The 45302-nt window shown below is 55.1% G+C and carries 43 protein-coding genes (1 of these 43 running past the window's edge); 28 read left to right on the top strand and 15 right to left on the bottom strand.

Annotated features, from left to right (window positions below; translation table 11 throughout):
- Window positions 1-187 precede the first annotated feature (187 nt).
- On the bottom strand, window positions 188-694 hold the full coding sequence (gene mobB, locus ABLV52_RS25110) for a molybdopterin-guanine dinucleotide biosynthesis protein MobB (protein WP_023291488.1): 507 nt from the start codon (window positions 692-694) through the stop codon (window positions 188-190).
- The gene (gene mobA / locus ABLV52_RS25105; protein WP_023291489.1) at window positions 691-1272 is read right to left on the bottom strand and encodes a molybdenum cofactor guanylyltransferase MobA; all 582 of its coding nucleotides are present in this window, start codon (window positions 1270-1272) and stop codon (window positions 691-693) included. Before mobA ends, mobB begins: the two co-directional genes overlap by 4 nt.
- 71 nt (window positions 1273-1343) lie before the next feature.
- Here mobA and ABLV52_RS25100 point away from each other — a divergent pair, with 71 nt between their 5' ends.
- From ABLV52_RS25100 to dsbA, 3 genes are all read left to right on the top strand, one after another.
- Window positions 1344-1613, top strand: coding sequence for a YihD family protein (locus ABLV52_RS25100; RefSeq protein ID WP_002882612.1), 270 nt, complete (start codon window positions 1344-1346; stop codon window positions 1611-1613).
- Window positions 1614-1688: 75 nt separating this feature from the next.
- On the top strand, window positions 1689-2675 hold the full coding sequence (locus ABLV52_RS25095; protein ID WP_004203612.1) for a serine/threonine protein kinase: 987 nt from the start codon (window positions 1689-1691) through the stop codon (window positions 2673-2675).
- 27 nt (window positions 2676-2702) lie between these two features.
- Window positions 2703-3326 carry a thiol:disulfide interchange protein DsbA gene (dsbA, locus tag ABLV52_RS25090; protein WP_004203613.1) on the top strand — a complete coding sequence of 208 codons (624 nt, stop codon included), beginning with the start codon at window positions 2703-2705 and terminating at the stop codon, window positions 3324-3326.
- Window positions 3327-3365: 39 nt separating this feature from the next.
- On the opposite strand, the gene ABLV52_RS25085 is transcribed toward dsbA, so the two are convergent.
- Window positions 3366-4274, bottom strand: a complete 909-nt coding sequence (locus ABLV52_RS25085; protein WP_060591356.1) for an acyltransferase — start codon at window positions 4272-4274, stop codon at window positions 3366-3368.
- A gap of 396 nt (window positions 4275-4670) precedes the next feature.
- On the opposite strand from ABLV52_RS25085, the gene polA reads away from it, so the two are divergent.
- Window positions 4671-7463, top strand: a complete 2793-nt coding sequence (gene polA / locus ABLV52_RS25080; protein ID WP_348891048.1) for a DNA polymerase I — start codon at window positions 4671-4673, stop codon at window positions 7461-7463.
- A gap of 360 nt (window positions 7464-7823) precedes the next feature.
- Here polA and yihA read toward each other — a convergent pair whose 3' ends face one another.
- Window positions 7824-8459 carry a ribosome biogenesis GTP-binding protein YihA/YsxC gene (gene yihA, locus ABLV52_RS25075; RefSeq protein ID WP_023291493.1) on the bottom strand — a complete coding sequence of 212 codons (636 nt, stop codon included), beginning with the start codon at window positions 8457-8459 and terminating at the stop codon, window positions 7824-7826.
- Window positions 8460-9043: 584 nt separating this feature from the next.
- Here yihA and yihI point away from each other — a divergent pair.
- Window positions 9044-9550 (top strand): Der GTPase-activating protein YihI, encoded by a 507-nt coding sequence (gene yihI / locus ABLV52_RS25070; protein ID WP_002882743.1) that lies wholly within the window; start codon window positions 9044-9046, stop codon window positions 9548-9550.
- Between the two features lie 188 nt (window positions 9551-9738).
- Entirely contained in the window at window positions 9739-11112 is a 1374-nt protein-coding gene (gene hemN, locus ABLV52_RS25065; RefSeq protein WP_348891047.1) for an oxygen-independent coproporphyrinogen III oxidase, read from the top strand.
- A 35-nt stretch (window positions 11113-11147) separates the two neighbouring features.
- On the opposite strand, the gene ABLV52_RS25060 is transcribed toward hemN, so the two are convergent.
- From ABLV52_RS25060 to glnA, 4 genes are all read right to left on the bottom strand, one after another.
- Complete coding sequence (locus ABLV52_RS25060; RefSeq protein WP_004152951.1) at window positions 11148-11258, bottom strand: YshB family small membrane protein; 111 nt, start codon at window positions 11256-11258, stop codon at window positions 11148-11150.
- 110 nt (window positions 11259-11368) lie between these two features.
- The gene (gene glnG / locus ABLV52_RS25055) at window positions 11369-12778 is read right to left on the bottom strand and encodes a nitrogen regulation protein NR(I) (RefSeq protein WP_002882749.1); all 1410 of its coding nucleotides are present in this window, start codon (window positions 12776-12778) and stop codon (window positions 11369-11371) included.
- An 8-nt stretch (window positions 12779-12786) separates the two neighbouring features.
- Entirely contained in the window at window positions 12787-13836 is a 1050-nt protein-coding gene (gene glnL / locus ABLV52_RS25050) for a nitrogen regulation protein NR(II) (RefSeq protein ID WP_004203621.1), read from the bottom strand.
- A 188-nt stretch (window positions 13837-14024) separates the two neighbouring features.
- Entirely contained in the window at window positions 14025-15434 is a 1410-nt protein-coding gene (gene glnA / locus ABLV52_RS25045; protein WP_004203622.1) for a glutamate--ammonia ligase, read from the bottom strand.
- A gap of 378 nt (window positions 15435-15812) precedes the next feature.
- On the opposite strand from glnA, the gene typA reads away from it, so the two are divergent.
- The 5 genes from typA to fabY all read left to right on the top strand — a co-directional run bounded on the left by typA (window position 15813) and on the right by fabY (window position 20645).
- A complete protein-coding gene (gene typA / locus ABLV52_RS25040) occupies window positions 15813-17636 on the top strand; it encodes a ribosome-dependent GTPase TypA (protein WP_023291496.1) in 1824 nt (607 codons plus the stop codon).
- Window positions 17637-17771: 135 nt separating this feature from the next.
- A complete protein-coding gene (gene yihX / locus ABLV52_RS25035) occupies window positions 17772-18371 on the top strand; it encodes a glucose-1-phosphatase (protein WP_017899838.1) in 600 nt (199 codons plus the stop codon).
- A complete protein-coding gene (locus tag ABLV52_RS25030) occupies window positions 18365-19225 on the top strand; it encodes a virulence factor BrkB family protein (protein WP_004203625.1) in 861 nt (286 codons plus the stop codon). Before yihX ends, ABLV52_RS25030 begins: the two co-directional genes overlap by 7 nt.
- Window positions 19222-19659, top strand: a complete 438-nt coding sequence (dtd, locus tag ABLV52_RS25025; protein WP_004203627.1) for a D-aminoacyl-tRNA deacylase — start codon at window positions 19222-19224, stop codon at window positions 19657-19659. Before ABLV52_RS25030 ends, dtd begins: the two co-directional genes overlap by 4 nt.
- A 44-nt stretch (window positions 19660-19703) precedes the next feature.
- Window positions 19704-20645, top strand: coding sequence for a fatty acid biosynthesis protein FabY (gene fabY / locus ABLV52_RS25020; protein ID WP_004178031.1), 942 nt, complete (start codon window positions 19704-19706; stop codon window positions 20643-20645).
- Between the two features lie 10 nt (window positions 20646-20655).
- Here fabY and ABLV52_RS25015 read toward each other — a convergent pair whose 3' ends face one another.
- From ABLV52_RS25015 to fdnG, 5 genes are all read right to left on the bottom strand, one after another.
- Entirely contained in the window at window positions 20656-21573 is a 918-nt protein-coding gene (locus ABLV52_RS25015) for an alpha/beta hydrolase (protein ID WP_110238352.1), read from the bottom strand.
- 277 nt (window positions 21574-21850) lie between these two features.
- Window positions 21851-22780 carry a formate dehydrogenase accessory protein FdhE gene (gene fdhE, locus ABLV52_RS25010; protein WP_004203631.1) on the bottom strand — a complete coding sequence of 310 codons (930 nt, stop codon included), beginning with the start codon at window positions 22778-22780 and terminating at the stop codon, window positions 21851-21853.
- Complete coding sequence (gene fdoI, locus ABLV52_RS25005) at window positions 22777-23412, bottom strand: formate dehydrogenase cytochrome b556 subunit (protein ID WP_004203632.1); 636 nt, start codon at window positions 23410-23412, stop codon at window positions 22777-22779. The genes fdhE and fdoI overlap by 4 nt, the downstream gene beginning before the upstream one ends.
- Window positions 23409-24311, bottom strand: coding sequence for a formate dehydrogenase subunit beta (gene fdxH / locus ABLV52_RS25000; RefSeq protein WP_002882822.1), 903 nt, complete (start codon window positions 24309-24311; stop codon window positions 23409-23411). The genes fdoI and fdxH overlap by 4 nt, the downstream gene beginning before the upstream one ends.
- A gap of 12 nt (window positions 24312-24323) precedes the next feature.
- Window positions 24324-27374, bottom strand: a complete 3051-nt coding sequence (fdnG, locus tag ABLV52_RS24995) for a formate dehydrogenase-N subunit alpha (RefSeq protein WP_089503745.1) — start codon at window positions 27372-27374, stop codon at window positions 24324-24326.
- Between the two features lie 156 nt (window positions 27375-27530).
- Here fdnG and fdhD point away from each other — a divergent pair, with 156 nt between their 5' ends.
- From fdhD to ABLV52_RS24950, 9 genes are all read left to right on the top strand, one after another.
- Window positions 27531-28367 (top strand): formate dehydrogenase accessory sulfurtransferase FdhD, encoded by an 837-nt coding sequence (gene fdhD, locus ABLV52_RS24990; RefSeq protein ID WP_023291500.1) that lies wholly within the window; start codon window positions 27531-27533, stop codon window positions 28365-28367.
- Between the two features lie 128 nt (window positions 28368-28495).
- A complete protein-coding gene (locus ABLV52_RS24985) occupies window positions 28496-28708 on the top strand; it encodes a YdgH/BhsA/McbA-like domain containing protein (RefSeq protein WP_023291501.1) in 213 nt (70 codons plus the stop codon).
- A gap of 389 nt (window positions 28709-29097) precedes the next feature.
- Complete coding sequence (locus ABLV52_RS24980; protein ID WP_023291502.1) at window positions 29098-30078, top strand: 6-phosphofructokinase; 981 nt, start codon at window positions 29098-29100, stop codon at window positions 30076-30078.
- Between the two features lie 11 nt (window positions 30079-30089).
- Entirely contained in the window at window positions 30090-30404 is a 315-nt protein-coding gene (locus ABLV52_RS24975) for a PTS sugar transporter subunit IIB (protein WP_004203640.1), read from the top strand.
- Window positions 30397-31764 (top strand): PTS sugar transporter subunit IIC, encoded by a 1368-nt coding sequence (locus tag ABLV52_RS24970; protein WP_004203642.1) that lies wholly within the window; start codon window positions 30397-30399, stop codon window positions 31762-31764. The genes ABLV52_RS24975 and ABLV52_RS24970 overlap by 8 nt, the downstream gene beginning before the upstream one ends.
- Window positions 31751-32593, top strand: coding sequence for a class II fructose-bisphosphate aldolase (locus ABLV52_RS24965; RefSeq protein ID WP_348891046.1), 843 nt, complete (start codon window positions 31751-31753; stop codon window positions 32591-32593). Before ABLV52_RS24970 ends, ABLV52_RS24965 begins: the two co-directional genes overlap by 14 nt.
- 59 nt (window positions 32594-32652) lie before the next feature.
- Window positions 32653-32922, top strand: coding sequence for a hypothetical protein (locus ABLV52_RS24960; RefSeq protein WP_017899833.1), 270 nt, complete (start codon window positions 32653-32655; stop codon window positions 32920-32922).
- A 9-nt stretch (window positions 32923-32931) separates the two neighbouring features.
- Complete coding sequence (locus tag ABLV52_RS24955) at window positions 32932-33369, top strand: PTS sugar transporter subunit IIA (RefSeq protein ID WP_004203645.1); 438 nt, start codon at window positions 32932-32934, stop codon at window positions 33367-33369.
- Window positions 33366-33959, top strand: coding sequence for an ATPase AAA (locus ABLV52_RS24950; RefSeq protein WP_044520894.1), 594 nt, complete (start codon window positions 33366-33368; stop codon window positions 33957-33959). Before ABLV52_RS24955 ends, ABLV52_RS24950 begins: the two co-directional genes overlap by 4 nt.
- Here ABLV52_RS24950 and ABLV52_RS24945 read toward each other — a convergent pair.
- Both ABLV52_RS24945 and ABLV52_RS24940 read right to left on the bottom strand, forming a co-directional pair.
- Complete coding sequence (locus tag ABLV52_RS24945; RefSeq protein ID WP_008807893.1) at window positions 33956-34279, bottom strand: AzlD domain-containing protein; 324 nt, start codon at window positions 34277-34279, stop codon at window positions 33956-33958. The two genes, ABLV52_RS24950 and ABLV52_RS24945, sit on opposite strands and share 4 nt — an antisense overlap.
- Window positions 34279-34938 carry an AzlC family ABC transporter permease gene (locus tag ABLV52_RS24940; RefSeq protein ID WP_348891045.1) on the bottom strand — a complete coding sequence of 220 codons (660 nt, stop codon included), beginning with the start codon at window positions 34936-34938 and terminating at the stop codon, window positions 34279-34281. Before ABLV52_RS24940 ends, ABLV52_RS24945 begins: the two co-directional genes overlap by 1 nt.
- 100 nt (window positions 34939-35038) lie before the next feature.
- On the opposite strand from ABLV52_RS24940, the gene ABLV52_RS24935 reads away from it, so the two are divergent.
- The 8 genes from ABLV52_RS24935 to ABLV52_RS24900 form a co-directional block, all read left to right on the top strand.
- Entirely contained in the window at window positions 35039-35587 is a 549-nt protein-coding gene (locus tag ABLV52_RS24935) for a helix-turn-helix domain-containing protein (protein ID WP_002882865.1), read from the top strand.
- Window positions 35588-35677: 90 nt separating this feature from the next.
- Window positions 35678-36673 (top strand): substrate-binding domain-containing protein, encoded by a 996-nt coding sequence (locus tag ABLV52_RS24930; protein ID WP_032454463.1) that lies wholly within the window; start codon window positions 35678-35680, stop codon window positions 36671-36673.
- A 114-nt stretch (window positions 36674-36787) separates the two neighbouring features.
- Entirely contained in the window at window positions 36788-38911 is a 2124-nt protein-coding gene (locus ABLV52_RS24925) for an alpha-galactosidase (protein WP_348891044.1), read from the top strand.
- Window positions 38912-38952: 41 nt separating this feature from the next.
- A complete protein-coding gene (locus tag ABLV52_RS24920) occupies window positions 38953-40218 on the top strand; it encodes an MFS transporter (RefSeq protein ID WP_023291509.1) in 1266 nt (421 codons plus the stop codon).
- Window positions 40219-40677: 459 nt separating this feature from the next.
- Entirely contained in the window at window positions 40678-41688 is a 1011-nt protein-coding gene (locus ABLV52_RS24915) for a LacI family DNA-binding transcriptional regulator (RefSeq protein WP_348891043.1), read from the top strand.
- Window positions 41689-41758: 70 nt separating this feature from the next.
- Window positions 41759-43180: an MFS transporter gene (locus tag ABLV52_RS24910; RefSeq protein ID WP_023291511.1), complete on the top strand. Its 1422-nt coding sequence runs from the start codon at window positions 41759-41761 to the stop codon at window positions 43178-43180.
- Window positions 43164-44852 carry a glycoside hydrolase family 32 protein gene (locus ABLV52_RS24905; protein WP_048296389.1) on the top strand — a complete coding sequence of 563 codons (1689 nt, stop codon included), beginning with the start codon at window positions 43164-43166 and terminating at the stop codon, window positions 44850-44852. Before ABLV52_RS24910 ends, ABLV52_RS24905 begins: the two co-directional genes overlap by 17 nt.
- 59 nt (window positions 44853-44911) lie before the next feature.
- A protein-coding gene (locus tag ABLV52_RS24900) for a NosD domain-containing protein (RefSeq protein ID WP_023291513.1) crosses the window boundary here: on the top strand, window positions 44912-45302 show its start. 971 nt of this gene lie beyond the right edge of the window; 391 of the gene's 1362 nt are visible here — the first part of the coding sequence; it begins with the start codon at window positions 44912-44914; its stop codon lies off the right edge, out of view.

Raw genomic sequence — 45302 nt, 5'->3', positions numbered from 1 at the left:
ATAAAGCAGAAAGCTCAGTCGAAAGACTGAGCTTTTTTGCGTTTTTGTCCTCCGGCGAGGGTGCCGACATGCTTCCCCCGGTGGCGCTGCGCTTACCGGGGCTACGGATCTGACATGGGGCTACGCCCCTGTGGCGCGGACAAGATATGCAGCACTGACTCAGGGAAAAATATCGCCTGAAGTCCTGCTACTGCTTCGCTAACCAGCCGACAATAAATGTCGCAATCTGCGGAATATTATTTAAATCCAACAGCGGAAGTGAGGTCGCGATCGATACATCGCTGGCCACGGCGATCGTATGATCATCCATCGTTAACTCTTCCACACGATGGCCGCTGTTTTGCCGGAAAAGCAGGATCTTAGGCACTGCTTCATGCTTGAAACCCTCGACCAAAACAAGGTCCAGTCTGCTGGCATCCATTCGACTGACCAGCCATGTGAGATCTAATTCCGGCTTCTCGGGTGTTTCGGTCATCAGCGCCCACCGCTGTTCGCTGGCGACAATGGTTTGCGCAGCGCCCGCCTTGCGCAATTCATAGCTATCTTTGCCCGGCTTATCCACGTCCATATCATGATGGGTATGCTTGATCAGACCAGGGCGTAATCCTTGAGCGCACAGCTCAGGAATGAGACGCTTTAATAATGTCGTTTTCCCTGTACCGCTCCAGGCGGCAATCGCTAATAGCGGGATCATGATGGCTCCTGCATACGTTGCAAATCCTCGAGCGTATTCACATTCATAAAAGCCGATTTTACCTCGCTGAAGCTAACCGGATGGCCGCCCATCTGGCGCATGAACACCATTACCCGGCGTTCGCCGCTGGCAAGATAGGCCTCCAGATGCGGAATAATTTGCCGATGCGCCAGCGCAACGGCGGGATGATCCCGTTCGCCGTCATGGGCCCAAACCACCGGCGCAGCGCTTTTTTGCTGGATAAAGCGCTCAACTAAAAATGACGGAATGAAGGGCGTGTCGCAGGGGCAAAAAACAAACCATGGACTCGCGACCTGCTGCATCACGGCAAGCATACCGGCTAAAGGACCCGGGTACCCCGCCTGCGTATCACGAAACACCGGATATCCACTGGCTTGCCACTGCGTAAGGTGACGGTTGGCGCTAATCACTAACTCATCTACCTGCGGAGCTAATGCCTCCGCGACGTGTCGCCAGAGAGGACGTCCATTGAGCAACTGTAATCCTTTATCAATGCCGCCCATTCGCGTGGCCCTGCCGCCCGCCAGCACGACGCCGGTTATCGCCTCGCTTTGCATATGAATATCGCCTCTTTCATTGTGGGATTGACCCTGTTAACTTGTCCCTATCAAGAGTAAGGAGCATGACCATGAAATGTAAACGTCTGAATGAAGTAATTGAACTCCTCCAGCCCGCCTGGCAGAAAGAGCCTGAACTGAACCTGATGCAATTTTTGCAGAAGCTGGCGAAAGAGGCCGGCTATGATGGCGAACTGAGCGATCTTTCCGACGATATTCTGATCTATCACCTGAAGATGCGTGATTCTTCAAAAGATGCTGTCATCCCGGGTATTCAGAAGGATTATGAAGAGGACTTTAAAACCGCGCTGTTGCGCGCCCGCGGCGTAATAAAAGAGTAAAAGGTTGTAAGCGCTGCCGCGTAAAGCGCAATGAGATGATATCCTGAACTATTCGTACGATTATCGGATGTCAGGATGCACGATAAGGCTTTTACTTTTCAGACGCTTCGCCCGGATACCATTATCGATGGATTATTCGATCTGGGTATGCGGGTGGACTCCGGTCTTACCCCGCTGAACAGCTATGAGAACCGCGTTTATCAGTTCCAGGACGAAGAGCGTCATCGCTATGTGGTGAAGTTCTATCGTCCTGAGCGCTGGTCGGCAGCGCAGATCCTTGAAGAACACCAGTTTGCGCTTCAGCTTGTAGAAGATGAAGTGCCCGTTGCTGCGCCGCTGTTATTTAACGACAGTACGCTTCATCAGCATCAGGGATTTTATTTTGCCGTTTTCCCAAGCCTTGGCGGCCGACAGTTCGAGGCGGATAACCTTGATCAGATGGAGTGGGTTGGCCGTTATCTTGGGCGCCTGCACCAGACCGGGCGCAAACAGCGCTTTTCTGCGCGTCCGGAGATTGGCGTGCAGGAGTATCTGCTGGAACCGCGCCAGGTATTTGAACAGTCGACGCTTATCCCGTCAGGCCTGAAGGCCGATTTCCTGAAGGCGACCGATAAACTTATCGCTGCCGTCATGACCCAATGGCACGGTGGCGGGACTACTTTGCGCCTGCATGGTGACTGCCATGCAGGCAATATCCTCTGGCGCGATGGGCCGCTGTTTGTTGACTTAGACGATGCGCGAACCGGCCCGGCGATTCAGGATCTGTGGATGCTGCTCAACGGCGATAAGGCTGAACAGCGTATGCAGCTGGAGACCATCGTCGAGGCCTATGAGGAATTCAGCCCCTTTAACAGCGATGAAATCGCGCTTATTGAACCTTTACGCGCCATGCGACTGGTTTATTATCTGGCGTGGTTGCTCAGACGCTGGGACGATCCGGCTTTCCCGGTTAATTTCCCCTGGTTAACCGGGGAGGATTACTGGCGAGGGCAGACGTCTACTTTTCTCGAGCAGGTGAAGGTTCTACAGGAACCCCCGCTTCAGTTAACGCCAATGTATTAATGTGATATATCCAGGAGAGAGTAAATCATGAAAAAAGTTTGGCTGGCGCTGGCTGGTATGATTCTGGCTTTTAGTGCATCCGCTGCCCAGATCACCGACGGCAAGCAGTACATCACCCTTGATAAGCCGGTTGCTGGCGAGCCACAGGTGCTTGAGTTCTTTTCATTCTACTGCCCGCACTGCTATCAGTTTGAAGAAGTGCTGCATGTCTCTGACAGCGTGCGCCAGAAACTGCCAGAAGGCACCAAAATGACCAAATACCACGTCGAGTTCCTGGGGCCGCTGGGCAAGGAGCTGACGCAGGCATGGGCTGTTGCCATCGCGCTGGGCGTTGAAGATAAAATTACGGCGCCGATGTTCGAAGCGGTGCAGAAAAACCAGACCGTGCAGAGCCTGGCTGACATTCGTAAAGTGTTCGTCGACGCTGGCGTGAAAGGGGAAGACTACGATGCCGCATGGAACAGCTTCGTGGTGAAATCTCTGGTCGCTCAGCAGGAGAAAGCGGCAGCCGATCTGCAGCTGCAGGGGGTACCGGCTATGTACGTCAATGGTAAGTACCAGCTGAACCCGCAGGGGATGGACACCAGCAATATGGATGTCTTCGTCGCTCAGTATGCGGATACCGTGAAGCAGCTGGTTGAGAAGAAATAAAAAAAACGCCGGTCACTGACCGGCGTTACTCTATCTGCTTTACCGTGGCGCCCTTTCTTTGTCCCGCATGATGTCAGTTAACTGACGGTCTTTCTCTTCCCACAGCCCATTCAGCCAGCGCTGGAAGCCACGCTTAAAGTTCTTATCGTTGACGTAATCGCCGTGTAGCTCTTCGCCAATCGGTACCAGATTGATACGAACCACAATGCGCGTCAGTCGGCCGCTTAACATGTCGTAAAACGGCCTTGCATTATTTTCCGGGTAGCACAGCGTAACGTTCAGCAGTTTATCGAACTGCGAACCGAGAACATTGAGCGCCATGGCAATACCTGCCGCTTTCGGTGGTAAAAGATTGTGGTAAGGGGAGCGCGTCTCGCGCTTTTTTGCGTCGGTAAAACGCGAGCCTTCCACGAAATTGACGATAGTCGTCGGATGTGAGCGGAATTTCTCACATGAACGGCGGGTGGTTTCGACATCTTTACCACGGCGTTCCGGGTGACGAATAAGATAGCTACGCGAATAGCGGCGCATAAAAGGCATATCCAGCGCCCAGCAGGCGAGACCGATGAACGGTACCCACGCCAGCTGCTGTTTAAGGAAGTACTTATTCATCGGAATATGCTTGCGGAACAGTACGCACAGCACCACGATATCTGCCCAGCTGTGGTGGTTGCTGATCAGCAGATACCAGTTCTTTTTGTTCAGGCCTTCCAGACCCTGGACGTCCCATTTTAGCCAGGGATTGAGATGCAACAGCAGCGCCAGCCCTTCGCACCAGCAGTACATCATAAAATTGCAAAAAACGGATATAGAGCGCCATACCGCTGGAATGGGGACCAGCAGTTTAATCAGCCCGGCGACGATGATCGGTACAGAGCAGATAACGGTGACTAAGATGGTTAAGGCGATACTCAGCGGAAGTGTTATCGCAGCGAGTAATCTCGACATAGTTAGTTTATTCAGAAAGTTAGGCTGACAAAGAGCGCCTTTAAGCTGCGCAAGGGGCTGATTTTACCAGAAAACGCGGCAAATGACGGGTCTTACCAGAACAGAAAAAAACAAGGATCTTCTATCCACATGGAAGATTAGGTCATCAAATTAATGCCAGGATCGTTGATCTGTTTTTAAGTGATTGATAAATAGTAATTAATACTATTTATTCATTTATTTCCCGGGGCGGATAAGCTGACGTTGTAAAACTATGCACAAAGTTATCCACAAGCTAAGTTGTCGCGCGATCGCGACGATCGTTGAATCTTTTCCGCGAAATGCGGGAAAAATTCAGGATTTGATGCCCGTCTGTGGCATCCTTTATCCATAATCTGATAAACAGGCACGGAAATTATGGTTCAGATCCCAGAAAACCCTCTCATCCTCGTTGACGGCTCCTCCTATCTTTATCGGGCGTATCATGCGTTTCCGCCGCTGACTAACAGCGCAGGGGAGCCCACCGGGGCTATGTACGGCGTACTGAATATGCTGCGCAGTTTGATTCTGCAGTATCAACCGACTCATGCCGTCGTGGTCTTTGATGCGAAAGGGAAAACCTTCCGTGATGAATTGTTCGAACATTACAAATCTCATCGCCCGCCGATGCCGGACGATCTGCGCGCGCAGATTGAGCCGTTGCATAAGATGGTGAAAGCGATGGGGCTGCCGCTGATGGCGGTCCCGGGCGTCGAAGCTGACGATGTGATTGGCACCCTGGCGCGGGAAGCGGAAAGGGCCGGACGTCCGGTGCTGATCAGTACCGGCGATAAAGACATGGCCCAGTTGGTGACGCCGGGGATCACCCTGATCAATACCATGACCAACACTATCCTCGGGCCGGATGAGGTGGTTACCAAATACGGCGTCCCGCCGGAGCTGATTATTGATTTCCTGGCGCTGATGGGCGACTCCTCGGATAACATTCCTGGCGTGCCGGGCGTGGGCGAAAAGACCGCCCAGGCGCTACTGCAAGGCCTTGGCGGCCTCGATACGCTGTATGCGGAACCGGAGAAAATCGCTCAACTGAGCTTCCGCGGCGCGAAAACGATGGCGGCGAAGCTGGAGCAGAACAAGGAGGTGGCTTATCTCTCTTATCAGCTGGCGACCATCAAAACCGACGTCGAGCTGGAGCTCACTTGTGAAGAGCTTGAGGTGCAGCCGCCGGCGGCAGACGATCTGCTGGCGCTGTTCAGACAGTATGAGTTTAAGCGCTGGACCACCGACGTTGAAGCCGGGAAATGGCTGCAGGCGAAGGGGGGCAAACCGGCTGCGAAACCTGCAGTGCCTGCAGCAGCGGCAGAAGCCGAAGAAGAGGTTGAAGCCGCTACTGCACTTTCAGCAGAGCACTATGTCACTATCCTTGATGAGGCCATGCTGCTCACCTGGATCGATAAGCTGAAGCAGGCGCCGCTCTTTGCCTTTGATACGGAAACCGACAGCCTGGATAACATCTCTGCCAACATGGTCGGCCTTTCATTCGCTGTTGAGCCGGGCGTGGCCGCCTATGTCCCGGTAGCGCATGATTACCTTGATGCGCCGGACCAGATCCCGCGCGAGCGCGTGCTGGCGCTGCTTAAACCGCTGCTGGAGGATGAGAAGCTGCTCAAGGTTGGGCAAAATCTCAAATACGATCGCGGCATTTTGGCTAATTACGACATTGAGCTGCGCGGGATTGCGTTCGATACCATGCTGGAATCTTACATTCTCGACAGCGTGGCGGGCCGCCACGATATGGACAGTCTTTCCGACCGCTGGCTGAAGCATAAAACGATTACCTTCGAAGAGATCGCTGGCAAGGGTAAGAATCAGCTCACCTTTAACCAGATTGCGCTGGAAGAGGCTGGTCGCTACGCGGCGGAAGACGCCGACGTCACGCTTCAGTTGCATCTGAAAATGTGGCCGAAGCTGCAGCAGCATGAAGGTCCGCTGAATATCTTCCAGCACATTGAAATGCCGCTGGTGCCGGTGCTGTCTCGCGTTGAGCGCAATGGCGTTAAAATCGACCCCGCCGTGCTGCATGCGCACTCGCAGGAAATTGCCCAGCGCCTGGTTGAGCTGGAGCAGCGGGCGCATGAGATCGCCGGGGAAGCGTTTAATCTCTCCTCCACCAAACAGCTGCAAACGATCCTGTTTGAAAAACAGGGTATCAAACCGCTGAAGAAGACGCCGGGCGGCGCGCCGTCAACCTCTGAAGAGGTACTGGAAGAGCTGGCGCTCGATTACCCGTTGCCGAAAGTGATTCTGGAGTACCGTGGGCTGGCGAAGCTGAAGTCGACCTATACCGATAAGCTGCCGCTGATGATTAACCCCAAAACGGGCCGCGTGCATACCTCCTATCATCAGGCGGTTACCGCCACTGGCCGTTTGTCGTCTACCGATCCAAACCTGCAAAATATTCCGGTGCGTAACGAAGAAGGGCGCCGTATTCGCCAGGCGTTTATCGCGCCGGAAGATTACGTCATTGTCTCGGCGGACTACTCGCAAATCGAGCTGCGCATTATGGCGCACCTGTCGCGGGATAAAGGCCTGCTGACCGCCTTCGCGGAAGGGAAGGATATTCACCGGGCGACGGCGGCTGAAGTGTTTGGCTTACCGCTGGACAGCGTCAGCAGCGAACAGCGGCGCAGTGCGAAAGCTATCAACTTCGGTCTGATCTATGGCATGAGCGCGTTTGGCCTGGCCCGCCAGCTGAACATCCCGCGTAAAGAAGCGCAGAAGTACATGGATCTTTATTTCGAGCGTTATCCGGGCGTGCTGGAGTATATGGAGCGCACCCGCGCACAGGCGAAGGAGCAAGGTTATGTTGAAACGCTGGATGGCCGTCGACTCTATTTACCGGATATCAAGTCCAGCAATGGCGCTCGTCGCGCCGGTGCGGAACGTGCGGCGATTAACGCCCCGATGCAGGGGACGGCTGCGGATATCATCAAGCGGGCGATGATTGCCGTTGATGAATGGCTGCGCAGCGAGAAGCCTCGCGTGCGGATGATCATGCAGGTTCACGATGAACTGGTCTTTGAAGTGCATAAAGATGAGCTCGATGCCGTATCGAAAAAGATCCACGAACTGATGGAGAACAGCACTACGCTGGCGGTACCGTTGCTGGTGGAAGTGGGCAGCGGAGAAAACTGGGATCAAGCGCACTAAGTATACAAAGCGCAACGCGATTTTCTGTAAGTAAGCAACATAACTTATAGAGTTTTGTGAGGATCATTTGAATTTGCTATGTAAATAGTGAAAAAAAACTACAAAAAATGCTTTATCCGTGAGCGAAAGAAGAGTAGAGTTATTCGCGTAGGGTACAGAGGTAAGATGTTCTATCTTTCAGACCTTTTACTTCACGTAATCGGATTTGGCTGAATATTTTAGCCGCCCCGGTCATTTATGACCGGGGCGTTTTTTATTGCGCGAAAGAAAAGTGGCAAAGGAACAGGACACGCTTGTGCTTGATTCTGGAGAGGAACCCGGATAAGGCGCGGTACGCTCTTATCCGGCTGTTCGTGACGATTACTCGTCTGCGGCGCGCTCTTCTTCCTGCGGCGGGATTTCGTTAAACCAGCTATCCAGCTTCTGTCGCAGCTTATCCACGCCAGATTTTTTCAGCGAGGAGAAGGGTTCAACCTGGACATCGCCATTGAAGGCCAGTACCGCTTCACGCACCATATTCACTTGCGCTTTACGCGCGCCGCTGGCGAGCTTATCGGCTTTGGTCAGCAGCACCAGCACCTGAATATCGCTTTCTACCGCCCATTGGATCATCTGCTGATCGAGATCTTTAAGCGGGTGGCGAATGTCCATCAGAACCACCAGGCCCTTCAGGCACAGACGTTTTTCCAGGTATTCTCCCAGCGCGCGCTGCCACTTGATCTTCATCTCTTCCGGGACTTGCGCATAACCATAGCCGGGCAGGTCGACCAGGCGTTTGCCTTCGGCAACTTCGAACAGGTTAATCAGCTGTGTACGTCCGGGCGTTTTGGAGGTCCGCGCCAGGCTTTTCTGGTTGGTCAGCGTATTCAGTGCGCTGGATTTTCCCGCATTGGAGCGGCCGGCGAATGCCACTTCAATACCAGTATCGGCAGGAAGATGGCGGATATCTGGCGCGCTGGTGACAAAGTGCGTCAGTTGATAATTCCAGTTGGTCAAGACGGTCGTCTCCGTTAAAACAGGCTATGGCAGGGATTATACCTGAACAGCAGAAAAAGGCTGTTTTTACCGCACGCTGGTTCTGTAAGTAAAAACCATGCACTTTGTGAGACATTGGCTATTCTTCGTATAGGACATGCCTGAGAAAAATAAGGCCAATAAATCATAACCATATGAAAGTAAATAAATTATAAAAATAGAGAAATCTGAAAGTAGATTTTTAACGGCCAGACTGGTTGTCGATTTTTGTCAACACGGTAAAGTAATACACAACGGCGAGGATGCTGAAAAGGATGAGGACTCAGGACGAGGGGTCAGGAAGCGCCAGGAGGCGAAGACCACAGGATTGTCAGGATGACACGCGTTTTGGAAACGTTTCAAAGGGAAAAGGAAGAAACAGGGACCGTTGGACGCTAAGGGAAAGACAGGGTAAGTCGTTAGCGAACAGGGAAAGAAGAGCCCGTTAAGGGTGGTCAGTGAGGAAAAAGGCGACAGAGTAATCTGTCGCCTTTTTTCTTTGCTTGCTTTCTGCTAGATTCCGCCTCAATTCTATACTGAATAATACTGTCTGAAGATTACACACCATGAAAAAACCGACATCCGCCACCCGTGGCAAATCCGGCCGCAAGTCGCGTGAAGAGTTAAATCAGGAAGCTCGCGATCGCAAACGGCAGAAGAAACATCGTGGCCACGCGGCAGGAAGTCGCGCGAACGGCGGCGATGCGGCTTCAGCGGGTAAAAAACAGCGCCAGGCGCAAGATCCGCGCGTGGGCAGCAAAAAACCAATCCCGCTGGGCGTGAGCGAAAGCAGCGCTCCAGCTCCTAAGCAGCATAAACCAAAGAGCGAGAAACCTATGCTTTCACCGCAGGCTGAGCTGGAGTTGCTGGAGAATGATGAGCGCCTGGACGCGCTGCTGGAACGTCTGGAAGAGGGCGGTACCCTGAATGCAGAAGAGCAGAGCTGGGTGGATGCCAAACTGGATCGTATTGATGAGCTGATGCAGCAGCTCGGCCTCTCTTACGATGACGAAGATGAAGAAGAGGAAGAGCGTCAGGAAGATATGATGCGTCTGCTGAAGGGTGGAAACTAACATTTGCATCCCATCGGATCCCCGGTACTGCTTATAACCCTTCTGGTTATATGTTATCTGCTGTGGTTATTCGTTAAACTACGACGGTTGTCGCGGCGTCAGAAATGGCTGCGCAACCGGCTCATGACCCGCGGTGCGGTGGGGCCGGGACGGCGTACCCGTCGGCGGCACCATCGGAAGGAGTGAGCATGTCTGAGCAGATAATCGACTGGGATCTGGCCCTGATCCAGAAATATAACTATTCCGGGCCGCGCTATACCTCGTATCCCACCGCGCTGGAGTTTTCACCACAATTCGGCGCGGCGGAATTCGATGCCGCTGTGGCCCGTTACCCACAGCGTCCCCTGTCGCTGTATGTGCATATCCCGTTTTGCCATAAGCTGTGTTATTTCTGCGGCTGCAATAAGATCGTCACTCGCCAGCAGCATAAGGCCGATCAGTATCTCGATCTCCTTGAACAGGAGATCATCCACCGCGCGCCGCTGTTTGCCAACCGTCAGGTTAAACAACTGCACTGGGGAGGCGGCACGCCGACCTATCTCAATAAGGCGCAAATCAGTCGCCTGATGGATCTGTTGCGTACCCATTTTCATTTCAGCGCCGAAGCCGAGATCTCTATCGAGGTCGATCCGCGTGAAATCGAGCTGGATGTCCTCGATCATTTACGCGCTGAGGGTTTCAACCGCCTGAGTATGGGTGTGCAGGACTTCAATAAAGAGGTTCAGCGTCTGGTTAACCGCGAGCAGGACGAAGCGTTCATCTTTGACTTGCTTCGCCATGCGCGGGAGATTGGATTTACTTCGACCAATATCGACCTCATCTACGGCCTGCCGAAGCAAACGCCGGAGAGCTTTGCCTTCACCCTGCAAAAGGTCGCCGAGCTCAACCCTGACCGCCTGAGCGTGTTTAACTACGCGCATCTGCCCACGCTCTTTGCCGCACAGCGCAAAATTAAAGATGCCGATCTGCCCTCCGCTGAACAGAAGCTGGAGATCCTCCAGGAGACCATCGGCTCGCTGATGGCGGCGGGCTATCAGTTTATCGGCATGGACCACTTCGCGCGTCCTGATGATGAATTAGCGGTCGCGCAACGTCACGGCGTACTGCATCGCAATTTCCAGGGCTACACCACTCAGGGCGATACCGATTTGCTGGGGATGGGCGTGTCTGCGATCAGCATGATTGGCGACAGCTACGCTCAGAACCAAAAAGAGCTGAAGCAGTACTACCAGCAGGTGGCAGAGCAAGGGAACGCCCTGTGGCGCGGGATCGCGTTAACCCGTGACGACTGTTTGCGTCGCGACGTGATTAAGGCGTTGATCTGTAACTTCCGTCTGGATATTGATGCCGTCGAAGCGCAGTGGGCCGTGGATTTTCAGACTTATTTTGCCGAGGACCTGAAACTGCTGGCGCCGCTGGCGCATGACGGGCTGGTGGTGGTGGAGAGTAAGGCTATCCAGGTAACGGCGAAAGGCCGCCTGCTGATCCGCAACATCTGCATGTGCTTTGATGCCTATCTCCGGCAAAAGGCTCGGATGCAGCAGTTCTCACGGGTGATTTAATGTTTTCCCCCTCTCCCGCAGGAGAGGGGGAACAATTAGCTGAACAGCCCGACCAGCGCAGCGCACAGCACGGCAGCGACTGCCGTTTGCGGCGTGTGACTCGCAGCGGCGCCGCTCGATATCATACTCACCAGTGATTCAAACATGATGCTCTCCCCTAATGCCGGGCACGATCATACTCAACTCATCGGAACAGTAAAGTACAAAATAGCAGCACTTTGCGCTGATCGGCTATTTTTCATCACGCCGTTAAACCCTACTCCATACCCAACTCTTTTAGCTTACGCGTCAGGGTATTACGACCCCATCCCAGCAGGCGCGCAGCCTCCTGTTTATGTCCTTGAGTATGACGCAGGGCGGTTGTCAGCAGCGTGCGTTCCATTTCGGGTTGCGCTTCTGAGAGCAGGTTTTGATGACCGGAGCGCAGCGCACGATCGGCCCACTGACCCAGCAGCGTCGCCCAGCTGTCTGGCTGCATCTGCGTCGGGCTATCAGGAATGGTGGTCTCAAACAGTTCGCTCGGCAGATCCTGCGTCAGCACCTCCTGGCCGGCGGCCATGACGGTGAGCCAGCGACAGGTGTTTTCCAGCTGGCGAACGTTGCCCGGCCACGCCAGGCGGGTCAGCGCTGTCTCCGTTTCCGGATGCAGCTGTTTGGCTTCAACACCTAGCTCGCGGGCGGCAATCTGCAGAAAATGGCGGGCCAGACGAGGAATATCTTCCCGACGCTCGCGCAGCGGCGGCAAATGCACCCGGATCACGTTCAGGCGGTGGAATAAATCTTCACGGAATTTCCCCTCCTGCACCCGCTGCTCCAGATTCTGGTGGGTGGCGGCGATGATCCGCACATCGACTTTCACCGGCGCGTAACCGCCCACGCGATAAAACTGGCCATCCGCCAGAACGCGCAGCAGGCGAGTCTGGACATCCAGCGGCATATCGCCAATTTCATCCAGGAACAGCGTGCCGCCGTCAGCCTGTTCAAAGCGACCCTGACGGACGGTATTGGCGCCGGTAAAGGCCCCTTTTTCATGCCCAAACAGTTCCGATTCGATCAGGTCCTTGGGGATCGCCGCCATATTCAGCGCGATAAATGGCGCTTTTGAGCGCGGGCTATGACGATGCAGGGCATGAGCGACAAGCTCTTTACCGGTACCGGATTCGCCATTGATCAGCACGCTGATGGATGAGCGCGACAGACGGCCAATAATGCGAAAGACATCCTGCATGGCCGGCGCCTCGCCAATGATATCGGCGGTGGGGCTGCTTATCGGCGCATTTCGCGGCTGCTGCTGCTCCTGATAGTGGCTAATCGCCCGGTCGACGAGGGCGACGGCTTCATCGATATCAAAAGGTTTGGGCAGATAATCAAACGCGCCTTGTTGATAAGCGCTGACCGCAGCGTCCAGATCGGAATGCGCGGTCATTATGATGACCGGAAGCATTGGATGACGCTGCTTAATCTGTTTGAGCAGCGCCAGGCCATCCATTCCCGGCATACGGATATCTGACAGCAGTACATCCGGGGTTTTGGTGGTGAGGGCATCTAGCACCTCATTGCCGCTTTCGAACGTTGTGCAGCTCAAGCCGGCTCCGGTGAGCGCGCGTTCAAGCACCCAGCGGATGGAGCTATCGTCATCAACGATCCAGGCTATCCCTCGTTGCATAAACACCTCTACTTCCGAATAGGCAGGTATACCGAAAATTCGGTATGACCCGGCCAGCTGGTGAATTCAATTTTGCCGGAGTGCTGATCGATAAGGCTGCGGGCGATAGATAAGCCCAGGCCGGTACCGCCTTCGCGGCCGCTGACCATCGGATAAAACAACGTATCCTGGAGCTGGGGCGGAATACCCGGGCCATTATCTTCGACGTCAATACGGGCGGCGAGGCGATAACGCACCCCGTGCAGCGTCAGCTGGAAAGCGGTCCGGGTACGGAGAACAATTTCGCCCCCTTCCGGCCCCAGCGCCTGCAGCGCATTACGGACGATGTTCAGCAACACCTGTTCAATTTGATCCGGGTCGTGGGGGAGTTCCGGTAGGCTGGGGTCGTAATCACGGATCAACTTCACGTTGTCCGGCAACTCCATCGAGACCAGTTTCACTACCCGTTCGGCGACCTTGTGGATGCTTTCGGTAACGTGCATGCCCGGATGCTGTGGCCCGAGCAGGCGATCGACCAGATTTCTCAGCCGGTCGGCCTGCTCGATGATCACTTTGGTATATTCCGTTAGCGCCGGGTCGGGCAGGGCTTTGCTGAGCAGCTGTGCCGCGCCGCGCAGGCCGCCTAACGGGTTTTTAATCTCGTGCGCCAGGCCGCGGACCAGATCGCGGGCGGCGACCTGCTGCGCGTGCTGCAGCTGCTCCTGGCTCAGGCGGCGCTGGTTATCCATCGGCGCCATTTCCAGCAGAATAAAGCCTTCCGGCAGCCGCTGGGCGGTCAGCGACAGGATATGCGAGCGGCCATCGATAACCAGCGTCACTTCGTTATCGGTAAAACCCTGGCCCGCCTGCAGACTCTCCTGCATCAGCCCGATATTCAATGAGAAATAGCTCAACAGCTCAGGTAACGGGGTGCCAAACAGTTTGCGCGAACTCTGCGCCAGCAGCTGCTGGGCCGCAGGATTGGCAAAGTGCACCGCCAGGTCGTCATCGACCAGTAAGATACTGTTGATAAGAGAGTTAAGGATCTGCCCAGCATCGGGCAGTGTGCCTGTTGCCATTCGACAGTCTCCTGAAAAAGAGTGCACCAATTTAGTGCAGTATAGCTTTTTATCGGTAAAAAGCTCGCGAGATCAGCGTGTTGGTGGAGAAAAAAGCCCATCCTGAGATGGGCTGAAAGTTTCCACGGCAACAAAATATCCCGGGCATCCCGCGCCACAACACGACATACCCTGGATTTACAGCAAAATTAGACGCTGTAGTACAGTTCGAACTCAACCGGATGCGGAGTCATGCGTACGCGGTCGTTCTCTTCCAGACGCAGGGCGATGTAAGCATCGATAGCGTCATTAGTGAATACGCCGCCAGCTGTCAGGAACTCGCGGTCAGCATCCAGGGCCTGCAGGGCTTCTTCCAGAGAACCGGCAACCTGCGGGATCTCTTTCGCTTCTTCCGGCGGCAGGTCGTACAGGTTTTTGTCCATTGCTTCGCCCGGATGGATTTTGTTCTTGATACCATCAAGGCCAGCCATCAGCAGCGCCGCAAAGCACAGGTACGGGTTGGCAGCCGGGTCCGGGAAGCGCACTTCGATACGACGCGCTTTCGGAGAGGTCACCACCGGAATACGGATGGAGGCAGAGCGGTTACGGGCAGAGTAAGCCAGCATAACCGGCGCTTCGTAACCCGGGACCAGACGCTTGTAGGAGTTGGTGGTCGGGTTCGCCAGGGCGTTGATGGCTTTAGCGTGTTTGATTACGCCGCCGATGTAGAACAGCGCCTGCTCAGACAGACCTGCGTATTTGTCGCCGGAGAACAGGTTGGTGCCGTTCTTCGCCAGAGACATATGGCAGTGCATGCCGGAGCCGTTATCGCCGAACATCGGTTTCGGCATAAAGGTCGCGGTTTTACCAAAGCGGTGAGCGACGTTGTGAACAACGTATTTGTAAATCTGAATTTCGTCCGCTTTTTTGGTCATGGTGTTGAAGCGGGTTGCCACTTCGTTCTGACCTGCGGTAGCCACTTCGTGGTGGTGAGCTTCAACAACCAGGCCCATCTCTTCCATGATCATACACATGGTGGAACGGATATCCTGAGAAGAGTCTACTGGCGGAACCGGGAAGTAACCCCCTTTCACGCCCGGACGGTGACCTTTGTTACCGCCTTCGTATTTGGTGGAGGAGTTCCACGCACCTTCGATGTCATCGATCGCGACATGGGAGCCGGAGATAGAGGCGCCGAAACGGATGTCGTCGAACAGGAAGAATTCTGGTTCTGGCCCAAACAGGACGGTGTCAGCGATGCCGGTGGCGCGCAGGTACTCTTCAGCGCGTTTCGCGATGGAGCGCGGGTCACGGTCATAGCCCTGCAGGGTGCCTGGCTCGAGGATATCGCAGCGGATGATCAGGGTCGGTTCTTCGTAGAACGGGTCAATGACCGCGGTGGAAGCGTCCGGCATCAGGACCATGTCAGATTCGTTGATACCTTTCCAGCCACCAATCGAGGAGCCATCAAACATTTTGCCTTCTTCGAAGAATTCGGCATTTACCTGATGAGACGGAATCGTGACGTGCTGTTCTTTACCTTTGGTATCGGTGAAGCGCAGATCGACAAACTTCACTTCGTGCTCGTTCAGCATCGTCAAAACGTGTTCAGCGGACATACTTAAACTCTCCCGGATTGGTCATTGTCGTCGTGGTAACGAAAACTTCATACTGCTTAAAAGTGGCGTTGTTGCCTTAAAAAATATAAAGCGAAATCTGTGCCAACTTTTAAATGCCCTATAAAACGCTGTATCATGCGCACCATAGTGCAAAAGGACTGCACCATGATGGAGATAATGCACCAAAATAGTGCCTCAATGTGAACATTGAGCACCATTTTGGTGCAATTTTTGTTACGGTGCCCTTTTATCGCTCCGTGAAAGCGGTCACAAAGAAACTCTGCAATACTTGTTTGCGGAGGATGTTTGTGATCCTGTTCAGTCCTTCGCTTAATACGTGTACAATAACGCGCTATTTCTAATGCCTGAGGCAAAGTTGTGATCGAAAATCTGCGTAATATCGCCATCATCGCGCACGTTGACCATGGTAAAACTACCCTGGTTGACAAGCTGCTACAGCAATCCGGTACGTTCGACGCACGTACTGAAGCACAAGAACGTGTGATGGACTCCAACGATTTGGAGAAAGAGCGTGGGATTACCATCCTCGCGAAAAACACCGCAATCAAATGGAATGATTACCGTATCAACATCGTTGATACCCCAGGGCACGCCGACTTCGGAGGTGAAGTTGAGCGTGTTATGTCCATGGTTGACTCTGTGCTGCTGGTGGTAGATGCCTTTGATGGCCCGATGCCGCAAACGCGCTTCGTGACCAAAAAAGCTTTTGCCCACGGTCTGAAGCCGATCGTGGTCATCAACAAAGTTGACCGCCCGGGCGCGCGTCCGGACTGGGTTGTCGATCAGGTGTTCGACCTGTTCGTTAACCTCGACGCGACCGACGAACAGCTGGACTTCCCGATCGTTTACGCGTCCGCGCTGAACGGTATCGCGGGTCTGGACCACGAAGACATGGCTGAAGACATGACCCCGCTGTACCAGGCGATTGTCGATCGCGTGCCGGCGCCGGACGTTGACCTTGACGGTCCGCTGCAGATGCAGATCTCCCAGCTGGACTACAACAACTACGTTGGCGTCATCGGCATCGGCCGCATCAAACGCGGTAAAGTGAAGCCGAACCAGCAGGTCACTATCATCGATAGCGAAGGCAAAACCCGTAACGGTAAAGTCGGTAAAGTACTGACCCACCTGGGTCTTGAGCGTATCGAGAGCGACGTAGCTGAAGCTGGAGACATCATCGCGATCACCGGTCTGGGCGAGCTGAACATCTCCGACACCATCTGCGACCCGCAGAATGTCGAAGCGCTGCCGGCCCTGTCCGTCGATGAACCGACCGTTTCCATGTTCTTCAACGTCAACACCTCTCCGTTCTGCGGTAAAGAAGGTAAGTTCGTTACCTCTCGCCAGATTCTGGACCGCCTGAACAAAGAGCTGGTGCACAACGTGGCGCTGCGCGTTGAAGAAACCGAAGACGCTGATGCGTTCCGCGTTTCCGGCCGTGGTGAACTGCACCTGTCCGTTCTGATTGAAAACATGCGTCGTGAAGGTTTCGAGATGGCGGTTTCCCGTCCGAAAGTTATCTTCCGTGAAATCGACGGCCGTAAACAAGAGCCGTTCGAGAACGTGACGCTGGACGTCGAAGAGCAGCACCAGGGTTCTGTTATGCAGGCGCTGGGCGAGCGTAAAGGCGACCTGAAAAACATGAATCCGGACGGAAAAGGCCGCGTACGTCTCGACTACGTGATCCCAAGCCGCGGTCTGATCGGCTTCCGTTCAGAGTTCATGACCATGACCTCCGGTACCGGTCTGCTGTACTCCACCTTCAGCCACTACGACGACGTTCGTCCGGGCGAAGTGGGCCAGCGTAACAACGGCGTGTTGATCTCCAACGGTCAGGGTAAAGCGGTAGCGTTCGCCCTGTTCGGTCTGCAGGATCGCGGTAAGCTGTTCCTCGGTCACGGTGCGGAAGTTTACGAAGGCCAGATCATCGGTATTCACAGCCGTTCTAACGATCTGACGGTAAACTGCCTGACCGGTAAGAAACTGACCAACATGCGTGCGTCCGGTACTGACGAAGCCACGGTTCTGGTTCCGCCGGTTAAGATGACCCTGGAGCAGGCTCTGGAGTTCATCGATGACGACGAACTGGTAGAAGTCACTCCGACCTCTATCCGTATCCGTAAACGTCACCTGACTGAGAACGACCGTAAACGCGCGATGCGCGGTGCAAAAGAAGAGTAATTTATTCTTCTTGTTGTTCGTAAAACCCCGCCTCTCCGGCGGGGTTTCTTTTTTTGATTCCTGCACCACACGCCAATAGTCAAATCCTGCCTTTCCCGCTAAAGTTAATTTTCCACGGCGCGGAAGGAGACGAAAATGCTCTATATCTTTGATTTAGGTAATGTGATTGTCGACATTGACTTCAACCGGGTATTGGGGGCCTGGAGCGATTTAACCCGCATCCCGCTGGCGACGCTGAAGCAGCATTTCACCATGGGAGAGGCTTTCCATCAGCATGAGCGCGGCGAGCTCAGCGATGAAGATTTTGCCGCCGCCATGTGCCATGAAATGAATATGTCCCTCAGCTATGAGCAGTTTGCTCACGGCTGGCAGGCGGTGTTTGTCGCGCTGCGTCCGGAAGTGATTGCGATCATGCAAAAACTGCGTGCCCAGGGCCATCGCGTGGTGGTGCTCTCCAATACCAATCGTCTTCACACCACGTTCTGGCCGGATGAATACCCGGAAGTGCGCGCTGCCGCCGATCGCATCTATCTGTCTCAGGAGATGGGAATGCGTAAGCCTGAAGCGCAAATTTATCAGCGAGTACTGGAAGAAGAGGGTTTTTCCGCCGCAGATACGGTCTTTTTTGATGATAACGTCGATAATATAGCAGGGGCTAACCGGTTGGGGATCACCAGTATTCTGGTGACCGGGAAGAAGACCATCCCTGACTATTTCGCGAAACAGCTATGCTAAGAACCGTTCATCAAAAATTACTCCACCATACCCGGCCGCTGCTGGCGTGGCTTAAGCTGCTGTGGCGGCGTATTGATGAAGACCATATGACCACCCTGGCGGGGAACCTCGCCTATGTGTCATTACTGTCCCTGGTGCCGCTGATTGCCGTCGTGTTCGCGCTGTTTGCGGCCTTCCCCATGTTCTCCGAAGTCAGCGTGCAGATCCGCCATTTTATCTTCGCCAATTTTATTCCGGCGACCGGGGATGTGATCCAGGGATATATCGAGCAGTTCGTCGCCAATTCCAGCCGCATGACCGCCGTAGGCGCCTTTGGCCTGATCGTGACCTCGCTGCTGCTGATGTACTCGATCGACAGCGCGCTAAACACCATCTGGCGCAGCACGCGCAGCCGGCCCAAAGTTTACTCCTTTGCCGTCTACTGGATGATCCTGACCCTTGGTCCGCTGCTGGCGGGCGCCAGCCTGGCGATCAGTTCCTATCTGCTGTCGCTGCGCTGGGCAAGCGACCTGGACGGCGTAATTGATAATCTGCTCCGCCTTTTCCCGCTGATCCTCTCCTGGGCAGCATTCTGGCTGCTCTACAGTATTGTACCCACCACCCAGGTGCGTAACCGCGACGCGGTGATCGGGGCGCTGGTGGCGGCGCTGCTGTTCGAGGCAGGTAAAAAAGCGTTTGCCCTCTATATCACCACCTTTCCGTCCTATCAGCTCATTTATGGCGTGATTTCGGTGGTGCCGATTTTGTTCGTCTGGGTGTACTGGACCTGGTGTATCGTCTTGCTTGGCGCTGAAATTACTGTCACTCTCGGTGAATACCGCAAACTTAAAACAGAAGAAACAGAACAACCATGATTGCATTAATTCAACGCGTATCCCGTGCAAGCGTTACCGTGGCGGACGAAGTGACGGGCGAAATTGGCCCAGGGCTTCTGGTGCTGCTGGGGGTCGAAAAAGACGATGATGAACAAAAAGCGAATCGCCTCTGCGAGCGCGTGCTGGGCTACCGCATCTTCAGCGATGCGGAGGGGAAAATGAACCTGAATGTTCAGCAGGCGGGCGGCAGCGTGCTGGTGGTTTCGCAATTTACGCTGGCGGCCGATACCGAGCGGGGGATGCGGCCGAGCTTCTCGAAAGGTGCTGCTCCGGACCGCGCTGAGGCGCTGTATGAGTATTTTGTCGCCCGCTGTCGCCAGCAGGAAATGAACACCCAGACCGGAAGATTCGCTGCGGATATGCAGGTTTCTTTGGTCAATGATGGTCCCGTGACCTTTTGGTTGCAGGTATGACCCAGCTTCCGGGCAGGCTGCGGGTAACAAAAGAGAGTACGACTATGTATCACCTTCGTGTACCGCAAACAGCAGAAGAGTTAGAGAGCTACTATCAGTTCCGTTGGGAAATGCTGCGTAAGCCGCTGCATCAGCCTAAGGGTTCGGAACGTGACGCCTGGGATGCGATGGCGCATCATCAGATGGTGGTGGATGAAGAGGGCAACCTGGTGGCCGTCGGCCGGCTATATATCAATGCGGAGAATGAAGCTTCCATTCGCTTTATGGCCGTTCATCCCTCGGTGCAGGATAAAGGGCTGGGTACGCTGATGGCGATGACCCTCGAGTCCGTCGCGCGTCAGGAAGGGGTTAAGCGGGTCACCTGTAGCGCTCGCGAAGATGCGGTGGAGTTTTTCGCCAAGCTCGGCTTTGTCAATCAGGGGGAGATTACTACCCCGACCACCACGCCGATCCGTCATTTCCTGATGATTAAACCGGTCGCGTCGCTGGACGATATTCTCCACCGCGGCGACTGGTGCGCGCAGCTACAGCAGGCGTGGTATCAGCATATCCCGCTGAGTGAAAAGATGGGCGTGCGCATTCAGCAGTACACCGGGCAGAAATTTATTACTACCATGCCGGAAGCGGGGAATCAGAATCCGCACCACACGCTGTTTGCCGGCAGCTTGTTCTCGCTCGCCACCTTAACCGGATGGGGGCTTATCTGGCTGATGCTGCGCGAGCGGCACCTGGGGGGCACCATCATTCTGGCGGATGCGCACATCCGCTACAGTCAGCCCATTAGCGGCCGCCCCAGCGCCATTGCCGATCTCGGTTCTCTGAGCGGCGATCTTGACCGTCTGGCGCGTGGGCGTAAAGCCCGCGTGCAAATGCAGGTGGAGCTTTTTGGCGACGATAAACAGGGCGCCGTATTCGAGGGGATCTACATCGTGCTGCCGGCGAAGCCCTTTGGCTCTTACGAAGAGGGCGGCAACGAGGAAGAGTAGCCCCGGGCGGTTATCGTCCTGGCGATGCTACGCGCCAGGCGATATCCCGCATGGCCTCTCGCGCGGCGCGGCTGATCCCCCCCAGCTGAAAGAAGCCGTGGATCACCCCCAGATAGCGCTGACAGGAACTCTCCACCCCTTGCGCCATCAGCCTTCGATGCAGCGCTTCGCCCTCGTCGCGTAAAGGATCGAACTCCGCCGTCAGAATATGCACCGGCGGCAAACCGTGAAAATCGTCGCGCCAGAGCGGACTGGCATCCGGATGGTTCGCCGGCGTCGAGGCGAGGTACATTTCATAGCCGCTCAGCAGCGTGTCCCGGGTAATCACATAGTCAGCGCCGTTGCTGACGTAGCTTGCCATGCTGGCGGTGGGGTCAAGCATGGGATAAATCAGAATCAGTTGCGCGGGTTGCCACGCCATATTCGCTTTCAGGCGCAGGGCCGTTACCAAAGCGAGGTGCCCGCCGGCGCTGTCGCCAGCCAGGGTGATGCGTGATGCGTCAACGCCAAGCTGCTCCGCGTGTCGGTGGATAATCATGACACCTTGTTCTGCGTCATCGTGCGCTGCCGGAAAGGTATGCTCCGGCGCCAGGCGGTACTGCACGGCGATCACCCGGCAGCCGCTGAACCAGGCTAGCTGACGGAGCTGATTGTCGTGGGTGGCAAAGCCGCCGCTGACAAAACAGCCGCCGTGGTAGTAGATAAGTGTCGGCAACAAGCCGCTGGCGGTGGGCGGTGAAACGATGCGGAAGTTCATCCCCTCCAGCGTGATATCCTCCACCCGCACTCTCGTTTCCATCTCTCCGGCGAGCACCGCGCTGGCGATATAGCCGGCTCTCCGATCATCAATATGTTGAACGCGTGATGACGGACGCTCTGCCGCAATAAACGCCTCAACCAGCGAAGCAATCCCTTTTTCCAGCGCCATGTGAAGTTCCTTATACTGTTTTAATATCCAGTGTTATAGCCTGGATTATGGCGAAAAGACAGACTTGATGAGATCGCCTTTACGTTCTGGAAAGCGGCTCGCAAAAATGCGTGTACGCCGGCCGAGGTGCTGGATACTGCGGTTTGGCACTTGTAATGTGTGACTGGTAGCTGTACGAGCCTGATTCGATTACTGTAAGCCAATGGCGTAGCAAGATGAGCTTTATAGAAGCGCATTGAAAGACCGGGTCGCAAGTGCTTCCCGGTTTGATGAGAACTTACTCCCCTTCGCCGGGGAACATGAACGGGTTTATTGAGCTTCTGGCGAAGCCTTCCTGCTCCATGCGGGCGTCGAGTACCAGGGATGCCAAATCGTCGGCGACGGCTTCGACTTTTGGATCCTTCTCCTGATACATAATCTTCAGGTAGGTTCCGCAGTCGCCACAGCTTTCAGCTTTCACCGCAGCCTGCTCGTTGTCCAGTGACCAGTAGTGCAGATCGCGGCTCTGTTCGCAATTGCTACATTTGACGCGTACCACGTGCCACTCGGTTTCGCACAGATTGCAGTGCAGATAGCGCAGCCCCTGGGTGGTACCGATCTGCACGATGCTGGAGACCGGCATCGAGCCGCACACCGGGCAGAACTGGCGCTGTTCGCCGTATTCGGCGCGCGCTTTCCCGGGGATCAGACTGGCCATCTGCGCCCAGTAGAGCGACAGCGCGGCCCAGATGAACGGCGCTTTATCGCTGCTGACCGAGGCGAAGTCGGAAGCAAACAGCGCGCTGGCCATCTGCTCCAGCTCCTGCTCAGAGGCTTTTTCCAGATTCTCAATCACCGCCAGCGCCGGGCCGCTCATCTCCGGCTTCAGCTCGGCAATCAGCGAGTGCAGCAGCTTATGCCAGTGTTTGTCGCGCGGCAGGACGTGGATATCCAGCGGCGGCTTGCCCTGTTCGCTGGCCGCTTTAATGCGGGCGGTAAGATCCATCTGCAGCGGATGGTCGTACAGCACCACTTCCTGGGCATGGGCGATCAGCGCGGCAAAGCGCAGATAATCGCCCAGCGGGTTGTTGGCGGCCAGCTCGCGCAGGCGTTCAGCGCGGCGGTTATACAAATTTTTCAGTCTGGGGAACAGTAGCGGCGGAATGGCTTCCGCCGTGCGTTTCTCGCTCGAACCCAGCTCGTCTTGCGGGATTATGCGAATACTCATTCAGATGACTTTTCCTGTTTCTGGCGGACCTCTCGGTACCAGCGCGGGTGATGTTTCTTCGCCCACGTACTGGTGACCCAGCCTTCCACCATCGCGGTAATGGTGCCTTTCACCCAGAGGGCGGCGTAGATATGCACCATGATAACCACAATTAACGCCACTGCGGCAAATGAATGCAGCATCAGCGCAAATCGGATCACCGGGATTGAGAAAGCCGGCGCAAAATACGGACGCCAGATGATCACACCGCTCACCAGCAGCAGTACCAGGAAGATAATCGCCGCCCAGAATACGCATTTCTGGCCGAAGTTATAGCGCCCGGTATCGCCTACCTCCTCGTTGACGACGATCTTACGAATATTCTTCGCCCAAAAGATATCATCCCGATTGATTAGGTTGTGGTGCCAGTAACGGAAAAACATGATGATGAACGACGCGAACATCACCACCCCGACGAATGGGTGGAGAATTCGCGCCAGCTGCGGCGTGCCGAGGATATGCATCAGCCAGTTAAAGGACGGGAAGAAAAAGCCTAACCCGCTTACCGCCGCCAGGATGAAGCAGAAGGCGGTGACCCAGTGGTTGATGCGTTCCGGCGCCGTGTAGCGCACGATGGTGTCACGTCGTTTCATTTGCGCACCTCGTCTTTCTCTTCATGCAGGTTGTCCTCTTCCTCTTCCGCGCGGTTCGGACCGACGCCGACGTAGTGGAAGATACTGGCTGCGAAGGTCGCGGCGAAGCCGACGGCCGCCAGCGGTTTCCAGATGCCTTTCCAGAACTTGACGGTCTGGCTGATCTCCGGGTTTTCCGGCAGGCCGTGGTACAGATTCGGCTTGTCGGCATGGTGCAGCACGTACATGACGTGGGTGCCGCCGACGCCGGCCGGATCGTACAGGCCCGCATTGTCGTAACCGCGGGTTTTCAGCTCAGCCACGCGCTCGCCGGCCAGCGTTTTCATATCCTCTTTGGAGCCAAAGTGGATGGCGCCGGTTGGGCAGGTTTTCACGCAGGCCGGTTCCTGGCCGACGGTAACGCGGTCTACGCACAGGGTACATTTGTAGACGCGGTTGTCTTCCGGGTTCAGACGCGGCACATCGAAAGGACAGCCGGCGATACAGTAACCGCAGCCGATGCACTGCTCGGACTGGAAATCGACGATGCCGTTGGCGTACTGAATGATCGCGCCTTCTGACGGGCAGGCCTTCAGGCAGCCCGGATCGGCGCAGTGCATGCAGCCATCTTTGCGGATGAGCCATTCCAGCTTGTCGTTTTGCTCCACTTCCGAGAAGCGCATTACCGTCCATGACTTGGCGGTCAGGTCCGCCGGGTTGTCATACACCCCGACGTTGTGACCGACTTCATCACGAATATCGTTCCATTCGGAGCAGGCCACCTGACAGGCTTTGCAGCCGATACAGGTGGTGACGTCGATAAGCTTCGCCACCTCCTGCTGGTGGTCCCGCGCCTGAGGCGCGGGGGTGAAACCGTTAGTCGCGGAACGACGAATAATATCTTGCGATTGATAAGCCATAAGTCGTCTCCGTTACACCTTTTCCACGTTCACGAGGAAAGCTTTGAACTCCGGCGTCTGCGTGTTCGCATCACCGACGAACGGCGTCAGGGTATTGGCTATAAAGCCTTTTTTCGCCACGCCCTCATAGCCCCAGTGAATAGGAATGCCGATGGTATCGATATCCTTACCGTCCACTTTCAGCGTGCGAATACGTTTGGTCACCACCGCCTTGGCCTTGATGTAGCCGCGGTTGGAGGAGACCTTGACGGTATCGCCATGGCTGATGCCTAGCTTATTCGCCAGTTTTTCACCGATCTCCACAAACTGCTCCGGCTGCGCGATGGCGTTAAGCAGCGCGTGCTTGGTCCAGTAGTGGAAGTGTTCGGTCAGGCGGTAAGTGGTGCCGACGTACGGGAATTTCTCCGCTTTGCCCATCTGCTCGAGATCGCCTTTGAAGACGCGAGCGGCCGGGTTAGAGACCACGTTCGGGTGCAGCGGGTTAGTCCCGAGCGGCGTTTCAAACGGCTCGTAGTGTTCCGGGAACGGTCCTTCCGCCATCTTATCGATAGCGAACAGACGGCCCATCCCTTCCGGCTGCATGATAAACGGACCGACGTCGCTGCCAGGCGCGGCGGCGCTGTAGTCCGGAATATCCACGCCGCCCCATTTCGCGCCGTCCCACTTCAGCAACTGACGTTTAGGATCCCACGGTTTACCCTGCGGGTCCGCGGAGGCGCGGTTATACAGGATGCGGCGGTTGAGCGGCCATGCCCAGGCCCAGCCCAGCGTATTGCCCAGACCGGACGGATCGGCGTTATCGCGGCGCGCCATCTGGTTGCCTTCCGGCGTCCAGCTGCCGGCGAAGATCCAGCAGCCGCTGGAGGTCGTGCCGTCGTCGCGTAGCTGTGCGAAGGAGCTCAGCTGCTGCCCTTTCTTGACGATCACCGCGCCGGTCGCCGGGTCGGTAATATCCGCCAGCGCTTTACCGTTGCTTTCCATCGCCACTTCTTCCGACGCCGGCTCATGCGGTGTGGAGTAATTCCACGTCATGTTGAGCACTGGCTCTGGCGCCGGGCCACCCTCTTCGGCATACATCTTACGCAGGCGAGTGAAGATACCGGCGAGGATTTCGCCATCGGTGACAGCGATCCCCGGGGCGTCCGCACCTTTCCAGTGCCACTGCAGCCAGCGGCCGGAGTTGACGATAGACCCGTTCTCTTCGGCGAAGCAGGTGGACGGCAGACGGAACACTTCGGTCTGGATTGTCGACGGGTCAACATCGTTCGACTCACCGTGGTTTTGCCAGAAGGTGGACGTTTCGGTATTGAGCGGGTCGATGGTCACGAGGAACTTCAGCTTCGACAGGGAAGCGACGACCTTGTTTTTGTTTGGGAACGAGGCGACCGGGTTAAAGCCCTGGCAAATATAGCCATTCACTTTGCCCTGATTCATCATCTCGAAGTACTGCAGAACGTCGTAGCTCTTATCCCACTTCGGCAGCCAGTCAAAGCCCCAGCTGTTTTCTGCTGTCGCTTTATCGCCGAAGAAGGCTTTCATCATGGAGACGAAGAACTTCGGATAGTTGCCCCAGTAGTTGACCTGGTCTTTCAGCAGCGGCTTCGGCGTGTTAGCCGTCAGGTAGGTCTGCAGGTCGGCCTGTTTTTCGTTAGGCAGCGACATGTAGCCCGGCAGGCTGGTAGAGAGCAGGCCGAGGTCGGTCAGACCCTGGATATTGGAGTGGCCGCGCAGGGCGTTGACGCCGCCGCCTGCCATCCCCATGTTGCCGAGCAGCAGCTGGATCATCGCCATGGTGCGGATGTTCTGCGCGCCGATGGAGTGCTGGGTCCAGCCGAGAGCGTACAGGAACGACGCGGTTTTATCCGGCGCGCTGGTTTCGGCAATGTATTCACAGACTTTGAGGAAGTCGGCCTTCGGCGTACCGCAGATGTTTTCGACCACATCCGGGGTATAACGGGAAACGTGCTGCTTCAGCAGGTTCCAGACGCAGCGCGGATGTTGCAGCGTGGTATCGCGTTTGGCGAAGCCGTTTTCGTCCAGCTCATAGTTCCAGCTGGTTTTGTCGTACTGGCGTTTTTCTGCGTTATAGCCGCTGAACAGCCCGTCGTCGAAGCTGTAGTCCTCACGCACGATCAGGCTGGCGTTGGTGTAGGCTTCGGTGTATTCGCGGTTGAATTTTTCGTTATTCAGCAGGTACAGGATCACGCCCGACAGGAAGGTAATGTCGGTACCGGAACGAATCGGGGTATAGAAATCAGCCACCGACGCTGTACGCGTGAAGCGCGGATCGATAACGATGAGTTTGGCACCGTTATGGATTTTGGCTTCCATCGCCCAGCGGAATCCCACCGGATGCGCTTCAGCGGCGTTACCGCCCATCACCACGACCAGGTTGGCGTTCTTAATATCCACCCAGTGGTTGGTCATCGCACCGCGACCAAATGTTGGAGCAAGACTTGCTACCGTTGGTCCGTGTCAGACACGCGCCTGGTTATCCACCGCCAGCATCCCGAGGGCGCGGGTGAATTTTTGCGTTAAATAGCCGGTTTCGTTACTGGAAGCGGAGGCGCACAGCATCCCGGTGGTCAACCAGCGGTTGACGGTGGTGCCGGCGTCGTTTTGCGCGATAAAGTTGGCGTCGCGGTCCTCTTTCATCAGCTTCGCGATGCGATCGAAGGCTTCGTCCCAGCTGATTTGCTGCCATTTATCGGAGCCTGGCGCGCGATATTCCGGGAATTTCAGGCGGCTTTCAGAATGGATAAAGTCCACCAGACCGGCCCCTTTCGGGCAGAGCGCACCACGGTTAACCGGATGATCCGGATCGCCTTCGATATGGAAAATGGATGCTTTGGCGTTTTTTGCGCCGTCGCCGAGGCTATACATCAACAGCCCACAGCCGACAGAACAGTATGTGCAGGTGTTACGGGTTTCGCGTGTGCGCAGCAATTTGTACTGCCGTGTCTCCGCGAGCGCAGTTGCCGGGGCAAAGCCCAGCGCTGCTGCCGTGGTTCCCGCCATACCGCCAGCGCAGATCTTAAAGAACTGCCTTCTGCTGACCTGCATGGTTCGCTCCTTGTTTCGACATTGTCACATGTAGTTATTTGCTTTGCGGTGAAGGCCGCAAAGGTTCAGAATTAGGGCATATTTCCCTCATTCCTGAAGGGATAAAAACAGAATACCACATTGTGTGTATGCCTGTTCCAATACGGTTAAAGCAAAGTGAACAAGAAGCCTCTCGAACAAATCGAAAATGTGACGAACATCACAGGATATCGCCAGGTCTCCCTCTGGAAGCGCGAGGATCTGCAACACCCTCAGCCAGATGAGTTAGCGGAAGAGGTCCCCGTCGCGCTGGTCTACAACGGTATCTCCCACGTAGTGATGATGGCCACGCCGAAAGACCTCGAGCAATTCGCCGTCGGCTTCTCCTTATCCGAAGGGATTATTGAGCATCGGCGGGAGATTTTCGGCATGGACGTGGTGTCGATGTGCAACGGCCTTGAAGTGCAGATTGAACTCTCCAGCCGGCGTTTTATGGGGCTCAAAGCCCGGCGACGCGCGCTGGCCGGGCGCACCGGCTGCGGGGTATGCGGCGTCGAGCAGCTCAATGATATTGGTAAGCCGGTCCAGCCGCTGCCGTTCACCCAGACGTTCGATCTCGCCAACCTCGACCAGGCTCTGGCGCATCTTAACGACTTTCAACCGATCGGCCGACTCACCGGCTGCACCCACGCGGCCGCCTGGGTCCGGTCGACGGGCGAACTGGCGGGCGGTTTTGAAGACGTCGGCCGGCATGTGGCGCTGGATAAACTGCTCGGCCGGCGGGCGGAAATCGGCGAGGGCTGGCTGCCTGGCGCCGCGCTGGTATCCAGCCGCGCCAGCTATGAAATGGTGCAGAAAGCCGCGATGTGCGGCGTCGAGATCCTGTTCGCGGTATCAGCAGCTACCACCTTAGCGGTGGAAGTCGCCGAGCGCTGCAACCTGACGCTGGTGGGCTTTTGCAAGCCGGGCAGGGCGACGATCTACACCCACCCGCAGCGTTTGAATGCGGGTTAAAAGTTGATCAGTAAATTTGAACAATGACAGCAAATCCTTCCGCTTTTTGTTTGGTGATGTGCGGGCTACTATTTAACACATCAAGGCACAACGCCTTATCTAAACAACTAAATGAAAGGGTTTATCTCATGAAAAGCATCAAAACTTTTGTCGCAGTAATCGCTATGGCCGCCTCTTTTGCTTCCTTCGCTGCTGAAACCGTCACCGCTACCGCGACAACGATGGACGGCGCGGAAGCGAAAATCGCCGCTCAGGCCCAGGCTGCTGGCGCTTCGTCTTACAAAATTACCGAAGCGTTTACCGGCAACCGCGTGCATATGACTGCGGAACTGAACAAATAAGCGTAACGCTACTGTCGAAAGAGCGCCTCAGGGCGCTTTTTTTGTTTCCGCTTTGGCAAAAAACAGCCACTATTTCCCACCGCCGCGAAAAAAATGTGGCAGTACTCACGTTTCCGTTCTTTTCTTAAATCCCCATTATTACCGCAAATAAAACATCTTCAATGCTGAATATCTCGATGTTTTAACGCTATGAAATATAAAGATATTAAAACCAGAAAGCGATGAAGATCACTCTCTTTTAATGAGATGTTTGTCACAAAAATAAGCGTGATATCACTCCTGTCAACTATTCACGGACCTAATTTAATACGCATTATGTGATCTCCATTGCAAATAGAAGTCTTGCAGTCAGGGAAAAATGTCGTCAGGCAAATGAGCGAGGAAGCATCATGAAAATTGGCATCGTTATTAGCGGCGGGGATGTTTCGGGAATGAATAATTTTATATTCCAGATTGCCAGGCAGGCTGATGCCGAGATCACCCTGTTTAATGGCGGTATTCCTGGCCTGCTGGAGAAAAATCATCAGGATATCGCGTGGCGCGATCTGGTTGATTTCTCTATTACCGCTGTGCCGATCATTACCTCCGGACGCACCAGTCGCAAACTGCAGCGCAGCGAATATGAAATGATTGCTAAAAAACTTAAATCGTTGCGTATTGATGTGCTTATTATGGCCGGGGGGGATGGCAGCTTGCAGTTTCTCAATACCCTAAGTGAATTTGATATTAATTGCTTTGGCGTGGGAATGACTATCGATAATGATGTATATGGTAGTGATTATACGATTGGTTTTTCCACGGCCTGCGAGCAGATTATTAAAGAAGTCTCCCGTTTAAGAAATACCGGGAGAGCGCTGCCGGGGCGGGTTTTTATGGTTGAGATATTAGGAGGTTATTGTGGAGAACTAACGTTACAGTCCGCCATTAAATGCAATGCGGATATTGCCCTGATCCCGGAGGCGCAGATGCCGCTGGCCATGCTTGCGGAACGGATTACCCGGAAGCTGAGCATGCAGAACAGCGTCGTTATCCTCTGCTCAGAAGGCTACACCAAAGAGTACTCTCCCGGCTTTCAGGGAGCGATTGATACCATGATCAAACAGCTTGAACCGCAAATTGGCGTTCGTATCCGTAAAACGATTGTCGGCTATGGCTTACGCAGCGGTGACCCGACCTGTGAAGAGATTTATCAGGGCACCATTATGGCCAGTGAGGTGGTTCGCTGTATTCAGTCAGGTATGAAAAATAAAGCCATAATAATTAATTCCAGTAATAAACCTATTCCGATTGATTTAGTCAGTATGAAAAAACGTCTGGTCGATACTGAAGGACATCATTATAAACTTGCCAAGCAACTCAATATTATTTGAGGAGACCCTCCATGCTGAAAATTTTATGCGTATGTGGCTGCGGCCTCGGTTCAAGCTTTGCCATTGAAATGACGGCGAAGGCAGTTTTAAAAAAGCTGGAAATTCCCGCTCATATTGAACACACCACCGTATCCGAAGCCGGAGCCTTTAAATCGGATATGATTTTGACGCAAAAAACCTTTGCCGACATCTTAACCGCCGATGCCACTGAAGAGGAAATTAAACGCGTCGTGGTGCTCAATAAACTTACGGATAAAGAGGAAATTGAAACCAAAATCGTCGCATTCTTAAAAGAACGTCATCTGAAGGTGGCTGATTATGAATAGCTTCGTTGCGTTTATCGTTAAGGATTTACTTGGTCAGGCATCTATTCTTATTGCTTTTATTGCCATGCTTGGCCTGATCCTGCAAAAGAAATCCCCGGGCAAAACCGCGGAAGGGACGTTTAAAACGCTGCTCGGCTTCTTAATTATGATGGCCGGGATCAACATCATTGTCGCCACGCTAACCTTCCTCAACGATATCTTCACCCAGGGGTTTGGCATGAAGGGCTACATTACCGATGTGGCCGCCATCGCCGGGTTAGCGAATCGGGAATTAGGTTCGGAAGTGGCGCTGACGCTGCTGGTGATCTTTGCCGTCAATATAATTATCGCCCGTCTGACGCCGCTAAAATATATTTTCCTGACCGGTCAGGCGCTGCTGTGGATGGCGACGATCGGCGCCGTGATTGGCTATAAATCCGGGCTCACCGGCGTACCGCTGATTTTAACCGGGGGCATCTTCGGCGGCGTGATGGCGGTGTTAATGCCGGCCCTGGCGCAGCCGGTGGTCAGGCGCATAACCGGGTCTGACGACGTAGCCCTGGGGCACTTCTGTACCATCGGTTATCTGGTGCAGGCCGCCGTCGCGAAGGTCGTCGGCAAAGGTTCCCGCTCCACGGAAGATCTCGAGCTGCCTGATAACTTTAAGTTTCTGCAGGATACCTATCTGGCCATGGCGGTGGTGATGGTGCCGATGTATCTCATCCCGGCTATCGCGGCAGGCCCGCAGTACATCGCGCAGTTCTCCGGCGGGATTAACTACCTGATGTATGCCTTTATGCAGTCCATTCAGTTTGTCGCCGGAGTTTTTGTCCTCTATAGCGGCGTGCGTTTATTGCTCAATGAACTGGTGCCGGCCTTTCGCGGTATCGCGATGCGTATTGTTCCGGATGCGAAGCCGGCTCTCGATTGCCCGGTACTGTTTCCTTATGCGCCGAATGCGGTGATTGTCGGATTTCTGGCGACGACCGTCGGCTCGATTATCGGCATGCTGGTCTTCCCAATGTTCGGTCTGGCGATGATCCTCCCCGGGCTGTTAACCAACTTTTTCGCCGGCGGCACGGCAGGGGTATTTGGCAACGCGCTGGGCGGACGCCGCGGGGCGATGATCGGCGGGGTTATTCACGGTCTGTTTATCACGTTTCTGCCGGCCATTCTGGTGCCCATGCTGGAGAGTTACGGCTTTACGGGCGTCACCTTCAGCGACTCTGACGTCATCAGCTCGGGTCTGGTATTAGGCCACGCCTTCCAGAATAACTGGCTCTTTGTCGCCTTATTTATTGTGTTTGTCGCCGCACTGGCATGGTTTGTCAACGGGAAATCCGCTAAGCCGAAAGGGGAAAATGTTCATGAGTCTGTATAATTTCAATGAGATTTTAAAAATTGCCCAAGAGAGAAAATTTAAAGCGATTGGCTCGTTTAACTTGCACTGTATTGAGATGCTACCGGCATTTTTCAAAGCCGCGCAAAACAGCCACAGCCCGTTAATGATCCAAATTTCAACCGGGACCGCGGAGTACCTCGGCTATCGTTTGCTGGTCGACGCCGTGCGTTCATTAGCGGACAGTGAAAATATTCCAACCTGTCTGCATCTTGACCACTGCTCAGATATTAAGGCCATCGAGACGGCAATGAACGCGGGCTTTTCGTCGGTGATGTACGACGGCTCACATTTAAGCCTTGAGGAAAATATCGGTAATACGCGAATAGTGGTGGAGATGGCCCGCCCGCGCAATATTACGGTAGAAGGCGAACTGGGGGCGATCGGCGGGTCAGAGGATGGAAAAGCGGTGGCGGCGGAAGCTATCTGTTTTACCACCGTCGAAGACGCGAAACGCTTTGTGGAGGAGACCCAGGTCGATATGCTGGCCGTCTCGGTGGGCACTGTGCATGGCCTCTACACCGGTAAAGCGCAGATACAGCACCAGCGGCTGAAACAGATTAGCGCGGCGACCGGCGTGCCGCTGGTGCTGCACGGCGGTACCGGCGTCAGCGATGAGGATATGCGGCTGGCCGTCACCGAAGGGATTAATAAAGTGAACGTCGGGACGGAAATGAACGTGCAGTGGGTTGACCGCTGTAAAACGACGTTTGAGAAAGGGAAAGTGAATGACAGCGTACGGAAATTCTTAATTCCCGCCAACCAGGCTGTCACTGATGTCTTAATGGAAAAAATGGCGTTATTTAAATAACGTTTTCTCCGTCACTCTCTATTTCGTTGCCCTGTCTTCCGCCAGGGAGGGAACTTGCTATGTTTGAATCATTGAAAACGTTGTGGAAAAAAGAGCAAACCCCGCTGCAGGATTATGATCAACAGTCCCGTCAGTTGGCGGAGGAGATTGCCAGGCTGGAAGGCGAACTACAGCGCCAGCCTGGCAATAGCGAGGTGCAAAAAACATTGATGCTGACTTACAACCGGGCGCTATCCATATATGCCAAAAGCACCACCCACCGGCAGGATATTGATACGCTGTTTCTGCAGATTGATAATTTACGCAATATTATTCGCCGCAATATTTAGGAATACAGAATGACCATAAAAGAACTGCTTATTGAGGCCGATGCCATTCAGGTTGGCGTTGTGGAGTCCGACTGGCAGCGGGTAATAAAGCTGGCTGCCCGCCCGCTGGAGGCAAAAGGCTTTATTTCGACCGAATATAGCCAGGCGGTGATCGACAATACCCTGAACCATGGTGCCTATTACGTTTTCGATGAAGGTATTGCTATCCCCCATGCCCGACCCGAGTGCGGCGTCAGACGCAACTGCTTTAGCCTGGTGCTGTTGGAAAAGCCGATTCCCTTTGCAGACAGTGAAAAGGCCGACATCGTCATTATGTTTGGCGCCCGGGATAGCAATGCGCATATCGAGGAGGGGATCCGCTCCATCGTCGCGCTGCTGGATAACAATGACACGATGGCCAAACTGCGGATGGCCCGCAGCCGGGAGGAGGTTGTCGCATTACTATGAACAGACATCTGACTCCAGTCTGCAAAACGGCTATTTTAATCAACGGCATTCCGGCTTCGGGGAAGAGTACCATCACCCGTTTGCTGGCGGAGACCTTCAGCCTGCCGGTATTGACGATCGACGGCATCAAAGAGCCTTTTATGGCGCGTCTGGCCCCGGTCGACCGGCCAATGAATCGCCAACTGGGCTGTGCGGCGTATGAGGTGATCTGGTCGATTGTCGGCGCATCGCCTGCCAGCATGGTCTGGTTGATCGACGCCTGGTTCGGCTTCCAGCCCCGGGAGACCTTGCAAAAATTGCTGCAGCAGGCGGGCGTGGAGCAGGTGATTGAGATCTGGAACCATATCTCCCCCGAGCTGGCGGTCGCGCGCTATGCCTCGCGGCTGGCGACGCGGTCGCCGGGCCACCCCGGCGAAGAGTATCTGCCGGAGCTGGCCCAGCTGGCCGGGCGTGCGCAGCCCATGTCTTTAGGGCCCCTTCTGACGATAGACCAGCGGCGCCCGCTGGAGATAACGCCGGTTATTCACTGGCTTGAAGGCACAATTAGCGGACAACGCACCGGCCTGGCGAATTTCGCATACCCGTCCTAGGGCATACCCGCCAGCCGCAGCAGCGCCGTCACCACCGCCGCGGCGATAATTACGCCGATCAGCGGCACCTTGCGCCAGGCGAGGAACACCGCGACGGCAACGCCCAGAACGCGCGCCATGCCGGCGAAATGCGCGCCTTCATAGAAAGTGGTGGCCAGGGCGACGGAAAAAAGCAGCACCGTCGCCGCATCGGAAAGCAGCGCCTGCGAGCGCTCGGAAAAGGCCAGCCGATTACCAAGCTTCGCGCCGCCAAGACGCATCAGATAGGTTCCCAGCGACAGGATGGCGATACCGGCGATAAACAGCGTCATATTGCCCATTATTTTTTCCTCGACAGTAAACCAAACAGCGAGAGCAGCACCGGCAGCCCGGTAGGCGCAAACGGCACGGCGGCAAGCGCCAGCGCGGCGCCGCTGGCGGCGCGGATCAGTGTGGTACGGTTTTTAAAGGCCGGGATCACTAGCGCCAGCAGGATTGCCGGGAAGACCGCATCAAGCCCGATGGTCTCCGGCGCCGGCAGCAGTTTGCCGACGGCGGCGCCGGTGAGCGTACCCAAAGGCCAGATCAGCGCCACGCCGGCGCCGCACAGCCAGTAGGCCGCTTTGCGCTGCGCGGGGGTGGGCTGCGACAAGCCAAAGACCACGCTCTCGTCGTTCATAATGTGGCACCCGATAAAGCTTAAGCCGCGCTGACCCACCAGTTCGCGCACGGTCACCCCGAAAGGGATATGACGCGCGTTGACTAACAGGCCAGCGGCGGCGGCGGCCAGTGGGCTACCGCCGCTGGCGACAATGCCGATAAACATAAATTCAGAGGCGCCCGCCAGCACGGACACCGAAAGCACGAGCGGCACCCATAAGGGGAAGCCGTAAGCCACCGCCAGCGACCCATAGGACATGCCCACCACCCCGACGGCGAGGCAAACTAAAGCAATCGCTTTTATCGTGTCTCCGCTGAGACTGGAGAGAGTTTGTTTCATATCACTTAGCCATATCGAACGAATTTCCATTATAATGAACACATAATAATCGTTTTTCAAGGCGAACGAATCGTTCGATATAAAAAACAAAGGGGCGGGTATGACACAGCCAATCAGCGTTATCGCCAAAAGTCTGGTGCGGGAGCGGGCGCGGACCGGGCTTTCGCTGGCGGAAGTCGCGCGTCGGGCGGGTATCGCCAAATCCACGCTATCGCAACTGGAGTCCGGCAACGGTAATCCTAGTCTGGAAACGCTGTGGTCGCTCTGCGTGGCGCTGGATATTCCATTTGCCCGGCTGCTTGAGCCGCAGGTGAACAAAACGCAGGTGATCCGCCGCGGCGAGGGGACAAAAGTGGTGGCGGAGCAGGCGAACTATCAGGCTATTTTGCTGGCCGCCTGTCCGCCCGGCGCGCGTCGGGACATCTATTTGCTGCTCACCCAGCCCGGCGCCGACCGCATTTCGCATCCGCATCCGCCAGGGTCAGTGGAACATATTATCGTCACTCAGGGACGCGCGCGGGTAGGATTGACGTCGGCGCCGGAAGAGCTCGGCGAGGGCGACTATATCTGCTACCCGGCGGATCAGGAGCATGTGTTTCAGGCCCTGGAGCCGGATACGCAGGCGCTGCTGATCGCTGAGCAAAACTGATATCGCACCGGCGGGCGTCGCGCTCTCGCTGGACGCCATAGCCGTATTGCGGGACACTAGCCGCATTCTTCCGCGAAGACAGGCATACCTATGTCGCTGAAAGCCATTGCTAAAGAACTTGGGATCTCGGTTACGACCGTCAGCCGCGCGTTAAACGGCTATGATGATGTGTCGCAGGAGACCCGTGCTCGCGTCGAGGCTGAAGCGCAGCGTCGCGGATATCGGCCAAACACGTTCGCGCGTCGCCTGAAAATGGGCAAAATCGACGCCGTTGGCCTCGTGTTCCCGGTACGTCCCGCGCCGCTGAATAACAACGTCTTTCTCGAAATGGTGGGAGAAATCAGCCACGAACTGGCGCGCTATGAGATTGATTTACTGCTGATCGCCGATGATGAACAGGCCGATAAGCACGGGTATATGCGCATGGTGCAGAGCCGTCGCGTCGATGCGCTGATCGTCGCGCATACCCTGGACGACGACCCGCGCCTGATTCAGCTGCTCTCTTCCGGCTTTCCTTTCCTCGCGCTGGGCCGTAGCCGCCTGCCGCAGCCCTACGCCTGGTTTGATTTCGATAACCAGGCGGGCACCTACCGCGCCACCCGCCATCTGATTAGCCAGGGGCATCGGCGCATCGCGCTGCTGAGTGAAAATAATAATCAGGCGTTTATTACCCAACGGCGCAACGGTTACCTGGAAGCCCTGCGCGAAGCGGGCCTGGCGGAAACCTGGCTGCGCAGCGTGCCGCCCACCCGCCGCGGCGGGTTTCAGGCAACGATGGAGCTGCTGCGCTTGCCTGAACCGCCAACGGCGATTGTCACCGACTGCAACACCCATGGCGACGGCGCGGCGATGGCCCTGGCTCAGCTCGGGCGTCTTACCGGCGCCGATCGCGTCTCACTGGTGGTCTACGACGGTTTGCCGCAGGACAGCATCATCGACACCCCGGTAGGCGCAGTGGTTCAGTCCACCCGACAGGGGGTGGGACGCCAGATAGCCACGATGGTCCGCCGCTTAATCGCCGGCGAGGATCTGGCCTCGCTCCAGGTGCTCTGGCAGCCAGAATTCATCCCCGGCGAAACCGCCTGATACCGCTCTCCACAGATTAATTTCCTGAACTCGATCACGGATCCGAAACGTTTTGGTTGGTGTCCGAAACGTTTCGGATCAACAGTAAGGCATTCCTTGAAGTGGAGATGTCTAATGTCTGATTCGATTATACGCCTGCAAAGCGCAGCGGCTGACGTGGTGATCAAAACCCACCCTTTCGCCGAAATTATCTACTGGGGGCCGCATTTAAGCCACTTTTCGCCGCAGGATGCCGACAGCCTGACGCGGCCGGTCGCCAATGGCCGCCTCGACGTCGATTCCCCGGTCACCTTAATGGCGGAGCTGGGCCATGGTCTGTTTGGCGCTCCGGGCATTGAAGGCCATCGCCAGGGGCTGGATGCCTCGCCGATTTTCGCCACCAGCGAAGTGCGGCACGAGGGCCAGACGCTGACCCTGGTCAGCGAAGACCCGCAGGCCGGCCTGCGGTTGTGCAGTGAAATCCAGCTTGATAGCAGCGGCGTGCTGAGCGTGCGCCATGGCGTGACCAATCTGTGCGCCAGCCCATGGCAGGTGGATCGCCTGGCGGTCACGCTGCCGGTCGCCGAACGCGCTCGCGAGGTAATGGCTTTCCACGGCCGCTGGATCCGCGAGTTTCAGCCTCATCGCCTGACCCTGGAGCACGACAGCTTTGTGCTGGAGAACCGCCGCGGGCGTACCTCTCACGAACATTTCCCGGCCCTGATCACCGGCAGCCACGCCTTTAGCGAGATGCAGGGTGAAGTCTGGGGTGTGCATCTGGGCTGGAGCGGCAACCATCGCCTGCGGGCGGAGGTGAAAACCGATGGCCGCCGCTATCTGCAGGCCGAGGCGCTCTATCTGCCTGGCGAAATGGCGCTGGCGGAAGGGGAAACCTTATGGACGCCGTACCTGTATGCCAGCTATTCGGCGAACGGGCTGAACGGTATGAGCCAGCAGTTCCATCGTTATCTGCGCGAACGGATTATTCGCTTCCCGGGCAACAAGCCGCGCCCGGTGCATCTCAACACCTGGGAGGGGATCTATTTCGACCACGATCCGGACTACATCATGCGCATGGCGGATGAAGCAGCGGCGCTGGGCGTGGAGCGTTTTATCATTGACGACGGCTGGTTTAAAGGACGCAACGACGACTGGGCGGCGCTCGGCGACTGGTATCTCGATGAGGACAAATATCCCCACGGCCTGACGCCGGTTATCGACCACGTGAAATCGCTGGGGATGGAGTTCGGCATCTGGGTGGAGCCTGAGATGATTAACCCGGATTCTGATCTGTTTCGGGCACACCCTGATTGGGTGCTGGCGCTGCCGGGCTATACGCCGCTTCCCGGGCGTCATCAGTTTGTCCTGAACCTGAATATTCCGGAAGCCTTTGATTATCTGCTGGAGCGGATGAGCTGGCTGCTGGGCGAGCACGCGGTGGACTACGTGAAGTGGGATATGAACCGCGAGCTGGTGCAGCCGGGGCATAACGGTAAAGCTGCCGCCGATGCGCAAACCCGCCAGTTCTATCGCCTGCTCGATACGCTGGTGGCCCGCTTCCCGCATATTGAATTTGAATCCTGCTCCTCCGGCGGCGGTCGTATCGATTATGAAGTCCTCAAGCGCAGCCATCGCTTCTGGGCTTCTGACAACAATGACGCCCTTGAACGCAATACCATCCAGCGCGGCATGAGCTACTTCTTCCCGCCGGAGGTGATGGGCGCGCACATCGGTAATCGCCACTGTCATGCCACCTTCCGCCAGCACAGTATCGCCTTCCGCGGCCTGACGGCGCTGTTCGGTCATATGGGGCTTGAGCTGGATCCGGTGAGCGCCGATGAAGAAGAACGCGCCGGGTACCGGAAATACGCGGCCCTGCATAAGCAGTGGCGCGACGTGATCCATCACGGCGTGCAGTGGCGGATGGATATGCCGGACGCCACCACCCTTGCCCATGGCGTCGTCAGCCCGGATAAAGCGCAGGCGATTTTCCTCGTCAGCCAGCTGGCGATGCCGGACTACACCCTGATGGCGCCGCTGCGCCTGGCGGGGCTGGAGGCGAGCGCCCGCTATCAGGTGACGCTCCTCGATCATCCGAACATACAGATCACCGGCGAGGGCGGCCACACCATGCGGAAGCTGCCGGCATGGATGACGACGCCGCAGACCGTAAGCGGTGAGTGGCTACAGCAGGCGGGGCTGGCGCTGCCCATCCTCGACCCGGAAAGCGCCATTCTGATTGGCCTGCAACGCGTGTGATGGTACCGGGCCGCGCCGCGGCCCTTCTTGAGGAAAATATAATGAACCCGACCGTCTGTACCCACAAAAACAACCCCAACTTCTGGATTTTCGGGCTGTTCTTCTTTCTCTACTTCTTCATCATGGCCACCTGCTTTCCGTTTCTGCCGATCTGGCTGTCGGACGTCATCGGCCTGAATAAAACCGAAACCGGCCTCGTTTTCTCCAGCCTGTCGCTGTTCGCCATCTGTTTCCAGCCGATCCTCGGGGTGATCTCTGACAAGCTGGGGCTGAAAAAACACCTGATGTGGATCGTGACCGTTTTGCTGGTGCTGATTGCTCCCTTCTTCCTTTATGTTTTCGCTCCGCTGCTGAAAACCAATATCTGGCTCGGGGCGTTGAGCGGCGGCGCTTACATTGGCTTTGTGTTCTCCGCCGGCGCCGGCGCGATGGAGGCCTATATCGAACGGGTAAGCCGCAACAGCGGGTTTGAATACGGCAAGGCGCGCACCTTTGGTTGCCTGGGCTGGGCGCTGTGCGCCACCACGGCGGGGATGCTGTTCAGCGTTAACCCGGAGTGGGTGTTCTGGATGGGCTCGGCCGCCGCGCTGCTGCTGGTGGTGCTGGTGGCTATCGCCAAACCGCAGGCCAGTCAGTCCGCGCAGGTAATGGACTCGCTCGGCGCCAATCGCCCGGCGATCGATTTAAAAACGGCGGTGCGCATGTTCCGCCAGCGGAAGATGTGGATGTTTATTCTGTACGTCATCGGCGTAGCCTGCGTGTATGACGTTTTCGATCAGCAATTCGCCACCTTCTTCAAATCGTTCTTCGCGACCCCGGAAGCAGGCACCCGTGCCTTTGGTTTCGCCACCACCGCGGGAGAAATTTGTAACGCCATCATTATGTTCAGCTCGCCGTGGATTATTAACCGCATCGGGGCGAAGAATACCTTGCTGATTGCCGGGATGGTGATGGCGGCAAGAATGATTGGCTCTTCCTTCGCCACCACCGCCGCGGAAGTGGTGGCGCTGAAAATGCTCCATGCGCTGGAGGTGCCGTTCCTGCTGGTGGGCGCCTTTAAATATATTACCGGCGTGTTTGACGTCCGGCTGTCGGCGACCATTTACCTGGTGGGCTTCCAGTTCGCCAAGCAGGTGGCGGCGATCTTCCTCTCCGCCTTCGCCGGCAATATGTATGATCGGATCGGTTTCCAGGAGACCTATATGATCCTCGGCGGTATTGCCCTCACCGTCACTTTAATATCGGCGTTTACGTTAGCGGGTAAGACGAAAACTGAGCCGCTGCGCGATAATGCGATGACGGTTTAATCATTGGAAGGTAAGATCACATGGATGTGACTGAAAGATAAGAATATTTTTATGGTGAAAATGAAAGGGCGCATAAGCAGCCGTAGGCATTAAAATATAAGGAATGAACAATAACCGCCAGAATTGTACCCGGCTTTACCCTATATAAGGACTATAACTTATTCTTCTTTTTGTAAAAAAGAGATAATCCTTTCGGTCAATAAAAGTTAACTCCCTCATACTCGTGATGAGCTGTAATGATATCATCACACCTCTGTATTTCCTGTCTGGAAAGCTTGATATCTTTTTATTATTTTATTTTTCTCAATTAACGTATCTTAATAAAGATGACCAGTAAAATAAAAATGCGAGGCCAGAGTATGGATCTATGTAACGCAGCAACATGTGAACTGGATTACATTCCTGGCAGAGTTCACAATTTATAGTGAACACCATTGTTAGAGGGTATGATCAATCACCATGGCATCGATTAAAGACGTAGCGAAAAGAGCTGGGGTCTCGACGGCGACCGTATCACGAGTCCTGAATAATCACCCCAGCGTAGTCGCGGAAACGCGTAAGGCGGTGCGGGAGGCGATGGATTATCTTTGCTATGTTCCCAGCAAAAGTTCGTTTCAGCTTAGCGGGAAATGTTCAGGGCTGATTGGTGTGGTTTTGCCTAATCTGGTGAATCCTCACTTCTGTGAACTGCTGGCGACGGTGGAAGAAGAGGCCCGGTATATCGGCAAATCGGTGATCGTTAAAACGCATCAGAATCAGCCGCAGCAGGATAAACATATTATTCAGACCTTAGTGGGGATGGGCATTGACAGTTTGCTATGGGTGCCGACAGAAGCAGAAGCCGAACTTTCAGAATGGTTAAGCATTACCCGGATCCCGGTCGCCGTCGTCACCCAGGTATCCCGGTTCTTTAATTCCGTATCGATTAATCAGGACCGGGGCGCAGAAAGTATTGCGGAACATTTTATTCATACAGGCCATCTTTCATTTGGCTTTGTGGCCCAGGACGGGGTGGATAGCCGTAAGGTTTCGTCGTACAGCAAAAAAATAGCGAGTCACGGTTTAAAGCTTGCTAAAGATAATTCATTCTGGATAGCCAAAGGCGAGGGTGAAAAGATATCAGGCCATATTAGTATTCTTGATGATGTTATCGAGAAACTCAGCGAGCCGACGCGAACCTGTACATGCCTCTTAGTGTATAATGATATTGCGGCAAACTATATTATCGATGGACTAAAAGAAAAAGGCATCTCCGCTCCTGAAGATATTGCGATTGCCAGCTTTGATAATACCCTATTGGCGCAAACAAAAAAAATCACCAGCGTTGCACAGCCGGTAAATGAAATTGCTCACCTCGCGTTTCAGATGGTGAAACATCAACAGCAGCCGGACAGTATTGAAATGCACGAAATTGTCTCTCGGTTAATTATTCGTGAGAGCAGCGTAAAAATTAATATTACTTCCCTGTAAGGGATTTATGTTTAGAAATGGCGCGAAATTTGGCGCCATGGGCTCCTTTTAACAAAAAATAGGTGTATTTATGTCTGCTACCGCAATGGAAAAGCCAAGCGCTTATGAAAAGCTGGGGCTGAGGGAGAAGATCGGCTACGGCATGGGTGACGCCGGTTCAGGAATGATATGGAGCGTACTGGCGCTCTATCTGACGTGGTTCTATACCGATGTCTATGGCCTCAATGCCGGAGTGGTGGGCACATTATTCCTGGTGATTCGCATCTTCGACGCGTTTAGCGATCCGCTGATGGGGGCAATCTGCGACCGCACCGTGTCGCGCTGGGGAAAATTCCGTCCATGGCTATTATGGATGGCATTTCCGTTTGGTCTGGGGGCGGTACTGATGTTCACGACCCCAGAGCTCAGCATGAACGGCAAGATTATTTATGCCTGGGTTACCTATCTGGTTATGTCGCTGATTTATACCGCGATTAATATTCCCTATTGCTCCGTCGGCGGCGTCATTACCCTCAATCAGAAAGAGCGTATGGGCTGTTTGTCATGGCGCTTTTTCCTGAATGGCCTGGCAACATTAATTATCTCCTCCTCTATTCTGCCGTTAACGGACTGGCTGGGTAATGGCGACCGCGCCTCCGGTTTCCAGCTGACCATGGTCATTATGGGTGGTGCGGCAACGCTGATGTTCCTGTTCTGCTTTTCCAGCATTAAAGAGCGGGTGGTATCGGTTAAGCAAAACGAGTCGTTGAAAAAAGACCTGCGGGACATTATCAAAAACGATCAGTGGCTCTTAATGATCTCTATTACTTTCCTGAACGTTTTTCCGGCATTTATCCGCGGTGGCGTCACTATTTATTATGCGACTTATGTCATGAAGGCGTCTGTCGGATTTATTACCTTCTTTATGGCGCTGGGCGTGGCCTGTAATATGCTGGGCAGCGTGCTTGCCAAACCGCTTACCGATCGCTTTGATAAGCTGGCGCTATTCCGCATTATTAACATTATTCTCGGTATTCTGTCATTTGCGCTGTGGTTTATCGATCCGCAATCACTGACCCCGCTGATGGCGCTATTTATCGTCATTAACATTCTGCATTTAATTCAGTCTGGCCCCATCCTGTGGGCGATGATGTCCGACGTCGATGACTACGGTGACTGGAAATTTGGTAAACGCCTGACCGGCATCTCCTTTGCGGGAAACCTGTTTATGCTCAAAATGGGGCTGGCGGTCGCTGGCGCAATCGTCGCCTGGATTCTGGCGTTTACCGGCTATGTCGCGAATGAGCCGCAGCAGAATTCTCAGACTATTCAAGGGATTATTATGATGTTCTCACTGTTGCCGATGGTGAGTTATTTCATCAGCGCGTATCTGGTGCGCTACTTCAAGCTGAATAACGCGTTTCTTGAGAAAATCAAAACGGATCTTGCAAAACGTGAGCTGGAAAAAGGTCGCGGTCAACCACAGGAGGTTCAGGATGTCCCTGTCATTTAATATAAAACAAGGTCAGCGCATTGATTTGTGGCTGAAAGCGTCCAAACCGGCGGCGCAACCCCTGTTTTCTATTCGCGTGAACGGTCAGGTTATATTTAAGATTCAGGAGGCGTCGGGCTATTTCCAGTATTTTACCTGGACCTCGTTTCAGGACGGCGTTGCCACCCTGGAGTGGCAGTCGGAATATAGCGAGATATCGCTTTGTTACACCTGGCATCCGGATTCACTGCGCGCGAGCGGCGTCACCTTTATCGCGACAGCCGGGCAGGATTTGCGCCTGATGAGCGGTCAGGATATTGCTGACGAGTATCTGCAGGAGCCGCTGCGTCCGGCATTGCATTTCTCGCCGCGTACCGGCTGGATGAACGACCCTAACGGGCTGCACTACAAGAACGGCGAGTGGCATCTGTTTTATCAGTATCATCCGCACTCCAGCCAATGGGGCCCAATGCACTGGAATCATGCGGTGAGCCGCGATCTGTATCACTGGCGGCATTATCCGGTTTTCCTGCAGCCAGAGCAGAATCTTTCCGCGTTAGGCGCGACGGGCGGTGCGTTTTCCGGCAGCGCGTATATTGATAAACAAGGAAAAACCCGCTTCTGGTATACCGAACGACTCCCGGCTTACGATCTGTATCGCGGATACCGGGAAGTGCAGAAAATGGCCGTTGCGCACGACGACTACGATAAGCCGGAATGGGTAAAAACCGTCTTAACCGACCTGCCTGCGGGCGTGGACTGCGATTTCCGCGATCCAAAAGTCTGGTACGAAGAGGCCGATGCCACCTTTTATATGATCCTCGGCGCGTCGGTAAATGGCGATCCGGCGATGCTGCTATTTCACTCGGCGGATAGTGAACGCTGGACGTTCCATCATGTGCTGTATGTCGCTCCCGGCTATTTTCGCGAAAACGGCGGTCGCTGCGTCGAATGCCCGGATTTCTTCTGCCTGGATGGCGTATGGGTATTAATTATCGGCGTCGTTGGCTACACGGAGCCGACAACCGGGCGACATAATTTGCTTTTTGCCCAGACCGGTACTTTCCGGAACGGCTATTTCACGCCGTCCGAGCAGCCGCTGCAGACTTTAGATTTCGGTACGGATTTCTACGCCCTGCAAACCTGGGGTGAGGACGACCGAAGAATCGGCTTTGCCTGGTTATATAACTGGGCGACGCAGAAACCGGTGGACTCCGCTTACTCGGGGGAAATGTCGCTCCCGCGTCGCTTTCATCTCAATGCGCAGCAGCGGCTATGCATGATGCCGGAGCTGCCGCCGGAATCATTGGTCGTCAGCCGCCATGCGCTGGATGACGGTGATATCTGGGTTAATGAGAAAGGCTGTAAAGCCGGCATTGTAACCTTTATGCCTGCCGATGGTTTCCGTTTGACGTTAACGGGCGATAGCGGCCAGCAAATCATCCTCGAACAGGACGGTAAAAATCTGACGCTATATGAAAAAGGCCGGGACGATGGGCGTTACCGCGCGCCGGTGGCCGGCGTCAGCGACGTCACGCTGTGTTTTGATGCCGGGATTGTTGAGGTCTTCGCAAATCAGGGCAGCGTATGCGGTACGCGACGCTATTACTCATGCAGTCAGCTCACCCGGATCCAGCTCTCCGGCGCGCCGGCACAGCTTACGCAATATCGCTCGACGTATTCGCAGGAATAAGCAAAGTCAAATTTAAGCGTTGATGTTCGATTTCTTATTATCATTAGAGGCGGTTTTTCATGGTACGTAAAAATTATTATGATGTTACGCAGTGGCACGTCGGCAACCCGTATGAGGATATTGGCGAAGTCATTAACAGTATTCTCGCCGATATTAAATCGCGACAAACTGAAACCGATATTAACGACGGGGGTAAACCGGGCGCCGCGATTTATATTCCGCCCGGTGATTATCATCTGAAGACGCAGGTCTTAATTGATATCAGTTATTTAAAAATTATGGGCTCCGGGCATGGTTTTGTCTCCTCGAGCATTCGCTTTAATACGCCGGCGGACGAGTGGGCGAATTTGCACGATATATGGCCGGGCGGGAGCCGTATCCTGGTCGATCTCTGCCCGCAGCCCGGCGATGAAGAACATGCTGGCGCTGCATTTTACGTGAAACGCAGCG

This window comes from Klebsiella sp. GB_Kp056 (assembly GCF_040064755.1).
In the GTDB taxonomy this organism is placed as follows: Bacteria; Pseudomonadota; Gammaproteobacteria; order Enterobacterales; family Enterobacteriaceae; genus Klebsiella; species Klebsiella quasipneumoniae.
This window is presented reverse-complemented; position numbering and strand designations above follow the sequence as displayed.

Coding starts and splice junctions, on each gene's coding strand:
- ABLV52_RS24940 (WP_348891045.1), bottom strand. CDS start 34,938: ATGAAACAAACTCTCTCCAGTCTCAGCGGAGACACGATAAAAGCGATT.
- mobB (WP_023291488.1), bottom strand. CDS start 694: ATGATCCCGCTATTAGCGATTGCCGCCTGGAGCGGTACAGGGAAAACG.
- dsbA (WP_004203613.1), top strand. CDS start 2,703: ATGAAAAAAGTTTGGCTGGCGCTGGCTGGTATGATTCTGGCTTTTAGT.
- glnG (WP_002882749.1), bottom strand. CDS start 12,778: ATGCAACGAGGGATAGCCTGGATCGTTGATGACGATAGCTCCATCCGC.
- ABLV52_RS24980 (WP_023291502.1), top strand. CDS start 29,098: ATGAAAATTGGCATCGTTATTAGCGGCGGGGATGTTTCGGGAATGAAT.
- ABLV52_RS24950 (WP_044520894.1), top strand. CDS start 33,366: ATGAACAGACATCTGACTCCAGTCTGCAAAACGGCTATTTTAATCAAC.
- hemN (WP_348891047.1), top strand. CDS start 9,739: ATGTCTGAGCAGATAATCGACTGGGATCTGGCCCTGATCCAGAAATAT.
- ABLV52_RS24910 (WP_023291511.1), top strand. CDS start 41,759: ATGTCTGCTACCGCAATGGAAAAGCCAAGCGCTTATGAAAAGCTGGGG.
- ABLV52_RS25030 (WP_004203625.1), top strand. CDS start 18,365: ATGCTAAGAACCGTTCATCAAAAATTACTCCACCATACCCGGCCGCTG.
- polA (WP_348891048.1), top strand. CDS start 4,671: ATGGTTCAGATCCCAGAAAACCCTCTCATCCTCGTTGACGGCTCCTCC.
- glnL (WP_004203621.1), bottom strand. CDS start 13,836: ATGGCAACAGGCACACTGCCCGATGCTGGGCAGATCCTTAACTCTCTT.
- ABLV52_RS24985 (WP_023291501.1), top strand. CDS start 28,496: ATGAAAAGCATCAAAACTTTTGTCGCAGTAATCGCTATGGCCGCCTCT.
- ABLV52_RS24970 (WP_004203642.1), top strand. CDS start 30,397: ATGAATAGCTTCGTTGCGTTTATCGTTAAGGATTTACTTGGTCAGGCA.
- yihX (WP_017899838.1), top strand. CDS start 17,772: ATGCTCTATATCTTTGATTTAGGTAATGTGATTGTCGACATTGACTTC.
- ABLV52_RS24960 (WP_017899833.1), top strand. CDS start 32,653: ATGTTTGAATCATTGAAAACGTTGTGGAAAAAAGAGCAAACCCCGCTG.
- ABLV52_RS24905 (WP_048296389.1), top strand. CDS start 43,164: ATGTCCCTGTCATTTAATATAAAACAAGGTCAGCGCATTGATTTGTGG.
- fabY (WP_004178031.1), top strand. CDS start 19,704: ATGTATCACCTTCGTGTACCGCAAACAGCAGAAGAGTTAGAGAGCTAC.
- dtd (WP_004203627.1), top strand. CDS start 19,222: ATGATTGCATTAATTCAACGCGTATCCCGTGCAAGCGTTACCGTGGCG.
- fdxH (WP_002882822.1), bottom strand. CDS start 24,311: ATGGCTTATCAATCGCAAGATATTATTCGTCGTTCCGCGACTAACGGT.
- yihI (WP_002882743.1), top strand. CDS start 9,044: ATGAAAAAACCGACATCCGCCACCCGTGGCAAATCCGGCCGCAAGTCG.
- ABLV52_RS24930 (WP_032454463.1), top strand. CDS start 35,678: ATGTCGCTGAAAGCCATTGCTAAAGAACTTGGGATCTCGGTTACGACC.
- ABLV52_RS24965 (WP_348891046.1), top strand. CDS start 31,751: ATGAGTCTGTATAATTTCAATGAGATTTTAAAAATTGCCCAAGAGAGA.
- ABLV52_RS24935 (WP_002882865.1), top strand. CDS start 35,039: ATGACACAGCCAATCAGCGTTATCGCCAAAAGTCTGGTGCGGGAGCGG.
- fdhE (WP_004203631.1), bottom strand. CDS start 22,780: ATGAGTATTCGCATAATCCCGCAAGACGAGCTGGGTTCGAGCGAGAAA.
- fdoI (WP_004203632.1), bottom strand. CDS start 23,412: ATGAAACGACGTGACACCATCGTGCGCTACACGGCGCCGGAACGCATC.
- glnA (WP_004203622.1), bottom strand. CDS start 15,434: ATGTCCGCTGAACACGTTTTGACGATGCTGAACGAGCACGAAGTGAAG.
- mobA (WP_023291489.1), bottom strand. CDS start 1,272: ATGCAAAGCGAGGCGATAACCGGCGTCGTGCTGGCGGGCGGCAGGGCC.
- ABLV52_RS24945 (WP_008807893.1), bottom strand. CDS start 34,279: ATGGGCAATATGACGCTGTTTATCGCCGGTATCGCCATCCTGTCGCTG.
- ABLV52_RS24915 (WP_348891043.1), top strand. CDS start 40,678: ATGGCATCGATTAAAGACGTAGCGAAAAGAGCTGGGGTCTCGACGGCG.
- ABLV52_RS24975 (WP_004203640.1), top strand. CDS start 30,090: ATGCTGAAAATTTTATGCGTATGTGGCTGCGGCCTCGGTTCAAGCTTT.
- ABLV52_RS25095 (WP_004203612.1), top strand. CDS start 1,689: ATGCACGATAAGGCTTTTACTTTTCAGACGCTTCGCCCGGATACCATT.
- ABLV52_RS24925 (WP_348891044.1), top strand. CDS start 36,788: ATGTCTGATTCGATTATACGCCTGCAAAGCGCAGCGGCTGACGTGGTG.
- ABLV52_RS24955 (WP_004203645.1), top strand. CDS start 32,932: ATGACCATAAAAGAACTGCTTATTGAGGCCGATGCCATTCAGGTTGGC.
- ABLV52_RS25085 (WP_060591356.1), bottom strand. CDS start 4,274: ATGTCGAGATTACTCGCTGCGATAACACTTCCGCTGAGTATCGCCTTA.
- ABLV52_RS25015 (WP_110238352.1), bottom strand. CDS start 21,573: ATGGCGCTGGAAAAAGGGATTGCTTCGCTGGTTGAGGCGTTTATTGCG.
- ABLV52_RS25060 (WP_004152951.1), bottom strand. CDS start 11,258: ATGTTTGAATCACTGGTGAGTATGATATCGAGCGGCGCCGCTGCGAGT.
- ABLV52_RS25100 (WP_002882612.1), top strand. CDS start 1,344: ATGAAATGTAAACGTCTGAATGAAGTAATTGAACTCCTCCAGCCCGCC.
- ABLV52_RS24920 (WP_023291509.1), top strand. CDS start 38,953: ATGAACCCGACCGTCTGTACCCACAAAAACAACCCCAACTTCTGGATT.